We start from the raw sequence: 56,777 nt of genomic DNA on the forward strand, positions 1-56,777 counted from the left end.
GCTAATAGGAACTTTAATGGGTAGCTCGTCGGTCTCAGCTCTTCATTAGCCAGCAAAGGTCGTTGGTTCAAATCCAGCTCCCGCAACCACTGAAATAACATGTTTTTTATGCCTAAAATTCATATTCCCTCACGCTATTTTTAACACGTATACCTACTGTTCTTTTCTAATTCTACTTTTTGAAAGTGTTATTGCTGAATATTTAGTATGCTATGCGTTAAACTCTTTAAAACTTTTTGTAATAAAAATTATGACTGAACTCTATCACTGGTTTGATTTAATTGGCGTAGCGGTATTTGCTATATCGGGCACCTTGGTTGCCTATGAAAAGAAAATGGATGGCTTTGGTGTGGTTGTGCTTGCAACCGTTACGGCTATTGGTGGCGGTACTGTTCGCGATGTGATACTCGATCAACCCGTATTTTGGTTACACGATCAAAGCTACTTCTATGCTATTTTAGCAGCAGTGCTTGTTACAACACGACTGATCAATAAACAAAAATCGATTCCTTATTATGTTTTACAAACAGCCGATGCATTTGGTTTAGCCTTTTTTGCGGTAATGGGAGCACAAAAAGCGCAATTGGCCGGTATGCCTGATATGACGGTTATTATTATGGCGGTGATCACCCCCTGTTTTGGTGGATTGATTCGCGATGTGCTTGCCCGCGATATTCCTATGCTGCTCAAAGGTGAGCTCTATGCTATTACCTGTATTGCTGGTGGTATCGTGTATACGTTAGCTATAAACCTATCTTTAACGGTGGAAGTGGCGATGATCTTGAGTATGTTAATGACCTTATTGCTGCGCTTTTCGGCCATTAAATGGAAGATTATATTACATGTTTTTAAATATCCTGACTAAACTGGTTAAATATAGCAGTTAACTAGGATATGGAATGTCGTTAGCCCGTATATTTTCTCGCGCACAAGTAGGAATTAATGCCCCCGAGGTTATGGTTGAAGTGCATTTAGGGAATGGTTTACCTGCATTTCATATTGTCGGCTTACCCGAAGCATCGGTTAAAGAGGCCAAGGATAGAGTACGCAGCGCCCTTGAAAACTCTCAATTTGGATTTCCCGATCAACGTATCACCGTTAATTTAGCACCTGCCGATTTACCAAAAGACGGCAGGCGGTTTGACCTTGCGATTGCGGTAGGCATTTTGGTCGCATCGGGGCAAATAGTCTGCCCTGATATTCATAAGTATGAGTTTTATGGTGAGCTTGCTCTTAATGGTGAAATACGTGCAGTGAATGCTATTTTACCCTCAGTGCTTGGAGCTAAAGAGCAAAACCGTTGCTGTTTTCTTCCTCTTGAAAACGATAGTTTGGCTAGCCTTGTCAGCGGTGTAAAACGAAAAGCGGTAAGCTCTATACAAGAGGTGTGGGGAGACTTACTCAACCAACAACCTTTACCATTGAATATTACCTACCCTGACTGTACCCAAGCGCCAGACTTTTTACTCGATTTAAGTGATGTAAAAGGCCAACCCGGTGCTAAACGAGTACTAGAAATTGCTGCCGCAGGTGGACATAACCTACTATTTTTAGGACCACCAGGAACCGGTAAATCAATGCTTGCGCAACGAATGTCTACAATAATGCCAACCATGTCAGATGATGAAGCCATTGATACTGCCGCTTTGTATTCCATTATTGGCCACTCAATCGATTTAACCAATTGGCGTCAGCGACCATTTCGAAATCCTCATCACACTTGCTCTGCTGTTGCGCTGGTAGGCGGTTCGTCTAACCCTAAACCCGGTGAAATATCGTTAGCGCACAATGGTGTATTATTTTTAGATGAGCTGCCTGAATTTGAGCGCAAAGTACTGGACTCGTTACGAGAACCAATGGAAACCGGAACCGTGACGATTTCGCGCGCGGCAAGACAAATGGAATTTCCGGCACAGTTTCAGCTTATTGCAGCACTTAATCCCAGCCCGACTGGGTGCCATCATGATAAACGGGCGACCCCTGATCAAGTGATGCGTTATTTATCGCGGGTATCGGGACCGTTTATCGATAGAATTGATTTGCAAATTGAGCTCCCTAGACTAAGCAGCGTGGAGCTACAAAGTACGACTGCAGAAGAAACCAGTGCTGAAGTGAGAGCGCGAGTAGAAGCGGCTTATGCAATACAATTAAAACGCCAAGGTAAAGTGAATGCGCGGCTAAATAACAAAGAAATGAGCTTATACTGCGAGTTACCCGCTGCGGAGCTACAGTTTTTAGCTAGAGCAAGTGAAAAGCTGGCGTTATCGCCGCGCTCTTATCATAGAGTGATAAAAGTGGCGCGTACCATTAGTGATTTAAAGGGCGCGCCACAAATTAGTTTAAATGAGCTTAAAGAAGCACTTAATTATCGGGCATTTGAGCGTTTATTATCGCAGTTAACCCAATACTAAATAGATAGCATATAGCCTTTACCACGCACGGTGACGATGCGTTTTTGATCTTTCTCATCGTTAAGCTTTTTACGTAAACGACCCACTAACACGTCTACAGTACGATCGTTGGGGCTCCAATCAGGCTGGCCAATTTCTTCTGATATTTTTTCACGTGAAGTGGCTTTACCGGCATTGCCGATTAAACAAATAAGCACTTTATGCTCTGCCTCGGTGAGCCGTGATTCAATCCCACTGGCTGTAATGAGTGTGCGGTTATCTGGATGGAGTTTAAAATCTGCGTATTCGATAAACTCTTCACTGTCATCGTCGTGTTGATTGTTTGCAATACGTTTGTATAAAGCGCGCATTCTCAACTCAAGCTCGAGTAAATCGACAGGCTTGCAAATATAGTCATCGGCACCTTGAGCAAGACCTGCAATACGATCAGCTTGTGAGTCACGACTCGATAACAAAATAACACCAATATCGGTGAGCGTATTTAACTCTTTGGCAAGTTGTAAACCATTGCGCTTTGGCAGCACAATATCAATAATTGCCAAGGAAATAGCACTGCGCTGATTTACACGGCTTTTAACCATGCTTAAAGCATCGGCACCCGTTGCGTCAACGTCAATAGAGAACTCGGTATTTATAAAATGGTTTTGAATGCGCTTTACTAGCAGCTCGTCATCTTCAACCAATAAAACATTTATTGCCATAGTCTGTTATTTTTTTAATAGTAGCCTTGCATGTTAGCATTATTCGTTACATGCATAACACAGAGTTTAATTTTTTCGGTAACTTTATATTACAAAAAAGAATAATCAAATTACTTTTATATAGCGCACTTTTTATAAATTATTTTAAGTGCGCATTTAAATGATTATTGGCCGTACATTGAATCCCACCATTGTGGTTCATTTTTTAACTCTTTATCAAAGTAAGCCAACATGGTGTTCCACCAATTAAAACGCTTATCGCGTGCAAATATTTGATGATCGGCTCCTTTGTACTCAATCATTTCAACATCTTTATTTAGCAGTTTTAGCGCGGTGTACATAGTTAAGCTTTCACCTACTGGCACATTCGTATCGCTGTCACCATGAATAAGCAGTAATGGCGTGGTCACTTTATCGGCATGAAACACTGGGCTATGTTGGCTATAAAGTTCAGAGTTATTCCACGGGAAACTATTTTTAGAGGCTTCGCCTGAGTATAAATATCCCCACCATCCTTCACCCCAGTAAGAAGTTAAGTTTGAAATTCCCGCATGAGCAATAGACGCGCTGAACATATCGGTTTTAGTAGCAAGCAGCATCGTCATAAATCCACCGTAAGATGCTCCTAAATTACCGACTTTATTTCTGTCTACAAAATCATATTTAGCTAAAAATGCCTCTGTGCCTTGCATAATGTCATCGGCGGTATAATCGCCCCATGCATTGACATGTTGCGCTGAAAACGCTTGTCCAAAGCCCGTTGCACCAGTTGGCTGTACCACATAAACCACATAGCCGTTCGCTGCCCATAAATTAAAAGGGTAACGCCCTGTAAATCCACGAGTCACAGGTGAGGTGCCACCATAGTAATAGACCAGAGCAGGGTGCTTTTTAGTTTTATCAATATTACTTGGCAAGTAAACACGACCAGATATTTCTACGCCACGCTTATTGGTAAAGTTAAATTCTTCAAGCTTAGGAATCGTGGTATTGGCATATGCAATCGGGTTTGAATCCCAGATTAACTCCACCTTATTTTTGCTTACGTCAAAGCGCTTGAGTTGTTGGGCGCTTGAAGCATTACTGCCAGAGAGCAGTAGCTGGGTATTGCGAGTATTTGAAAAACTAAACTGTTCTACAATATCAAACCCTGTATCTAACTTTTTAAAGCGTTGTTTGCTAAGATCATATAAATACAGTGGTTGGGTGTCTTTTTCTGTCACTTTGATTAATGCATCGCCATTGCTTAGTACTTCCAATGTGCCAATCGCAGGGTCAAATTGTTTACTTAACGCTGTTACTTTTTTAGTGTTATCGGTTAGTAAATACAGCTGGCCATCATAATTATTCGCCAGCATGGTTTGCGGTAGTACTCTGCCTACGCCATTTTTAAAATCAGGGCCTGCAACAACATAAATATTGTTTTCGGTATATTTCGCTTGATTAAAGGTTTTAAACTTACCTAACGATTTTATGCTGTTGGATTTTAATGTAAGTTCAACCAGCTCAGTCTCTGGATGGGTTGAGGCTTGCATGGCCATTACTGGACGACTTATTAATAGTTTTCCACGGTTGCTATTAGCATCTTCAAGTTGATGGCTTAATACGCCTTCGGTCAGGGCTTTGGTTAAACCACTTTGGGTATCGAGTAAATATAATTGGCTAACCGTACGGGCGTAAGACCAACGGTCTTGCAAGCCTTTATGATGTTTAGTGAGGCTATTGGTTTCTTCAGGTGATTTGGACCAGCTAAAAAGAATACTATTATCGTTGTAATAGCTAAAGTTGCTTGCCCCCTCAAGGCCTGAGGCTAAGGTTTTTATAGCGAAAGTTTTACGGTTTAACTGCTTTAACTCGCCGTTGAGTAAATAGACTAAAAATTGATTATCAGGACTCCAAGTGAATTGGCTAGGCTGCGCTTCTTCAAATCGGTATACCGTTTGGTTATTAGTATTTTTAAGCTCGGTTGTGGTAATGGCGTCGTTGCCTGTTTTATCGCTGTAACGCTTTGTTGTACTTAAGTAATGCTTAGCATCAGGTGACAAAGACAAGCCGCTAATAGTTGGGGCGTCAAACAATTGCTTAGCCGATAAGCGCTTGGTTTTATTGGTGGTTAGGGTGACAACATCAGTGTCTGCTTTTGGCACAAACTCTAAGGTGACATCATTCCAATTAGCAACCTGTTGAGCAATGACAATAACGGTGTGTGAGCCGTTATTTAAAGCAAGCTGATAGCGTTGGTTTTCACCACTTTGTTTCTCACCGTTAATAAAAACCTGGCCTTGCTCTATTCCTTTAATGTTTAAGGAGCCTTGAGTAAATCGGTTAGTTTCAATATTAAATTTAAGTGCTTGTAAACCGCTTAAAGTAAGCGCGTTAATTTTATCAAGTGGTTGCCACTTGTGCTTTTTACCAAACACAACAAAGCTTTCTTTATTTGATTCAAGTTGTGCAAGCAGATTACTGATAATCACGTCGCCATACGGTGTTTGAAATGGCTTTGCTTGCATGTCTTCTGCAAGAGGCCCGATAAACTGGATTTTTGATTGATCGAGTGGGGCGGCTAAGGTCGTTATACTCAGACTACTTAATGTTAGCAGGGTTGCTAAGTAAGTAAAACGTTTTGCGTAACGATGCCAAGGTGCGCTTAAATTCATTGTTATGCCTATTATTATTGGGTATTTGGCCAAATATAGCATGTATTGTTATGATGCTCATATATCCAATTTAGAGGAAAAAAAGTGACACTATTAATCGTTTACATGGTTACAGCGATTGTGATTTCGTTTTTGTGTTCTGTCATGGAAGCGGTGCTATTGAGCATTTCACCTAGTTATGTTGCGCTGCTTCGTAAAGAGCGGCCAGTACTGGCTAAGCAACTAGAGAAGCTAAAAAGTAATATCGATCAGCCATTAGCGGCTATTTTAACACTTAATACTGTTGCACATACTGCCGGTGCTGCGGGCGTGGGCGCACAGGCTGCCGTGGTGTTTTCAGATGCGGCTGTGGGGATTGCGTCTGCGATTATGACTTTATTGGTACTGGTGTTATCTGAAATTATTCCTAAAACGCTGGGGGCTAATTATTGGCGTGCTTTAACGCCTAGTGTGACTTATGGTTTACGTATTTTGGTACTAGTCCTTAAGCCTTTTGTTTGGGCAGCACAAAAGCTAACTAATTTGATGGGTCAAAAGCATAATGAGGCCTATTATATTCGCCAAGAAATAGAAGCAATGGCCGACATTGGCAGTGAGTCTGGGGCGCTTCATGCTGATGAATCAGAAATCATTCGTAATTTGCTGCACTTTAGGCATGCAAAACTAACCGATTTAATGACACCGCGTACGGTCATTTTTAAAATTCATAAAGATCTTACCGTTAATCAATACTTGAGTGAACACGGTTCGTCGTCATTCTCTCGAGTGCTAATTTATGACAAAGACGCTGACGATATCATAGGCTTTGTACATAAAAACGATATTATGTTGGCATATCATCGGTTAGGCACAGATTACAAAATTAGTAAGTTAGTTAAACCTATCTATACGGTACCGAGCACCCAAAATGTATCGTCGCTATTACAAACATTGCTCACCCAACGTACCCACATTTGCTTAGTGATTGACGAATACGGTGATGTGCAAGGAATTGTAACGCTCGAGGATATGATAGAAGCGTTAATGGGCTTAGAAATTGTGGATGAGCGAGATCAATCAACCAATATGCGCGCCGTAGCAAAGCAGCGTTGGCACCAGCGTTTAGCTGATAGTGAGCATATCGTCAGCGCCGACGATAATGAATCTCGTTAGCTGTTTTTTGTTTTAGCAGCTGTTTTTATCCAGTGTTGTGCCCACGAGATAAATTCAGTTTTTGCCTTTGGGCAACTAAATAAAAAGCCCTGTATAGCTAAATTTGTTTGATAATGCTTGAGGTAAGCCAGCTCTTCGGGGCGTTCAACCCCTTCGGCCACTAATTCAAGCTGCTCTTGGGTTGTCATATTAATTAGTGAACTGACTACCACTTGAGAAAACTTATCGGTTTCTATGTGGCTAATAAAAGAGCGATCTATTTTTACTTCTGTAAATGGCAGCCGTTTCAGTTGGTTAATATTAGTAAAACCAGTGCCAAAGTCATCGAGTGAAATACCAAAGCCGAATATTCTTAATCTATTTAAGGTTTCGAGTTGAGTGTAGCTTGAAAGGGCATGCTGCTCGGTTATTTCAAGCACCACATCACTGGGTAAAACATCATGTTTTTGTAGAAGCTGTAATAACTTATTGGGGCGGTTTAAATCATCTAACTGACACGGCGATAAGTTAAATGACAATTTCAAATTTGTACCCAGCTGCTCTTTTAGTTGCTTGATGTCCCCACAGGCTTTTTCAAATAGCGTAAACGTAATGTCATTGATTAAATCGCATTGCTCAGCCAGGCTGATAAAGCGGCTTGGTAAAATAACGCGTTCGTTTTTATTTGAAACAATGCGAGCCAATACTTCAACACTTTGTATTTGGTTATTGTTTATATTTATTTTAGGTTGGTAATACGGTGTTATTTCATTATTTTTTAATGCGTTAATCAGCTTAGCTTTAGTAATTGGGCGCTCTTTTACAAGCGTATGGCTGTTTAACTGCGCTATTTTGGCAAGTAATGTATTTACCTGATTTAATTGCACAGGCTTGGTAAGGTTACCAACTAAATGCACATTGTGCTGCTTGGCTAGGTCAGCGGCTAGGCTGATTATTTTCGGGTCCATTTCAGAAATAATAACAACTGCACCGCAATAGCCTATTTCACCTAAGTAACGGAACAGCTCCATGCCATCCATTTCTGGCATATTAAGATCGGTAAATATGGCATCAAAATAGTTTATATCAGCTTTTACTTTTTCAAGTGCTGTAACTGCGCTTAAGCAAGTGGTGACTTCTGGCATTTCGAGCTCATTAAAAATCGCTTTCATAACAATTAAAATGGCTTTTGAGTCATCAACAACGAGTATGTTTGGCAATTGAGTTCGCATTGGTGTCCTTGGTAGTTGTAGCTTACTTCCTGTAATACTAAAAAGAGTCGCTTGAATAGTTTTTGTCAGTATTTCAGGCATTTTTACCTTAAATTATCGCTAATAAAATGATGCTAGCTCACTCGTATTTTTTTGGTGGAAAGGTATACTAGCGCCATAATTTATAATGGGTATAACAATGATAAAAGTCGATCTTTCTCTGGCAGAGCAACCGTTTACGCTGATGATAGCCGATCAGCAAGTTGTAAAAATATTTCATGATCAGCAAGCGATAGCATTTGAAAACCCACGTGAAAATTATGTCGAGTTTATGCTTGATGAGCAGTTAATTGGTATTGATAGCAGCGAAGTAAGCCAGCAAAGCTTAGCGTTGTATGTAAATAATCAGTTTGCAACTCAGTTAGCTTTACCTGCAGCAGCACAAGGCGAACCTAAAAAAGGGTTTTTAGGGCTCGCGGCGCTTGGCTTTAAATTATTTAAAAGCGCTAAGGTTGTTAAGGTGGCGCTTGCCAGTGCATCGGTAGCGGGTTATGCATGGCTGTTTACCATTGAGTTTGCGTTAATGCTGATTGCTTGCTTGGTGGTACACGAGTATGGCCATGTACGTGCAATGAAGTATTTTGGCATTAAAACCAAAGGTATTTATTTAATTCCCTTTGTTGGTGGTCTTGCTGTGAGCGACGATAAAATAACTACGCGCTGGCAAGATGTGGTTATATCACTTATGGGGCCTGCCTTTGGCTTGTTTACCTCAGTGCTAGGTGTGGTGCTTTATTACGCTACAGAAATGGAAATATTTGCCGGTGTTGCAGTGCTTAGTGCACTGCTTAACTTATTTAACTTACTGCCTATTTTACCGCTAGATGGTGGGCATGTATTAAAGAGTATCAGCTTTTCTATGCGTTCGTGGATTGGCCTAAGTGTATGCTTGCTGGGTGTGTTTTTTGGTTTATGGCTTAGCTATACGTTTGGCTTGATGTTACTGGTGTTCTTTTTGTTTGTGGGCGCACTGGAAATTGTATTTGAATGGCGCGGTCGACATTACTCCCATTTAATACCACTAGATAAATACGGACAAGGTTTTTCAGCGGTTATGTATGCACTGGTGGTTGCTGGCCATGTAGCAGTGATGATGCACTTTGCCGACTCTGAAAACGCGATATTAAGCTTACCGATGAAGATTTTATCGAGCTAAGTAAGTGCGGGCTGTAATATGAGTTACAGCCCGATTATATTAGTAAAAGCTTAATACCAACGAAATAAACACCCCAGTAATAATCAGCTGTACCACGCAAAAGCCCATAATGTCTTTAGCTTTTAATCCTGCAATGGCTAATACCGGTAATGCCCAAAAGGGTTGAATTAAATTAGTCCACGCATCTCCCCACGCCACAGCCATAGCAACCCGCGCCATATCTGCACCAAGCTCTTGTGCTGCAGGTATAACAATAGGCGCTTGTACCGCCCATTGTCCGCCACCTGAGGGCACAAACATATTAACGAGTCCTGCACTTATAAAGCTGTAAAATGGCAAGCTATCGGCATCTGCAATGGCGATAAAACCTTTTGATATTTGTTGTGCTAACCCTGTATCGACCATCACCGCCATAATGCCAGCATAAAAAGGGAACTGAATTACAATTCCTGCGCCACTCGGAATCGCTTGTTGCAAGCTATTAAGTACATTATGGGGTGTTTGATGCAGAGTGATTGCCATAAACAAAAACAGGGCAATTACGCTATTGAGGTTTAAGCCGCCACCTGCGATAAAAAAGTAATAACCTAAGTAGGCAAGTCCGAGTAATCCAATGCCCATACCTAGCAGTTTGCTTTGCTCTAAATGCTGAGCAGGGCGTGTTATTGTTACTTTATCGGCTAAAGTGTTCTTAAGCAGTAATGGGTCAATATAAACACTGTCTTTTTCATTTGGTAGCATATAGCGGTTAACCAGCGGCATAATAATAAATAAGCCAATCAGAATCGCAATGTTAAAGCCTGCGAATAAGGTTTGCTGTGTGCCAATAATACCCATAGTCGCCTGTGAAAAATGCCCTTCGGTGGCAATGGTGAGTGGTACGGAGCCTGCTAATCCGCCGTGCCATACTACAAAGCCTGAATAGGCACTTGCCACTAACAGCCGATAATCCACTCGAGTCTGCTTAGCAATGGCTTTAGCAAATAAAGCCCCTATCACTAAGCCAAACCCCCAATTTAGCCAGCTTGCCAAAAGCGAAATAAATGTCACTAAAATAATGGCTTTTGGAGCTGTATTGGCAAGCGTTGCTAATTTTGTTAGTAACTTACTTATTAACGAGGTACTGGCAAGCATGTAGCCTGTTACTAGCACCAACAGCATTTGCATGGCAAAGCTCAGTAAGTTCCAAAACCCGCTACCCCATGATGTTATTACCTCAAGTGTGGTTGCAGGGGTCGCTAAATTCGCAATGCTCAAGGTAATAATAGTGAGCATAATGACAAATATAAATGGGTCGGGTAAGTAGCGCTCGACGAGCTTAGTAAACGGGCTGGCAACTTTATTAAGCATAATTAATAACGAGTTAGTGAAAACTTATTTGTTAATTAATCATGAAATCTTAGGATTAGCAAACACCGCTTTGAATAAACGCTAAGTAAAGCAGACTTTTTAAAGGTTGTTGATGAGGGAATATCGCTAGCAAATACTTACCTTGGTCGGTATTTGCTAGTTATGCTCAATTAAGAATCACCAAGCACTTGCTTTAAGCGATTTTGTACTTCTTGAACGAGTAAGTCGGGCTGAAATTTTGATAAAAATGCATTACAGCCTACTTTTTCCACCATGGCTTGGTTAAAGCTACCACTCAGGGACGTGTTAAGCACCACATGTAAGTTTTTTAAGCGGTTGTCGTTACGTATTTCATAGGTTAAGCGATAGCCATCCATCGAAGGCATTTCGGCATCAGTAATTACCATAAGTAATTCTTTTTCAACATCGCGGCCTTCATCGGCCCAGCCTTTGAGCATTTGTAGGGCTTCTAGGCCATTACTGGCAGGAATTATTTCGATACCAAGCTGCGATAATGTATCGCTAACTTGCTTGCGGGCTGTTGGCGAATCATCAGCGTGTAGTATTTTTCGCCCAGAGAATTCATTGACTATGGTTTGATCCAACACCCCTTCAGAAATATTAACCTCGTACTCAACTATTTCGGCCAGTACTTTTTCAACATCAATAATTTCTACTAAGTGCTCTATACCGTCACGCTGTACTTTAGTTAGTGCCGTAATGTAATGATTTTTACCCACAGAGCTGGGTGGCGGCATAATGTCAGACCAGGTCATGTTCATGATTTGATCAACCTTGCCAATTAAAAAACCTTGAGTGGTACGGTTATATTCAGTTATGACCAGGTTACAATCTTCACCATATTCTTTTTTAGCCATAGAAATGGCTTGGCGAAGGTCAATCACTGGGATAGATTCACCGCGTATATTGGCTACACCGGTTACCTTAGGGTGAGAGTGCGGTATTTTGCTTAAACGGGGAAGCTTTACCACTTCTTTTATTTTAAATACATTGAGTGCAAATAAATGGCGGCTATGCAAATAAAAAAGTAGCAACTCTAAGCGATTTTCGCCTACAAGCTGAGTACGCTGATCAACTGACGCTAAAACACCTGACATAATAGATCCATTCTTTCCTCATAACTTTATAACTATAGTTTACTCTTATTTTTCTTCATAACGAACCTTGAATATTTCGATTACAGTAAAACATTGCTTAGGTGTTATCATTTACAGTATCGTGTTACTAAATGATTTAAATAATCAATCGATTAACAAAAAATTATGCATCATATTTTAAAACGTATTGTTGTGCTGTTGCGCAGCCATATTGATCAGGTTAGTTGGCAGTCTGTTGTAATAGCAACGTCTTTACATATGCTGCTTACTTGGTGCTTATTATTTATGGCAAATGAGCAGGCACTGCTTTCACCGAGTACTTTTTTTTACTACTACACGGTAACCACTTCAACGGTAGGGTATGGGGATTTAAGTCCATCAACTGACTTAGGTCGATGGATTGTCGCATTAATACAAATACCTTTTGGTTTGGCTTTATTTGGTGTCTTGTTGGGTAAAACAGGACAAACAGTAACTTACTTAATTAGGCGCGCTATGACTGGTGATAAAAACTTTGCTCACAGTAGCAATCATATTATTATTTTTGGTTGGCATAATGCTCGTACCAAAAAAATGATCGACTACATTTTGGCTGATACTAAGCGGACAGATCGCCGTATTTTATTAGCGGTTACTGAACAAATAGAGCATCCGTTTTTAAGTAATGAGAATGTTGATTTTGCTCGCCTAACCAGTTTCACCGATTTGGATGAATTAGAACGCGTTGCCATTCGCCACGCCGATAAAGTGATTATTGATGGCCAAGATGACGACCAAACATTTACCACCGCACTGCGTATTAGCCGTTTAGTCAAAGAAGATTGTCACATAAGTGCACACTTTTTTGATGAAACGAAAGTGGAAATGTTATTAGAGCATTGCCACAACGTAGAGTGTAGCAGTACTAAGTCAGCAGAGATTTTGGTGCGCTCAATGCAAGATCCAGGCTCAAGTCGAGTTCAAGAAGAGTTGTTATCTACTTTGCATGGTGATACGCAATTTAGCCTACAAATACCTAGTAATGTAAAAACCATGGAATTTGGTAAATTATTTCATCATTTTAAGTACGATCATGATGCAATATTGTTAGGTGTAGCTCATAATTTAAGTGCAAAAAATATGGATTTAAATCCACCTTTAGATTATGCAGTAAACGCCGGAGATATTTTGCATTATATCGCGCAAGAGCGAGTATTGAGTAATGAAGTTGACTGGCCTAGCTTGGAAAAATAATGACTGAAATTGCTTTTTTAATTATTGTTTTATGTGCTTACATTTTCCCTATTATGATAATTCTTAACAGTAAGCGTAGCCAAGGCCATGAAAAAAATGGCTGGCTAGTAGGCGCTATCTTCTTTTCGTGGATAGCGCTGATTCTTTACTTTTCGATTGTGCCCAAGCAAGGGCACGCCAAGAAAAAGTAAAGAATGAGTACCTTTTTACTTATTCTAATTGTCTCAGTTTATGCTCAACCAGCGGGTCGTCTGGCGCTAGCTGTTGAGCCACTTCTAATAGTTTAATGGCATCATTTGGATTTTCATCTTGATGCTTAATGGCTACGTCTATTAAAGGTTGAATATCAATTTTTTCTTGGTGCTCTTGCACGTGCGCTGCTTTTTCGTCGATTAAAATAGTGTGAGCGGTACTTAATAACGCTTGACGATGCGGCGAATTAGCATTGGCTTTATTAAGTTTTTTATAATAATCCTCTTTTAAACGCAGTGTTTTTGTTTGTAACCTAAATTGTGCAATGTCGATTTGTTGATTAGCAATAAAATCAACAGCCACTTGTTTATAAAACCCAAACTTATTTAAATAGGTGGTATGGGTGCCGTGCCCCATCCCAAACACGCGTAAGTGAGTGAGCTGTTTATAGCGTTTAGCATGTTGGCGGTCAATGCGGTTGGTTGGGTCGTAAATAATGTAGCCCTTGGCATCCCCTAAATCTAAATCATGGTAGTCACCTTGCCAGTCATATTGCTGGGCAATGTCGGTACTTGAGCGGTCATCCCAAGGGGCGATAAGTTTGTTTTTAGTGCTAACAGGATGGAAAAGCAGCACTTTGTCGAGTTTGAGTAATTTAGCAAATGCACCCACAGCAAAGCCGCCACGACTAAGTCCATAACCTAACTTAGTTTTAAAAGGAGAGAGTAGGGTTGATAGTTGCTCAATAAAAAAGATTAAATTGCGGTTACGAAACCAATTACTTTTACCCAAATGCTGAAACGCAATAATATTAACGTTTTGCTTTTGTGCTAAATGATAGCCCCAAGGTGCAAAGTCTTCGTTCAAATCACGCTCTTGTACATCAGTACCGGCAGGTGAAAAAGTAAAAAGCAGGGGTTTGTTGAGATCAACAAAGTGATATTTTACATACACATCACCGAGTAAATCCCCACTAGAGGTAGGTAGTTTTGCTTGCTTCTCATTATCGCTGAGAGTTAACCATTCATCTAACCAGTATAGTAATTTCATTTTTCCTCCAGTGCGCACAAGCTGCAGATCATAGCAAATCTGAGGGCATAAGAGAAATTGAGCCAAGCTATGCTGCGCTGGTGGAGTGCCTTTTTAATGGTAAAATGTATGTTACCTTTGCGACTACTAAGCCATGTTCAAAATTTCATTCCAGTCATTTTCGGTCACTGGCATGACCGATAAACGCCCCCCTTTTTTAAGAGCAATGTCTGTCACTGACTCATTTGCCTTAATTGCTTGCAAGCTCACTATGCTACTGAGATGAGAATGGTAGGTTACTTCCACCACAAACCAACGGGGGGTCTCAACGGTTGCTTTGGCATCATAATAATCGCTACTTAAATCAAACTGAGTCGGATCAGGGTAAGCGGCTTTAGTGACAATTCCTATTCCCGCAACACCAACCTGTTTACAGCTAGAATGATAAATCATCACCAAATCGCCCTTTTGTACATCATCACGAATAAAGTTACGCGCTTGGTAGTTTCGCACGCCTTCCCATAACGTGGTTTGTTCAGGGGCTTGTTTTAAGTCATCAATTGAAAAGGCGTCGGGTTCGGTTTTAAATAGCCAAAAAGCCATATTAGTTTTCCTCACTCAGTGTGTTGGTATTTTTCCAGTATTGTATAGTATCATTTAGAAATTAGGGGATTGAGGAAGAAATAATGAGCCAAGTATTAGATGATTTATTGTCGTTGTTATCACTTGAAGAAATTGAACAAGGTTTATACCGCGGACAAAGCCAAGACTTAGGTTTTAGAGCGGTGTTTGGCGGTCAAGTTATGGGGCAAGCGCTTTCAGCAGCCAAAGAAACACTGCCAGCGGGGCGAATTGTTCACTCATTACATTCTTACTTTTTACGCCCTGGCGACGCTGCAAAACCGATTGTGTACGATGTAGAAGCTATACGTGATGGTAAAAGTTTTAGCACTCGACGTGTCAGTGCGATTCAGTACGGTAAACCAATTTTTTACATGACGGCGTCGTTTCAAGGTGAAGAGCAAGGGTTATCGCATCAAGCGACCATGCCAGATGTTCCAGCTCCTGAAGAGTTACGTTCTTCATTAGAGTTTTATCAAGAAAATGCACAGCATATTCCAGAAGCTATCCGTAATAAATTTATTCGTGAAATGCCGATTGAAATGCGCCCAGTGAATTTTCATAACCCCTTTAAACCAGAAGCCATTGAACCAGTAAAACATATTTGGTTTAAAGCCAATGGCGATATGCCTGACGATCAACGTATTCATAACTATTTATTAGCGTATGCGTCCGACTTTGAATTTTTACCAACCGCATTACAACCACATGGTGTGTCGTTTATGCAGCCGAATATGCAAGTGGCGACGATTGACCATGCTATGTGGTTTCATCGTCCGTTTAGAATGGATGATTGGATTTTATATACTATTGATAGCCCAAGCGCGAGCTCAGGAAGAGGGCTGGTACGTGGGCAGTTTTTTGACCGCCAAGGAAACTTGGTAGCCTCTACTATTCAAGAAGGGGTAATGCGCCAGCGCTAATCCTAATACCCACTATATTGAATACCTTCAATATAGTGGGTATGGTTTTATTTTACTTGCATTGAGCGTGCACAATATCTGTTATTGACTGCCAAATACGTGCCGGTAATAGCGTTTGTAGTTGCTTGTAAGTCTCGCACAACGCTGGGCTGCCTTGTAAGCCACTGTCTGATTCACTAATCAGTTTTTGTTCGCGTAGGTTTGAAATAAAGCTACTGAGTACCTTTTTATCAAAAAACTCTGGCGTTTTAATGCCATGTAACGTACCCAAGCGCTGCGCCAGCACATAGCTTTCACGTTCAAGCTCTGCTTTTTCAATCCCTTGGCTGGTTTGAATAAAGCCAATCACAATCGCATAACGTTGCAAAGTAAAGCTCAATGCACGACCGAGCATTTCGAGTTTGGCAAAGCTATCGTTATTTTGAGTCACTTTAATGTTATCACCATCAAGCGCAATTAAGCCTTGATCACTAAAGTTAGTTAAAATACGAGTAACGTAGCTCTCATCTAACTCTTGCAAGTACCACTCTTTAGCAAACAATGGATAAAAAGATTTCACCAGCTGATGGCACTGAGTTACGGTGCTTTGATGTTGCTTAAATAAATGCAGCGCCACTAAACTAGGCACCGCAAAAATATGCAAAATGTTATTACGGTAATAGTTGAATAAGGTTTTTTCTTTATCGCTTATCGCAATTATTTCGCCAAACTCATCACTGATCACGTCAAACTTGTTAAGTTTTAAGGCATGTTCAAGTAGCTGCTCTGGTGTTTCATCTGGTGCGGTTATTTTACTGCTATAGCTTGCTTCACGTTGCAATCGTAAGTAAAACTCAAGCTGAGCTAACAGCTTTGGCTTACTCAATGCCTGCTTATCGTTTACCAGCAGTATCATCGCCAGTAGGTTAACAGAGTTAAGTGCGGCGGCATTGTTAATTTTAACCATAACCTGATCAGCAAGGTTAGCCACCTGCGGCCCTAACCATTGTGGTTTTTGCACATCGGTTGCATGAATTGATTCACGCCAGTCAGGCTGGTTATCATTTAAATACTGATTGATAGAAATAGGGTCGCCAAAGTTTAAATAACCACGACCATAGTTTTTTAAATTTTTAATTGCTTTAAAAATACCTAATATCGACTCGCCTTTTTTATCGTTCCCAGCCAGCTCTTTTAAATAGGTATTGATTTCCATGACGTGCTCGTAACCAATATATACCGGCACAATAGATATTGGTCTGTCTATACCGCGCAACATGGCTTGCATTGTCATTGCGAGCATGCCGGTTTTAGGGGGTAGTAAACGTCCCGTTCTGCTGCGCCCACCCTCGGTATAAAACTTTACCGAGTAACCTTTGATAAATAACTGGCTTAAGTATTCTTTAAATACTGCTGAGTAAAGCTTGTTACCAGCAAACGAGCGGCGAATAAAAAACGCGCCACTGCGGCGGAATATGCCACCGGCTGGGAAAAAGTTTAAGTTAATACCCGCTGCAATATGCGGTGGAACAAGCCCTTGATGGTAAATAGAGTAGGTCAGTAGCAAGTAATCCATATGACTACGATGACACGGCATGTAGATTATTTCATGGCCTTTGTTGGTTAGGTCATGGATTTGCTCGGTGTACTTTATATCAATCCCATTATACAGCTTGTTCCAAAGCCAGGTTAATATGCGATCGGCAACGCGAATGGTGGCATCGCTGTAATTAGCAGCAATTTCATCAAGAAGCTTTAATGCGTTTTGTCGCGCTTGGGCTTGGTTAATATTTTTTTCAGACGCTTCAGTTTGAATCGCTTTTTTTATCGTTGGGGATGCCAGTAGTGAGCTAAATAATTGATCTCGAGATGGGATTTTAGGCCCTGTGGCAGCCAGCTTCTGGCGCTTAAAGTGTACTCTAGCTACGCGAAGTAGTTTATGCGGAAGCTCATTTACATCGGCTTTTTCGTTCACCAATAGTGATAAATCGAGTGGTTGGCTAAAACGAATAAAGTTGTCTCTCCCTGAAAAAAGTACAACAAATATTTTTCTAAACCAGCTGGGCGTAAGTGAGTGCGAAAGTAAAGTACTCAGTCCTGGCTTTTCTTTACCCGGCGCTCTGCCCCATAAAATAGTCACAGGCACAACCTGCACATTTTTTTGGCCACTATATAATAAATGTTCAATGATTTGCTTACCCTGATCTAATGCGTTGGTAGGCTTTTCTTTATTACCAAATAACGGTGGTGGGTTTTTAATGCCAATAAAACGATCTAACGCTTGGTCACCTAACACTTGCTGCTCGGTAGGGTCGGGCAAACCATTTCGTTTACATACGCGTGCGAGTGCCGCTAAATCAAAGCGTGAATTTAAACGCACTATATAAAAGGTCGGGTTTTTAGGGTTTAACTCAAATTGCTCTAACGGCTTCTCCGGCAGTACTTTGCTTTTAACAAACAAGCGGCTAATACCACCAGAGATAAGATTTAAACCATAATTTAAAATACGCATTGACTCACCATAAGAGAGTAGTTACCCAAATCAATATGGGTATATAACAGCAAAATTAGCGCATAGGATAACATATTATCTAAAAAATCCTCTGCAGATTAATCGACAAGCTATGACATTATAGTGACATCATCACTTCCATTACGTTCACTATTGATAAACTTGACTGTTATTTAAACGACAATTACAAGGCAATTATGTCTAAATAGTTGTTGCATTTATCACCAGCATCATTATAATACGCAGGCTTTCAAAATTCCCTCGGGAACAAGAAAGAATAAATTAAGCTTGGATTTCAAGCTAATAAACAGGAGTTCCGATTTGGAACTCAACGTAGATATAATCTAACAACCGGCATCTTAATTATTAAGATTGTTTCGGTCGTTTTTTTATGCTCTTTAAATGCTCTTTATATTGAGGTTTAAGAATGTCAAATCAACGCATTCGTATTCGCCTAAAAGCTTTTGACCACCGTTTGATTGACCAATCAACGGCGGAAATCGTGGAAACTGCGAAACGCACTGGCGCACAAGTACGTGGTCCAATTCCACTACCTACACGCTTTGAACGTTTTACTGTACTTACATCACCGCACGTTAATAAAGACGCGCGTGATCAGTACGAGATCCGCACCCATAAACGTCTGATCGACATCGTAGAACCAACTGACAAGACTGTAGACGCACTTATGCGTTTAGACCTTGCTGCTGGTGTTGATGTTCAAATCAGCCTGGGTTAATCGGAAGATTAGAGAGGTTTTAGGAAAATGGCATTAGGTCTAGTCGGTCGTAAAGTGGGTATGACACGTATCTTCACTGAAGATGGTGTATCTATCCCTGTGACAGTTATTGAAGCGACTCCTAACCGCATTGCTCAGATCAAATCTGACGCAACAGACGGTTATAACGCGCTTCAAGTAACCGCAGGCACTAAAAAAGCAAGCCGTGTAAACAAAGCAACAGCGGGTCACTTCGCTAAAGCTGGTGTTGAAGCGGGTCGCGGTCTGTGGGAATTCCGCCTAAATGGTGGTGAAGGCGATTTTGAAGTAGGCGCAGAGCTTACGGTTGAATTATTCAACGAAATCAACAAAGTTGACGTAACCGGTACTTCTAAAGGTAAAGGTTTCCAAGGTGGTGTTAAGCGCTGGAATTTCAGCATGCAAGACGCTACACATGGTAACTCTCTATCTCACCGTGCTCCTGGTTCAATCGGTCAAAACCAATCACCTGGTAAGGTGTTTAAAGGTAAGAAAATGGCCGGTCAAATGGGTAATGAGCAAGTAACAACTCAGAACCTTGAACTAGTTCGCGTTGACGCTGAGCGTAACCTGCTTTTAGTTAAAGGTGCAGTACCTGGCGCTATCGGCGGTGACGTTATCGTTAAACCAGCTGTTAAAGCATAAGTCCTGGAGATTTAGTGATGGAATTAGCAATTAAAGACGCTTCTGGCGCTCTTGAAGTTTCTGAAGCTACTTTTGGACGTGAGTTTAACGAAGCATTAGTACACCAAGTAGTTGTTGCATACGCAGCAGGTGCTCGTCAAGGTACTCGTGCTCAGAAGACACGTTCTGAAGTAAGCGGTGGTGGTAAAAAACCATGGGCTCAAAAAGGTACTGGCCGTGCACGTGCTGGTACAATCCGTAGTCCAATTTGGCGTTCAGGTGGCGTTAGCTTCGCAGCTAAACCACAAGACCACAGCCAAAAAGTAAACCGTAAAATGTACCGCGGTGCGATCAAAAGCATCTTATCTGAATTAGTTCGTCAAGAGCGTTTAATCGTTGTTGAAAGTTTTGGTCTTGAAGCACCAAAAACTAAAGAACTAGTTGCTAAGCTTAAAGAACTTGAGCTTAAAGATGTTCTTATCGTGACTGAAGAAGTAGATGAAAATCTTTTCTTATCGGCACGTAACCTGTACAAGGTTGACACACGTGATGTAGCTGGTATCGATCCTGTAAGCTTAATTGCTTTCGATAAGGTACTAATTACAGCTGCTGCTGTTAAGCAACTTGAGGAGGCGCTAGCATGATCCGTGAAGAACGTCTTTTAAAAGTGATCCTTGCTCCACATATCTCTGAAAAAAGCACAATTGCTGCTGAAGAAAACAACACAATTGTTTTCAAAGTAGTAAACGATGCAACTAAAGCTGAAATTAAAGCGGCAGTTGAGAAGCTTTTTGAAGTAGAAGTAACTGGTGTTCGCACACTTAACGTTAAGGGTAAAACAAAACGTACTGGCATGCGTTTCGGTCGTCGTAGCGACTGGAAGAAAGCTTACGTTACTCTTAAAGAAGGTAGCGAGCTGGACTTTGTCGGCGGCGCCGAGTAATAAGGGGAGTTAGAATTATGGCACTTCAAAAGTGTAAGCCAACTTCTGCGGGTCGTCGTCACCTAGTTAAAGTGGTTAACCCAGATTTACATAAGGGTAAACCTTACGCACCACTATTAGAGAAAAACTCTAAATCAGGTGGTCGTAATAACAATGGTCGTATTACGGTTCGTCATATCGGTGGTGGTCATAAGCAGCATTACCGTTTAATCGATTTTAAACGTACTAAAGATGGCATTCCAGCCACTGTTGAGCGTTTAGAATATGATCCAAATCGTAGCGCAAACATCGCTCTTGTATTATATGCAGACGGTGAGCGTCGTTACATTATCGCACCAAAAGGCTTAAAAGCTGGCGATGCAATCCAGTCTGGTGTTGATGCACCAATCAAACCTGGTAATGCATTACCAATGCGTAATATGCCTGTAGGTTCGACTGTTCACAACGTAGAACTTAAACCAGGTAAAGGTGCTCAAATTGCACGTTCTGCTGGTGCATACGTTCAAATCCTTGCACGTGATGGTCAATATGTAACATTACGTCTTCGTTCAGGCGAAGTTCGTAAAGTTGAATCTGATTGTCGTGCGACACTAGGTGAAGTAGGCAATGCTGAGCATATGCTTCGTTCACTTGGTAAAGCAGGTGCAAATCGCTGGCGTGGTATTCGTCCGACAGTTCGTGGTGTTGCCATGAACCCGGTTGATCACCCACACGGTGGTGGTGAAGGTCGTACATCTGGTGGTCGTCATCCTGTATCTCCATGGGGTAAGCCGACTAAAGGTGCTAAGACGCGTAAGAACAAGCGTACGGATAAATTTATAGTACGTCGTCGTACTAAGTAATATTGAGGAATAGCCATGCCACGCTCTCTCAAGAAGGGTCCTTTTATAGACCTACACTTGCTGAAGAAGGTAGAGAAAGCTTTGGAAAGCGGTGAAAAGAAGCCAATTAAAACTTGGAGCCGTCGTTCAATGATCATACCTAACATGATCGGATTGACCATTGCTGTCCATAATGGTCGCCAGCATGTACCAGTTTTCGTTTCTGACGAAATGATCGGTCACAAACTAGGTGAATTTGCACCAACTCGCACTTACCGTGGCCATGCTGCGGATAAGAAAGCGAAGAAACGTTAAGAGGGGAAGATAAATGCAAGCATTAGCTAAACATAAATTCGCCTCTGGTTCGGCGCAAAAAGCACGTCTAGTTGCAGATCAGATCCGCGGGTTACCTGTCGATCGCGCACTAGAAATCCTGGCGTACAGCCCGAAAAAAGCGGCTGTATTAGTTAAGAAAGTACTTGAGTCTGCTATTGCTAACGCAGAGCATAACGAAGGTGCTGACATTGATGAGCTACGTGTAACAACGATTTTTGTGGACGATGGTCCAACAATGAAACGTATTATGCCACGTGCTAAAGGACGCGCAGACCGCATCCTTAAGCGTACAAGCCACATCACTGTTGTGGTTTCAGATAGCTAGGAGATATAAGTAATGGGACAAAAAGTTCATCCTACTGGTATTCGCCTAGGTATATCTAAACCTTGGGTTTCTACCTGGTACGCGAATTCAAAAGATTTCTCTGCACAGCTTTTTGGCGATCACAAAGTACGTACATTCCTTACTAAGGAATTAAAAGCGGCTTCTGTGTCTAAAATCGTTATTGAGCGTCCAGCAAAATCTATCCGAGTAACTATTCACACGGCTCGTCCGGGTGTTGTTATCGGTAAAAAAGGCGAAGACGTAGAAAAATTACGTCAAGCGGTAACTAAAATCGCTGGTGTACCTGCTCAGATTAATATTTCTGAAGTACGTAAACCAGAACTAGATGCACAACTAGTAGCAGACGGCATTGCCTCTCAGCTAGAGCGTCGTGTTATGTTCCGCCGCGCTATGAAGCGTTCGGTACAAAATGCAATGCGCATCGGTTCTAAAGGGATTAAAGTTGAAGTTAGCGGTCGTCTTGGCGGCGCAGAAATCGCACGTTCAGAATGGTATCGTGAAGGTCGTGTACCTCTACATACTCTTCGTGCTGATATCGACTACGCAACTTCTGAAGCCTTAACCACTTACGGTATCATTGGTGTTAAAGTTTGGATCTTCAAAGGCGAAGTTATTGGTGGTTTACCACTAGTACAAGAGCAAGAGAAGCCAGCTAAACGCGCGCCAAAGAAAGCCAAAAAAAGTGCTAAGTAGAGGTAGCGAGTAATGTTACAGCCAAAACGTACAAAATTCCGTAAAATGCACAAAGGCCGCAACCGCGGTTTAGCGCAAAACGGTAACAAAGTAAGCTTCGGTACTTTCGGTTTGAAAGCTACTGGTCGTGGCCGCATGACTGCTCGTCAAATCGAAGCAGCTCGTCGTGCTATGACGCGTCACGTGAAACGTCAAGGTAAAATCTGGATCCGTGTCTTCCCTGACAAGCCGATCACAGAAAAACCTCTTGAAGTTCGTATGGGTAAAGGTAAAGGTTCTGTTGAATATTGGGTTGCTGAAATTCAGCCTGGTAAAGTACTTTACGAAATGGAAGGTGTTTCAGAAGAGCTTGCTCGTGAAGCGTTTAACCTTGCTGCTCGTAAACTGCCATTCAAAACAACTTTCGTAACTCGGACGGTAATGTGATGAAAGCAAGCGAACTAAAAGATAAAAGCGTAGAAGAGCTAAATGCTGAACTTCTAGGTCTTCTTCGTGAGCAGTTTAACCTGCGCATGCAAGCAAGCACTGGTCAGTTAGCTCAGACACACACGCTAAGAACAGTACGTCGCGATATCGCGCGTGTAAAAACAATTATTAACCAGAAGGCAGGTCAATAATGAGCGATAAAATTCGTACTCTTCAAGGCCGTGTAATCAGCGACAAGATGGAAAAATCTTTCACTGTTGCTATCGCACGTTACGTGAAGCACCCAATTTATGGGAAATTCATCAAACGTACGACTAAGTTACACGTACATGACGAAAATAACACTGCAAAAGCGGGTGACACTGTCACTATCCGTGAATGCGCTCCAATCTCTAAGAACAAATCTTGGACTTTGGTAGATGTTGTTGAACGTCCAAAACAAGCTTAATTTTTAATTAAGTCTGTTTTATGAAAAGCCCCGGCATTAGCTGGGGCTTTTTACGTTTAGAGCAGTTTTTAGCGGTAAACTTTCAGCCTTTAGCTGGCAGAAGTAAATTATAGCGCCGTAGTTTGGGCTGAGTGTTGCGAACCTAAGTGCAAAAATAATATTATAAAATGGGCGTAAGAAAAGCCTTTGCAAGTGCAAAGGCATATGCTTATCTGCGAAGCCAGAAGCCTTTTACCAAATCATCTCTACAAATTCAGGGTGATCGATATACGGGTTTCGGTTACCTTGAAACTCAAACGCTGCTTGATTGCGGTCTAATTCCATTTGGCTAACGGGGTCGTTGTTATGCCATTTTAACAACATAGCCACGACCCAATTTTCAAATACTTGGTTACTAGAGCCGTTAAGTACGGCATTACTAGCCGTAGTGTTATTTTGCCAAGAGCGATTACGTTTTGATAGCATGTAGCCAGTTAAGCCTTGAGTTGTAACATAGTAGCCGGTTGGCGTCGGTGTTGGCTGAGTAGCACCTAACGAGAATGCGGTAGACTCACTTGCTTGAAAGCTTGATCCACTGGCAAGCAAATTGGCTTCATTATTCAAGGCATAGCTGCCACTGCCATATGAACAGCAAATACCATCGCCATAGCTGTCATTAATAGTAAATGTATAGTCGCCATTGGTTAAACATAATTGTTCGGTATATTGGGTGTTGGCAGCATATCCACTGCCGCTTGCAACCATACCAGCTTGGTTGTGTGTTATTTGCCAACTGGTTTCTTCGCCATAGTTATCTGTGGTTAGGTTAAAAGTAAGGCTGTTATCTGCGCAGCTTGGAGAACCGCCGCCGCTGTCATTATTAGGTAGAAGTTATCAACATAAACTAACTCACTACCATCAAAGCCGCTTGTATCGTAAAAGCGTAAACCGACATCAATCGTTTTACTACTATCAGCGGTATAGCTATAAGTTATGGTTTGCCACTGGTTTGTTAAAGCAGGGTTTGAGTAGCCTTGATAACCATCTATAAATAAACGCGCCTTAAGATGACCTTCGGTATGATACACATCCACCGAGAACTCATAAGTTTTGCCCATTTCAACTGCGACTTGCTGTAAAAAGTCAGTGTTACTTTGTGTGCCAGTATTAACGCTAATCGCTGCTGCTTGTAGGCCTGTACTCACGACTGCGCTGTTGGCAGATACGTTAATACCACTATCAATGACTGTCCACGCTTGTGGAGTGTTGCCTGTCCATTGTTCAAAGTTACCATTAACCACATTAGCCATCGTAGGCAAAGAGCTCAATAACAACGCGCTCAAAAGTAATTTGTTTTTATATATACCGTGTAACATAGGTGTTTCTATTTTATAGTTTGCGTAATATACCTTAGATTACAAAGGTTACAAAACTGTTAAATTAGAATTTCATAAAAGGCAATAAAAACCCTTTAGGTTAATTTCACTGGTTTTTTAACTAGGTTAATAACTAAATGGAATATCAAATCAGATTCTATTCTTTTTTTATCTATGCTTAGACGGCTATCCTGCATACTCAATTAACCTCAACAGAACCTTCTGAATGAGGTGGCACTCATTTTAAACAATGTGAACAAGCATTGTGTTTAACGTTCAGGGTTATGAGGAAAAATTCATGTTGTTAGGTCAACTAAATGCGCTAGCAAGTCCGCTTTCGCAAGAGCAAGTTCAAAAGCTACAAGGTTTAGTGGCTGAGCTTAATCCAATTCAGCAAGCGTGGGTTAGCGGCTATTTGGCTGCTAATGCTAATTCAGCAGCGCTAGGTGCGCCAATTGCAGGTACACCGGCAAGCTCTGAGGCAGCCGTACTTACTATTTTGTATGGTTCACAAACAGGTAACGCTAAAGCGGTGGCGACTAAGCTTAAAGAGCAAGCTGAATCTCGTGGGCTAGCTGCAAAGCTGGTTAGCATGTCAGATTACAAACCGACTGCATTGAAAAAAGAAAAGTTTTTAACCGTTGTTGTATCAACTTATGGTGAAGGTGAGCCACCAGAAGACGCCGAAACACTGTATGAATTTTTAATTACCAAAAAAGCGCCAAAGCTTGATGGTGTTAAAGTCGCGGTATTAGGTTTAGGTGATTCTAGCTATGAATTTTTCTGTCAAACCGCTAAAGACTTTGAAGAGCGTTTAACTAATCTCGGTGCAGACGTTATTTATCAACGTGCCGACCTAGACGTTGATTACGATGACGAAGCCGCCACTTGGATTGAGGGCGCATTAAATGCGTTTGAGCCAGATTTAAAAGCTCAGCAAGATGCCACAGGCGGCCAAGTTGTATCAATGCCATTTGGCACGCCCACAACAGCGGCTAGCCAATACACTAAGCAAAACCCGTTTGCGGCAGAGCTAAGCTTAGTGCAAAAAATTACCGGTCGTGACTCAACCAAAGATGTACGCCATATTGAAATTTCACTTGAAGGGTCTGACATTACCTATACGCCGGGTGACTCGTTAGGCATTTACTTTTTAAATGATGAAGCCTGTGTAGATGAGCTACTAGCGCAAACGCAAATTAATCCAACTAGCCGCGTCAAACTTGGCGATGAAGAACTTAGCGTGCGTGATGCCTTAATTGAAAAACTAGAGCTGACACAATCGTACCCTGGTTTTGTAGAAAAATATGCCACGGCTACAGGCACGCCTGGACTTCTTAAGCTTGTGGAAGATAAAGCCGCAATGCGTGAATACATTGAGCCTCGCCAAATTTTTGATGTGGTTGCACAAAACCCAGCTAAATTAGAGGCGCAAACACTGGTTGATTGCCTACGTAAATTACAAGCGCGTTTATATTCAATTGCTTCTAGCCAAAGCGAGGTAGAGGACGAAGTACATTTAACTATTGCACTGGTTGAGTTTGAAGCGTTTGGCACAGAGCATTTAGGTGGCTGTTCAGGCTATTTAGCACGCCGAGCGCAAGAAGGCTGTAAAGTAAAAGTATTTAGTGAACATAATGACAACTTCCGCTTACCAGTAAATGATGACACACCGATCATCATGGTAGGGCCAGGTACAGGTATTGCACCGTTCCGTGCCTTTTTACAAGAGCGTGATGCGCGAGAGGCTACGGGTAAAAATTGGCTGTTTTTTGGTAACCCACACTTCACCCAAGACTTTTTATACCAAGTAGAAATTCAAGGTTACTTAAAATCAGGCTTGTTAAGTAAAGTCGATGTGGCGTTTAGCCGTGATCAAGCAGAAAAAGTTTACGTGCAAGATAAGTTACGTAAAAACTCAAAAGAAGTGTTTGACTGGTTAGAAGCGGGTGCTCATTTTTATGTGTGTGGCGATGCAAACCGCATGGCTAAAGATGTACACAATGCCTTAATTGATATCATTAGCGAAAATACCGGCAAAAGTAATGAAGAGGCCGACCAATATTTAAAAGATTTGCGTAGCGCAAATCGCTATCAGAAAGACGTGTACTAAGTACACGTTGTTTATTTTATTAAAAGCTAACAGCCGTCACTGTAACAAATTTAGGATTTAAAATGAGCGAACAAGATAAAACCGTAAAGCTTTCTGATAACGAACGTTTAAAAAGAGAAAGTAACTTTTTACGCGGCACTATAGCGCAAGATTTAAAAGATGAAATTACCGGTGGTTTTACTGCCGATAATTTCCAGTTAATTCGTTTTCATGGCATGTACCAGCAAGATGACCGCGATATTCGTCCCGAGCGTGCTAAACAAAAGCTAGAACCACTACATAATGTCATGCTGCGTGCGCGTATGCCTGGCGGCATTATTAAGCCCGAGCAATGGTTAGCAATTGATAAGTTTGCCGGGGAGAAAACCAGCTATGGCAGTATTCGTTTAACTACGCGCCAAACATTTCAGTTTCATGGTGTATTAAAACCTGAAATTAAAGGTATGCACCAATTACTTAATAGCGTGGGTATTGATTCTATTGCAACCGCCGGTGACGTGAACCGCAATGTACTTTGTACCACTAACCCTGTTGAGTCTGAGTTACACCAAGAGGCGTATGAGTGGGCGGCAAAGATTTCTGAGCACTTATTACCTAAAACCAAAGCGTATGCAGAGATTTGGCTCAATGGCGAAAAAAGTGAAACCACAGAAGAGCCAATTTTAGGCTCAACTTATTTACCGCGTAAGTTTAAAACCACAGTGACGATACCACCTAATAATGAGGTGGATGTTCATGCAAACGACTTAAACTTTGTGGCAATTGCTGATAACGGTAAATTAGTTGGTTTTAACGTGCTAGTAGGGGGGGGCCTTGCCATGACCCACGGTGATACTGCAACGTATCCACGTAAAGCCGATGATTTTGGTTTTATTGCCCTTGAAGATACCTTAAAAATTGCGGAGCACGTAGTGTCTGTGCAACGTGATTGGGGTAATCGTTCTAACCGTAAAAACGCAAAAACTAAATACACACTTGACCGTGTTGGGTCTGATGTATTTAAAGCAGAAGTTGAAAAACGTGCAGGCGTGAGTTTTGCACCAAGCCGCCCTTATGAGTTTACTCATCGAGGGGATCGCATTGGTTGGGTTGAAGGCATTGACGGTAAACATCACTTAACGCTCTTTATTCAAAGTGGTCGTATTTTAGATTACCCCAATAAGCCACTAAAAACAGGGTGTCGTAAGATTGCAGAAATTCATCAAGGTGATTTTCGCATGACCGCCAATCAAAACTTAATTATTGCCGGTGTGCCTGCGGATCAAAAAGCAATCATTGAAAAAATAGCGCGTGAACACGGTTTGATTGATGACAAAGACACTGAGCAACGTAAAAACTCAATGGCGTGTGTGTCACTGCCCACTTGCCCTTTAGCGATGGCTGAAGCCGAGCGTTACTTACCGAGTTTAATTGAAAAAATAGAAGGCTTATTGGCCAAGCATGGAGTACCAAATGACAGCATTATTATGCGTGTGGTTGGTTGCCCTAACGGCTGTGGTCGTGCCATGCTAGCTGAAGCTGGATTAGTAGGTAAAGGCCCAGGTAAGTACAACGTTTACCTTGGCGGGAATACGGAGGGTACGCGTATCCCTAAGCTTTATCTTGAAAATGTGGGCGAAGAAGTTTACCTAGAGGCATTTGATAAGCTTATTGGGCAATGGGTTAGTGAGCGCAATGAAGGCGAATGCTTTGGTGATTTTGTTATTCGCAAGGGTATTGTTGCAGAAGTAAAAGTATCTGTTACCGATTTTTACGCATAATTTAAAAGCAGCGCACCGCGCTGGTGAGGTTTAAAATTGACCATGAGTGAATTTAAAAACATATTACAGCTAGATAAGCAAAGCCAACAGGCTATGTTAGCTGATGCGAATGGTTTGCTGGCTAACATGAATGCTGAGCAGCGCGTTGCATGGGCGCTAGAGCACTTGCCTGACACCGCGTTTTTATCATCGAGTTTTGGTATTCAAGCAGCGGTAATGTTGCATTTAATGACATCACAGCGCCCCGATATACCTGTTGTACTAACAGACACGGGTTATCTATTTCCAGAGACCTATCAGTTTATCGATCAGATGAGCGAGCGTTTATCACTTAACTTAAAAGTGTATAAAGCGCAGTTGAGCCCTGCATGGCAAGAGGCTAAATTTGGAAAACTATGGGAGCTAGGTGAAGAAGGTATTAAGCAATACAACCAGCTCAATAAAGTTGAGCCAATGACGCGTGCTTTAAAAGAGCTTAACGCGAGCACCTGGTTTAGTGGCTTGCGTCGAGATCAATCGTCGAGCCGTGCTGAAAAGCAAGTTTTAGAAATCAGCCGAGGTACAGTAAAAGTGTACCCTATTATTGAGTGGAATAATCGTGATGTGTACCAATACCTTACTAAACATGATCTGCCATACCACCCATTATGGGAGCAAGGTTATGTGTCTATGGGTGATGTACACACTACGCGTAAATTAGAGCCAGGAATGAGCGAAGAAGAAACCCGCTTTTTTGGGCTGAGCCGTGAGTGTGGCTTGCATATCGATGGTGATGGAATTTAATTACCTTGTTATTCAAAGCTATAAATTTAAAAACGCAGCTAAAGCTGCGTTTTTATTTTATGGAAAATAATTGCCTGATTGCCGTTTTTTTATTATATTAATGATAATAAAGGATTAAATTTAAAGCAGGAACGCTATGAAATACTTTACCTACTTAGCAATATCAGTAATGGTCATTGCTCTTATCTCTTTGTTTTATCTTAAAAAGCCAAATGGGCAACCTTGGCTCACCAGCTCATTGATTAAAAATGAATCTTTTTCTATTAAAGATAAAGTGGTAGCGCTTTCATCTGATACATTCGAGCAGCTCACACTTGAGCTTAAAAAAGTAGGAGATAAAATCACATCGTCACCGTTAGCATCTGACTCTCAAAGTAAAATTTATAAGTGGCAAGATGAGCAAGGGCAGTGGCATTTCTCCGATGTGCCAAATAAAAATGGCAAGAGTATTGAAGTGCACCTTGACCCTGCAGATATTAATGTTGTGGTAGCCGAAGATACAGCTATATTAAGTGGCAGTGCTAAATCTGCGGCAAAACCTTTTCCTCAGCGAGCGCCTGAAATATACAACAGTGAGTCAATTAATAAGTTGTTTGAAGATGCTGAAAAAGCCAAAAAGAGAATTGAGCAACGCAGTAAAGAAGTTGAGAGTTTCAGCGGCTTTTAGCCCTAGGGGGTTACTGCGATTTCAAGTAGCGCTTTTCTGCTTCCATTAATAATATGGTTAAATAAATTTTAGTTGGCAGTGATAAAAACACACCAATTGCAATGCACGCTGCTGCAGTAATAATGCCTTTAATACCGTACTGGCTGGTAAAGTAGCTCGATACAATTAATACATGGCCCGTCACAATCAGGCATAATCCAAGCAAAATAGATGTTTTAAGTAGTCTTATCATTACTATTGAAGACATGGCGACCTCTGCGCAGCGTGTCTTCTTAGTGTATGGTATCTTGATAGAGCAACATTGATTTAGCGCAAGGGTGTATCAATATTTACTTCTATAGCGAATGTAAAAAAGCCCAGCTCATTGCTGAGCTAGGCTTTTAAGCTACCATTGTTTAATGGCTAGTTAGTCGAGCATATTGCGTAATACGTACTGCAAAATCCCGCCATGTTTGTAGTAATCCCACTCTTTAGGGGTATCAATACGCACATCGGCACTAAAACTAACTTGTTTACCTTCACTGTTAGTGGCAATGACACTGACTTCGTCGGTTTTGTCGTATAATCCTTGAATATCAAATTGTTCTTGCCCCGTTAAGCCCAATGACTCATGGCTTTCACCCTCTTTAAATTGTAAAGGTAATACGCCCATACCAATCAGGTTCGAGCGGTGAATACGCTCATAGCTTTGTGCTATCACAGCTTTAATACCGAGTAGTAATGAGCCTTTTGCAGCCCAATCTCGTGAGGAGCCGGTACCATATTCTTTACCAGCCAGAACTATGAGTGGCGTTTCACTTTCTTGATATGCCATTGCCGCATCATAAATACTTTCTAGTTTATCGTCGGGTTGAGTGCGGGTTACACCGCCCTCAGTACCGGGGGCGAGTAAGTTTTTAAGGCGCACATTAGCAAATGTACCGCGCATCATCACTTCGTGATTACCACGGCGAGAACCATAAGAATTAAACTGTGCTTTCTCTACCCCATTTTCTTGTAGATAAAGTCCTGCGGGTGCCTCCGCTTTAATCGCACCTGCTGGTGAAATATGATCGGTAGTCACTGAATCGCCTAGTTTAGCTAGACAGCGCGCACCTTCTATTTTTGGGATCCCCGGTGGTTCAACACTCATACCATCAAAGAATGGCGCTTTTTTGATATAAGTCGAGGCAGCATCCCAATCGTAAAGCTTACCATCAGGTATTTGAATTTTTTGCCAGCGACTGTCGCCATCGTAAACATTAGCGTAGCTTTTTTCGAACATTTCTTTAGTTACCGTATTTTTTACAAGCTCACTCACTTCTTTAACGCTTGGCCAAATATTTTTAAGGTATATATCGTTACCATTTTCGTCTTGCGCAAGTGGTTCGTTGTATACATCAATATCGGTTCTACCTGCTATAGCATAAGCTACTACAAGTGGGGGCGACGCGAGGAAGTTCATTTTAACGTCTTGGTGAATACGCCCTTCAAAGTTACGGTTACCCGACAAAATAGAGCTTACAATTAGTTTATGCTTTTGAATAGCTTCTGAAATTTCATCCGCTAATGGACCAGAGTTACCAATACAGGTGGTACAGCCATAACCAACTAAGTTAAAACCAAGCGCATCAAGATCATCCATTAACCCTGCTTTTTCAAGGTAATCGGTAACCACCTGCGAACCTGGTGCTAAAGACGTTTTAACCCAAGGTTTTACATTAATACCTAATTGACGTGCTTTTTGAGCCACTAATCCTGCCGCTAAAATTACGCTTGGATTAGAGGTATTAGTACAGCTTGTGATTGCAGCAATGACGCAGGCGCCATCGTTTAATTCAAACTCTTGGCCATTAAAGTTAACTTTTGCTGCGCCCATAAACTGCGCTTCATCAGTGGGTTCGTCAGGGTTGGTAGTAGGGCCTTCACTTTCAATACGCGCTTGCTCTTCATCGCTTTTATCTCGACGTGCCATACGTTCGTCTTGGAAGTCTTTTAAGTGTTGACCAATAACATCACCGGCTTTATCCAGTGTGATTTTGTCTTGTGGACGTTTCGGGCCAGCAAGACTTGGTACTACATCATCTAAAGTTAGTTCTAGCTTATCGGTATAATGTGCTTCATCGCCATCATTACGCCATAAACCTTGATGTTTTGCGTAATCTTCAATCAGTTTAAGCTGCTTTTCATCGCGATTAGTTAAGCGTAAGTAATTAATCGTTTCATCATCAATAGGGAAAATACCACAGGTTGCGCCATATTCCGGTGCCATGTTAGCAATAGTCGCTCTGTCGGCCAGTGGTAAGTCGGCAAGCCCGTCACCATAGAACTCAACAAACTTACCTACCACACCGTGGTTACGCAGCATTTCAGTTACAGTAAGTACTAAATCGGTTGCTGTAGTGCCCTCAGGTAAGCGGCCATTTAATTTAACGCCAACGACCTGAGGAATAAGTAGGCTAATAGGTTGGCCAAGCATGGCGGCTTCTGCTTCAATACCGCCTACACCCCAACCGAGTACGCCTAGGCCGTTGATCATGGTTGTGTGAGAATCAGTACCAACCAGTGTATCTGGATAGGCTAACGATTTACCGTTTTTTTTATCATTGAACACTACACGTGCTAAGTATTCTAAATTTACTTGATGGACAATACCTGTGGCTGGTGGCACTACTTTTAAATTATCAAATGCGGTTTGACCCCAACGTAAAAACTCGTAGCGCTCTTTATTACGTTCATACTCTAGTTTTGAATTTAAGTCGAATGAGCCATCTTTACCGTAACCATCCACTTGTACTGAGTGATCGATCACCAGTTCAGCCGGAGAAAGCGGGTTTATTTTTGCAGGATCGCCACCAAGTTTTTCCATCGCATCACGCATGGCGGCTAAGTCAACAATAGCAGGGACACCGGTAAAATCTTGCATTACTACGCGGGCAGGGGTAAAGGCTACTTCGGCCGAGGGCTTAGCCTTTGGATCCCAATCTAGTAGTGCCTGAATATCTTGCTCTTTAATATTCACACCATCTTCATTACGCAATAAATTTTCTAGTAATATTTTTAACGAAAAAGGCAGGCGTTTGGCTTTATCGCCAAGTCCCATGAGCGAGTTAATATGATATTGCTCGCCATTGATAGTAAGCTGTTGTTGGGTGTCGAAACTATTTTTCATTATTTGTCCCTTCAATAAATTAGATTGATATTCTTGAAAAAGTGACCTCTGTAGTAGTTTGCAAACTGTGTACCATGATAAAAATACCATGCAGTGTAATTTTCTTGACTGTTATATAAATAGAGATGAAGGCCAAAAGTTAAAATTCAAGGGATGCTCTGAGTAATAATTGGCCACAAAACTAAACTTAAAAAAGTGTTATTTAAAGTAGTCCTGTTGTTTTAAGTGGAAACTTAAATACACCAATGCAATCGCAATTAAGGTCACTGCAATAGGCATAAAAATAGCGCTAACGCCAAACAAGCTGATGCTATTAATAATCAAAAAATTATAATATTGCTGAGCTAAAACCGCTGCCAAAGAGATTATTAATGTTAATGTGGCCAGTGACTTTTTGAATAATAGAAGTACACACCCTAATGCGCCGCCAAATACTGCAATAGCAAACGCTAAAGTAGCCCATAGAGGTTGGCTGTTATATGCAAGTTGTTGTTCTTGTGGGAGTTTACTTACCATTTCGGGTGTTAATAATAGCTGCATGCTAAATGCAAAAACACCTAATATATTCCATAACAGGGCGGTGATGAGTACGGGTTTTATCCAGCGGTTTGCAGTGTTTTCTGACATGTAAACATCGATTTTTTATTATTGATATTCTATTAAAGAATAAAAAAGCCAGTGATGCAAACTGGCTTTTAATAACACATGTGACGTAAGCGAATGTTAGCCAAACGAAATAGGACGACGACCCGTTTTTTCATCCACTTTAGGTTTTTTAGTACGTTTGCGCTTATTTTTAGCCGGCTCTGTTGTTGCTACGGGCGCGGCTTTTTCTGCAACAATTGATTCATCAATAACAGGACGTTCTGCTGGAGTAGCATCTTCACTTAGCGTCAGTTGGAACAACTCGCCATCAAATGTAAGAACATCGCCACTGTATAATTTTTTCCGTTTAATTGTACAAATTTCATGGTTAACACCCACATAGCCACCGCTAATTAGATTTTTTGCTTGGCCGCCACCTTCAACTAGATCTAATACTTTTAATAATTTACAAAGCTCTATAGGCTCTTCTTCTAATTCAATTTCTATATACTCTTCGTTCATCATGTTTCTCTGTGGGGGGCATTAGCTGTAGTATAAATGCTAGCTGGTTATTTTGCACCAAAGTGCGTTTGTTAGATGCGATGATTGTGCATTTTTTATGAAACTTTTTACCTCTTTCATTTGTCTTTAAAAAAACTGAAGTAATTCAAGACTACACTTCGCGTGAAAAAATTACACATTGGCGCGCTTATTGCCAATATCTGTCGTAAAAAGAAATTGAATATAAACAGTGGAGTAAAACATGGGCATAAGATTAGCGATGAAAAAAGAGCTAATGGGCTTAGATAATTCAGATATGTTAACTGCTGATGATGTTAGAAAGCATTTGGCTCAGCAGGTACAAGAAGACACTAAACGTGGTTTTTCAGTTATCTCCAAGTTTAATGACACCCACAGTCAGTTAGTCAGCGGGCTTAAAACCAAACAAAGCGAGCTGGTATTTGAACGACATCGTTTATTTAATGAAGTACTTTATAATCGCCAGAGTGTTGATGCATGGTTAAATAACCAAATAAATTAAATTGCCATTTTAAGTCCTCCTTATAGACTACACTTGTAATCATTTGGGGTGATAATGAAAAATGGAATTTTAATATGTATGTTGGTGTTTTTATTAGCTGCGTGCCAGCGACCTACTGTTTATGTTTTTATTGAAAACTTGCAAAGTGAACAGCGCAACCAGCTAGATGCTGCACTAAATGCACAAACTCTTCCCTATGAATATGTAGAACTAGCAATCCCATCAGATTTTGGTGAGGCCACATTACTACTCTCAAGCGATAAAATTTACCCCAAAGAGACGGAGCAACTTGCAGCTATAATGCAAGAGCTAGGGTACGCGCCACAAGTTAATTATACAAGTCGTTCAAATCATTTTTATGGTAATGGCAATATAGGCTTTTATATAAAAAATGCTGATGCCAATAGAAATTTTGTTATGCCTAAACAGCTGAGAACAACTCATTGCAGCGAAGATAAATACAATGGTTTAGCAGTCAAATTTGCAAATGAAGCTGTTGAGTTTACATTACCAAGTGGCGCAATCGTGAGGCTAAGTTGGGAATATTTATATGGTTATGTTGTTGTTTATTATAAAGACTATTCGCAAACATACAGTCATTCGCAGCCGCTTGTAAATACCCCCTTTGGCGCCAAGCCGTCAGATACCTACACATTTATCGCAAGCGTTAACACCCCCGGTTGGCTTGATTGTTCACTACAAATTGTTTATATGGACTGATTTAACCGTGGGTTTCTATATGCTCGCTTAGTTTAGCTATGCGCAGGCTCATTCCTTCAATAATACGGTCTTTAATTTTTTCGCGTATAACATTAGGTAGGCGGGTAAGGGCATCGGCTGTAATAGCCAGTACGATAGCATTTTCTTTGGCGCGTGCATTAATGCTGCGCTCTCGGTTATTAATAAACGCGCCTTCACCTATAAATTCACCAGGTTCTATGGTGCCTAGCTCTAGAAGGTGATTATGCTTAAACACCATCAAGGAGCCACTGAGGACAATAAACAGTCGCTTGTCATTATCAAACTCTTTAAATAAAAACTGATTTTTACTTACTAAGTATAATAATCCAAACGACTCTAAAAGAATTTGACGTTCATTAAGCGTGAACTCTTTAAAGAATTCTAAGCGATTTATAATTTCCATTTGCTTAAACAAAGGGATGTTTTCAATTAACTTCATCAATAACCTAGGGCGCTAGCCTTATAAAATATCAGCTAATATTGCGCTCTTTTAATTTACGGGTCAACGTATTGCGACCCCAACCAATTTTTACCGCGGCTTCTTGCTTATGGCCTGAACAATTAGCGAGTGCTGTTTTTATTAAGCGGGTTTCTAGCTGGGCTTGAATATCCGGCCAAATATTTTCTTTACCTTGTTTAAACTCTTGATTAAGCCATTGCTGAAATGAATCTAGCCAATCGCCTTCTTGAGTTGCGGCGGCATTATCAATAATTTCAGGGGGTAAATCTTGCTCACCAATCAGCTCCCCAGGTGCCATTACGGTTAACCATCGACAGGTGTTTTCAAGCTGGCGAACATTTCCTGGCCAATTAAATAAACACAGTTGTTTAATCGCTTTAGGGCTAAGTACTTTACTATCTACTTGCAGGTCTTTTGCACTTTTATGTAAAAAGTGTAGCGCTAAGCGTTCTATGTCTTCGGGGCGCTCGCGAAGAGCTGGCAAGCGTAAACGAACCACGTTTAAACGATGAAATAAGTCATCTCTAAACTTACCTTGTTTTACCAACTCTTCTAAATTTTGGTGAGTGGCGGCAATAATGCGCACATCCACTTTTATACTTTGATGGCCGCCAACGCGGTAAAACTCGCCATCGGCTAATACGCGTAATAAGCGGGTTTGTACATCAAGCGGCATATCACCTATTTCATCCAAAAATAAAGTACCGCCATTGGCTTGTTCAAAGCGCCCTTTACGCACGCTATCGGCCCCCGTAAAAGCGCCTTTTTCATGGCCAAATAATTCAGACTCAACTAACTCTTTAGGAATAGCGGCCATATTAAGAGCAATAAATTGATTTTCTTTACGCGGGCTATGATTGTGCAAGGCGCTGGCAACCAACTCTTTACCGGTACCTGATTCACCATTGATGAGTACGCTCATACTCGATGCTGAGAGTTTGCCTATAGCACGAAACACTTCCTGCATAGCAGGGGCTTCGCCAATAATATGAGCGCTTTTGGGGGGCGCGCTTTTTCGTTTGGTTTTTTTGGTCGAATTAGCACGATAGGCGCTTTCCACTAGCGCAACGGCTTCATTTAAATCAAACGGTTTAGCTAAGTACTCAAACGCACCTTTTTGAAAAGCGTTAACCGCTGAGTCTAAATCAGAGTGTGCGGTCATAATAATAACGGGTAGGCCAGGGGTTTGCTCAGCTATCAGCTCAAGTAACGCCATCCCGTCCATCCCCGGCATTCTTACATCTGAAATTAACACACTGGGTTGACTAAATTTTAGTGCATTAAGAACGTTTTGCGCATCTGCAAAGCTTTCTACTTCAAACCCTGCGCGAGTCAGTGCTTTTTCTAGTACAAAGCGAATTGAGGCATCATCATCTACAAGCCAAGCTGTTTTCATGCAAACTCCAAAGTATTAATCTGTAAATGGCAGATAAATATTAAATTCAGTATGTCCTGGCCAACTATCGCATTCGATATAGCCATCATGCTGATCAATCAAGGTTTGCGCTATAGATAATCCAAGTCCCGAGCCACCTTCTTTATTAGTGGTCATAGGGTAAAATAAGGTGTCGCGTAAATTAGCATCAATACCTGGGCCGTTATCCATTACTTGAATAAGCAATGCCTTTTTAGGGGCTTTGCCCGGACGACGATGCTGATAATTAATCCGTGTTTTTATTTTTATTTCGCCACCATCTACCAATGCCTGTTGCGCATTACGCACAATATTAAGCACCACTTGTTGAACTTTGCTCTGATCAATATAAACATCAGGAATACTCGGGTCGTAGTCTTTAACTAACCGAATATCGCGGTTGTTATCTAACGTACTGAGTTTAACAACCGACTCTAATGTTTGATGTATATTGCCATACGATTTTTGCGGTAGTTGGTTAGGCCCAAGGAGTCTATCAACTAATTCACGCAACCGATCGGCTTGTTCAATTATCAGTTCTGCACATTGATCTCTTTCTTGTTGATCACCCTCATACTGCAATAATTGCGCCGCCCCGCGAATTCCACCCAGCGGGTTTTTAATTTCATGGGCCAAACCGCGAATTAAGTTACGTGCAGCTTGGTATTGATGCATTTGATTTGAGACCTGATCGTGCTTTATTTCGTCATCGGTTTGTCGACATTCAAATAAAATATAATAGGTGTTGTTATGTTTTATTCGCCGAGTACTCACCGCTAGTTTTGCATGGCGAGAATCGATAAACACCACGTCAGCTCTATGCTGGTGGCAGTCTACACCATCAACTAACGAGTACTGCGCAATGCGTTTTAAGTCGATAGAATGGTAGTTAAATAAATCGTCGAATGCTTGTCCTAGCAAACGTTTTTCGCCTAAGCCAAGTAATTCACTGGCACTGGTGTTAGCGTAAATAAGCTGAAAGCTTTCATCAAGTAACATCAGGGCGGTGGTTTGGTTTTGCCAAATTATATTCAGTAGCTCTGGGCTAAAATGTGTTTTATTAATCATCATTGCACCATTTTAGTGCGCCTGGGAAGGTAGGCAAGGTTTTTAGAAAAATATACGCTAAACACGCGTACTTAATTGTAATTATCGACCTATGTTAAGGCCTTTGCGATGCATAAAAAATACACTTTCAGGACTGGTTGCAATTACCTGATTTTGTTTATTATAAAGTTTAACTTGCAGTGTGTGTTGGCCTCGCTCCACATCTCTTAGCGCCAGTGTTGTCGTATCGCTCGGTGCACCAATGGCAACGCCATCTAAAAATAAACCAATGGTAAATCCAGCTTCAAATCGAGGGGCAATACGGGTAGAGACATACACAGAGCCGGTGTTTTCTCTTATAGTTTGCTGTGGTTCAGGCGATGAAATACTAATACTAAACTTTACTGCTGTTTTAGTAGGAGCAGTATCAAGAATATCGGTGTTTGTAGCGGGCATGCTGAGATGTTGGCTCGTGAGTTTAACCTCTTTAGCGCCAGGCTGAGGAGTATCTGAAAAAACCAGCACCCCATTTTTGTCTTTCCATGCGTAAATTTTTTTATCGCTCGCATGGCTATTAAGGCTTAACATTAAAGCTATTAATAGCAACAAAATCTTACCTACCATCCAGCTATCCTGCATTGTTTAAACTAACTTCACTTTAGTGTAGAACCGTTAAATTTACCATAAAAAAAGCCCGCAAAGCGGGCTTAAAACACACATTATTTTATCGGTTAATAAATTAACAGCTGTAGTACATTTCGAACTCAACTGGGTGAGTTGTCATGTTAAGTTTTTCAACTTCTTTTGACTTAAGTGCGATGTAAGCATCGATTAGGTCATTGGTGAATACACCACCTTGGTTTAAGAATTCACGGTCTGAATCAAGCGCAGCTAATGCTTCATCTAATGATGAGGCTACTGTTGGAATTTCTGCCGCTTCTTCAGCTGGTAAGTCGTATAAGTCCTTGTCCATAGCATCGCCAGGGTGGATCTTGTTTTTAATTCCGTCAAGGCCAGCCATAAGCATTGCAGAGAAAGCAAGGTATGGGTTAGCAGTTGGATCTGGGAAGCGTACTTCGATACGACGACCTTTTGCAGATGGCACAACTGGAATACGGATTGATGCCGAACGGTTACGAGCCGAGTATGCAAGCATTACCGGAGCTTCAAAACCAGGTACTAAACGTTTGTATGAGTTAGTTGACGCATTAGCAAAAGCGTTGATCGCTTTAGCATGTTTGATGATACCGCCAATGTAGTAAAGTGCATCTTCAGAAAGTCCGCCGTATTTATCACCTGCGAATAAGTTTACGCCATCTTTTGCTAAAGACTGGTGACAGTGCATACCAGAACCGTTATCACCAACAATAGGTTTAGGCATAAATGTTGCCGTTTTACCGTAAAGGTGAGCCATGTTGTGGATAACATATTTCATTTCTTGGATTTCATCGGCCTTTAACACCATAGTGTTAAAACGCGTTGCAATTTCGTTTTGACCGGCAGTCGCCACTTCGTGGTGATGCGCTTCAACAACTTGCCCCATTTCTTCTAAAACTAGGCACGTTGCAGAACGCCAATCTTGGAAATCATCAACAGGTGCAACTGGGAAGTAACCGCCTTTAACACCTGGGCGATGGCCTGTGTTTCCATCTGCATATTCTTTATCTGAGTTCCAAGCTGCTTGCTTAGAATCAATTTTATACATTGAACCTGACATGTCAGATTTGTATTTAACATCGTCAAATACGAAAAACTCTGGCTCAGGACCAAATAAAACAGTGTCAGCAATACCCGTAGAGCGCATGTACTCTTCAGCGCGCTTAGCAACTGAGCGAGGGTCGCGTTCGTAACCTTGTAATGTAGAAGGTTCAACCACGTCACAACGAACTATTAGCGTTGTTTCTTCTGTGAAAGGGTCAAGTTTAATTGAATCTGCATCTGGTAATAACACCATGTCTGATTCGTTGATGCCTTTCCAGCCAGCAATTGAAGAACCGTCAAACATCTTTCCATCTTCAAAAAAGTCTTCATCAACTTGATGGTGAGGAATAGAAATATGTTGCTCTTTACCTTTTGTGTCAGTAAAGCGTAAATCAATGAACTTAACGTCATTTTCTTTAATAAAATCTAAAACCGATTGTGACATGTGTCCTCCAACTATTGGGTTTTATTATTGCTGCATTAAATGCTTTAGCTACTAGTAAGCCGATTTCATGCCATTATTTTAACCTACTGTTTATTAAGTTAAAAAATATGGCTGCACAAAAATAGTCATGCGTATTGCACTTTTTTGGTGCGTAAGATGTCCATAGTGGTGCAAAAAATCCACACTTAAATTTGCATGTATTTTAATCATCTAAATCAGCTTAACTTAAATAGTAAATAGCGCCAAAGCAATTAACAAATTAGCTAAAAAATGACAGTTTGTGTAATTTGTCGAAATTTATTTCATATAAATGTCATATAAAAAACAGATACTTAGTAAAAGTATTAAGAAAGTTTTTAAAATTGTATTGGATAAACTTTCATCCATGTCATTAATGAGGGATAATATGCGCCCTTTTAAATCCTATGCTGGGACATCTGGTGAAAACGCAGATGAGTGCGTAGATCTTGCAGGATCAATGAGAATAAACTTCTCTGAGTAAAAATATGAGCATCGAACAGTTAAGAAATATAGCGATTATCGCGCACGTTGACCACGGTAAAACAACGTTGGTTGACAAACTACTTGAGCAATCAGGTACATTAGAAACACGCGGCGGTAACGAAGAGCGCGTGATGGACTCAAACGACATTGAGAAAGAACGTGGTATTACCATTTTGGCCAAAAATACAGCCATTTCTTGGAAAGACTACCATATCAATATCGTAGATACCCCGGGACACGCCGATTTTGGTGGTGAAGTTGAACGCGTACTTTCGATGGCTGACTCAGTATTGTTACTTGTTGATGCTCAAGAAGGTCCAATGCCACAAACGCGTTTCGTAACGCAAAAAGCATTCGCACAAGGCTTAAAGCCAATTGTTGTTATCAATAAGATTGATAAGCCTGGTGCACGTCCTGATTGGGTTATGGATCAAATCTTTGATTTATTCGATAACCTTGGTGCAACTGACGAACAGTTAGACTTTAAAGTAATCTACGCTTCAGCAATCAATGGTTGGGCTACATTAGATTTAGACGAGCCGTCTGACAACATGGAACCTATGTTCCAAATGATCGTTGACGAAGTATCACCACCAGAAGCTGATCCTGAAGGTGACTTCCAAATGCAAATCTCTCAGCTTGATTACAACTCTTATAAAGGTGTAATCGGTGTTGGTCGTATTAAGCGTGGCTCTGTTGCTCCTAACCAACAAGTGACTATTATCAGCGCTGATGGTTCTACGCGTAACGGTAAAATTGGTTCAGTACAAAGTTATTTAGGTCTTGAGCGAATCGAAACTGACCGTGGTTATGCAGGTAATATCGTAACAGTAACAGGTATTGGTGAGCTGAAAATATCAGACACAGTGTGTGCGCCTAATAATGTTGAAGCACTACCTCCACTAAGTGTTGATGAGCCTACAGTAACAATGACCTTCTCTGTAAATACATCACCATTTGCTGGTAAAGAAGGTAAGTTTGTAACGTCGCGTAATATCCTTGAGCGTTTACAAAACGAGCTTGTACATAACGTTGCACTTCGTGTAGAAGAGACAGATAACCCAGATAGCTTCCGCGTATCTGGCCGTGGTGAATTACACCTTGGTATCTTAATCGAGAACATGCGCCGTGAAGGTTACGAGCTAGCTGTATCACGTCCAGAAGTAATTTTGCGTGAAGTAGACGGTGTATTAGAAGAACCGTATGAAACAGTAACAATTGACTGTGAAGAAGAGCACCAAGGTTCTATCATGGAGCAAATTGGTCTTCGTAAGGGGGAACTTACTGATATGGCACCAGATGGTAAAGGCCGTATGCGTATGGACTTTATGATCCCAAGCCGTGGTTTAATCGGTTTTCAAACTGACTTCATGACGCTTACTTCTGGTTCTGGCCTTATGTACCACACATTCGATCATTACGGTCCTCATAAAGGCGGTACTATTGGCGCACGTAAGAACGGTGTAATGATTGCAAATGCGACAGGTAAAGCACTTACTAACGCATTATTCAACTTACAAGAGCGTGGGAAATTATTCATCGGTCACGGTGTTGAAGTTTACGAAGGTATGGTTATCGGTATTCATAGTCGTGATAACGACCTTACCGTTAACGCACTTAAAGGTAAGCAGCTTACTAACGTTCGTGCATCTGGTACAGATGAAGCACAAACACTTACGCCACCATTGAACTACACACTTGAGCAAGCGCTTGAGTTCATCGATGATGACGAGTTAGTAGAAGTAACACCTGAGAACATTCGTATTCGTAAACGCCACTTAACTGAAAGTGAGCGTAAGCGTGCGGGTCGTGCTGCTAAAGCTTAATAGTCTTTAGAGTAAGCATAATAAAAGCCGCTGTATTGCAAAATACAGCGGCTTTTTTGTGGGTGAAAACAAGCGCTATTAGCTATAAGTCGTCAGCTGTCAGATTAGAACAGTGTAATTGAATCGCTTGGTATTAATGTGGCTATTAGGTGAAAGCCGCTAGATTTTGTAAACCTTGCAACATAGTGTTTTTCCTCTAAAAGCGCTGCGCCTCTTATCCTCTTTGTAAATAATTCACTTAAAAATGTTTGCACAAAGAGAAGGGAGTGAGCAGTAAAAGAGTCAGATCTTAAACAATCTATAATGTAAAGCACCTGTAATTGTTGCTCGGATACTTTTTGCTTGGTTTCGCTGTGCTCAGCCCAACCTAAGTTTTCAACTATTGTATTAATGGTTACTTACTTTTTGGCAGTAGGGTGATTTTGCCAAATACGTCTGCATCTATAAACCCACGGTTTCTGTCACCATTGACTGGTTGTACTTCATGGGAGCCCATAAAGCGTTCGCGTACTTCGCTACCATCGTTATCGCAGTAGGCGAGCATAAAACCAATGAGGTGTTTTTCAGTTAACTTAATCGGTGTGTTTTGTGCGCCTTGTTGATAATCATTCGGGTAGAGTTTTATTGCCACTTCCCACGTGATGTTATAGGGCGCAGTGGTATTGCGTTTGCAGTTAGTTGAGCATAATTACATTGTGATGACGTTTGTCATTTAATATTTGTTGATAGGTATTATTAACAGCGGTTTTGGAGCCTTCAAGGCATTGTAAAAAGTACTCATTACTAAAACATAACATGCCGGTGACATTTGTTTTTACATTGTAGGTTCGCGCATTTTGTAAAATATTTTCTATATCTTCAGGCCCAAACCACTACTTATTTTACTGGCGTAAATGAGTCGCACAAGAAACATAAAACCCCTGACTGTTTAGTTAATTAAAGATAGTTCAGTGAGGGGGTTATTACTAATTATGTAAACGCATTTTGTGTAAATGACTAACTAAAGCTGGATGCTTTCACCTTCATTTAAAATATACAGAGGGATCTTCGAGTTCATTTTTTTATGCATATGCAATAAGCGCAGTAGTGCAGAGTGGCTGCTGTGATCGCCCATCTTCCAACTTGAGTTACCATAGCCCCACGGTATCATTACTTTACAGTTAAGCGCTTGTGCTGCGGTTAATGCATCCTCAGGAGTGGTATGTACATAACGGTACCAGTTGCCGTTCTCTTTATGGTAATAAGAGGCAATAGGCATTAAGCACACATCGATATCGCCATATTTTTGCTGTATATCGTTAAAGTGTTTTGAATAACCAGTGTCGCCTGCAAAAAATAAAGTGCTGCCACTTTGCTCAAGTAACCAGCCATTCCATAGGTCTTTATTGTTATCTTCATAAATAAAAGGCACTAAAACACGACTACTAAAATGATGCGCAGGTAGCGCATGAATGGTTAAATCATCAATTTTAGTTTTTGCATACCATGCCATTTCACTAATGTTAAAGCCACCTGTTGGAAAGTTATCAGCCATACCAAGGGGGGTTAGGTAGCGAGGCTGATTACCAATTTCTTCAATATCGGCTTTATTGAAATGATCGTAGTGAATGTGAGAATACATAACGGCGACTAAGTTTTTCAATTCATTGTCTGTGAGCCAGTCGCCAGGCTTGCGATAAAATCCTGAAGTAAGGCGAAAAGCTAAATCAATAGGCGAGTCAAATTGCTCTTTTACGGGATCAAATACAACTTGTTGGCCATTCGGGGTTTTGATCACAAAGCCTGCGTGTCCGAGCCAACGAATAGTAAAGCCCGCATTAACCTGCGGATTTTTTTGCTTACCTTGATATTGGCAGTTTTCAGCCTCTGTTTCACAAATTAAGTTATTGTTTTTTGGGTAGCAATCAGTTTCACAGCTAACAGGATAACTTTTTTTGCCTGGGTAGAGGTTGTGGTAGCGCCCAGCTTGCTCACCTTGTTGATGAAGTGGAATAACTGTATCAGGGCCTGCAATAACCTCAATATTATTCGCAGTGCTGCATGCAACGAGCACACTGGAGGCGATGATTAAGCTAAGTGTATGTATTTTCATAATTCATTTTTAGTTGTTATTTTTATTTTACTGAAAGTGTAACAAAAGCAGTTTGCTAAAAAAGGACAAAAAAGTAACAAAAAGTGTGTATAAAAAAGCCCGCTATTTTTAGCGGGCTCAGTTTAATAGGTTAAATATTTAGGATTTATTCATTTGCTCAATAAATTTATTTGAGTCTTCAATCGATTTGTTCATATCATTCATTAATAACTGAATATCGCGCTTTAAGTTAGTAAATTCACCTTTGATAGCCGCTACCGCTTGCGCATTTAAGTTATGCTTTAAATACAATACGTTGTCTTTTAAAGATGATAATACCGGCTCCATTTTGCTCTCGGCGCTGCGCATTGAGCGAAGTAACTGGTCGAATTGACGTTGTGTTGCTGCTAACTTTTTGCTGCTTTCACGCTTAAGTGAGGCACTTTTGTATTGCTCTAACTCATCATTCCACTCATCAAATAAAGCTTCTGCTACGTCTTCAACTTTATTAATATTACTTGATACTTCGTTTGCCGCTTGAAGGCTTGACTCGTAATCGTCATTAAGTTGATTGTAAGCATCTTGCAATTCACCGCCATCAAAATTAATAAGTGTAGTTAAACGCTCAAGTGCTGATTGAAATTCTTGTTGAGACTCTTGTTGTGAGTCTTTTGTTTCTTCTACGCGGTCAATCAAAATATCACGCTTATGAACACCTACTTTTTCCATTGCCGAATAATAAGCAGACTGACAACCAGAGAGCATCAGCATTAACGCAAGTATGGTTGTCCCTAAAAATGTTTGTTTTTTCATCTGAATTCCTATTTACGAGTGTTAATGCTGTAAATTATGGCCTTGATTGTTATTATAATCAAAAGCTCACCAACAAAGTTAATTGTATGAATGATAAGCTCTCCCATTACAAACAGCAAGTTAAGGCGTTTTTAAAACTGCAACCAGGCTGGTGGATGCAATATTTTAATCGCTGTATTGACGATCAAATAACCATTAATGCAGGGTATTTAGCGTACGTTACTTTACTTTCGTTAGTCCCACTTATTGCTGTAGGTGTAGCAATATTTTCTGCTTTTCCAGGATTTGAGTCGACTCGTTTAGCTATTGAGAGCTTTTTGTTTACTAACTTTGTGCCCACCTCTTCTGGTGTCATTAAAGAGCATATTAGCTCGTTTGCTAGTAATGCCAATCAAATGACGGCAGTAGGTATTGGCTTTTTAGCAGCCATTGCCTTGCTACTTATTCGTAATGTAGATGCCACGCTAAACCGTATTTGGCGAGTAAAGAAAAAACGCCCGATGATGATATCGTTTGCCGTATATTGGATGGTACTCAGCTTAGGGCCCGTGTTACTGGGTGCGAGCATTGGTGTCACCTCTTATATTGTGTCGTTGGTATCGTTTGCCGATCAAGGGATCCCAGGGTTTAGTGGTTTCTTGTTAAAGCTACTACCGTACGCTATCTCTATGGCTGGTTTTATTATGCTTTACACCTTAGTGCCTAATACTCGCGTTTCGTTTAAGGCGGCCGTTCCCGGTGCGCTATTTGCTGCCATGTTATTTGAGCTAACCAAAAAAGGCTTTGCTTTGTACATTAGCCATTTTCCATCATACGAAGTGATTTATGGTGCGGTAGCAACCATTCCCATTTTGTTTGTATGGGTTTACTTGTCGTGGGTCGTGGTGCTACTAGGCGCTGAATTCACGGTGTGTATTAACATGAAGCATTACAATAAAAAAGATCAACAAGCAGAGGATACAGAGTAAATGCAGGGATTAATTCAACGAGTAACACACGCTAACGTGGTGATAGACCAACAGCTTGTCGGTGAAATTAAACAAGGCATTGTATTATTGCTGGGGGTGGAAAAAGAAGATGATGAAAGCAGCGCTGATAAACTATTACACAAAGTCACCAATTACCGTATTTTTAATGACGAAAACGATAAAATGAATCTCAGCCTTAAAGACATACAAGGCGAACTGTTAGTCGTATCGCAATTTACGCTCGCAGCCAATACAAAAAAAGGCATGCGGCCTAGCTTTTCATCGGCAGCTACACCAGACCAAGCGCAAGCGCTATATAATTACTTTGTAGAGCAGGCTAAATTACTCGGTATTAAGGTCGCGACCGGTGAATTTGCAGCCGATATGCAGGTGAGTTTATGTAACGATGGGCCGGTTACCTTTAATTTAACCGCTTAACGTGCTTTTTCTACAATCACAATATGATTAACAAAGCCGGTAATTTTTTGAATACTAATAGCCTTCCCAAATACAGTCAGTAGTACATGTTGTAACTGAGTAAGTTGTGATGAGTGCTGCGATAAAAAGTTAATAAATAATACGCCCTGTTGAGCAAGTGCATCATAAATTGTTTGATAAAAGCATGAATCAAATAAAAATCGCGGGGCGTCTAATTCACTAAATAAATCTAAAATAACCCAGTCCATCTGCTCTGCTGATTTTAAAATTGTTTGCGCATCCTCGCAATGAATCTGTTGTTGTTCACTGGGGGCAAAAAATTGTTGATAACAGTCAATAATATGGGGGCTTTTCTCTACTGAAGTAACCTGCACTTGAGGATACTGCTCTAATAAGTAATTACGAATGGCACCGCCACCTAACCCCAGTTCGAGTACTTTTTTAGGCGCAGGTAGCTGTTGCCAAGCCGTTGCTAAATAAGCAAGGTGCGGAAACAGCAATGCATGTGGTTTTGCTTTTAAAATAACAGACTGCAAGGTGTTATTAATGAGTAGCCAGCGAAGTTGTTGATACTCTCTTACTTGTATGTGCTCACCATGCTGATTATGCCAATAAAGTAACTGGCCTAGCGATGAACTATGCTCAATAAAATGTTGGCTGATCAGGCCACTACTGCAATGGATATATTTATTCATGCTATTGAGCATAAACCAGCAGAGGTAAATCGCAACGGCTTTTGTCATTAATTTTTTACAGCTGTTTTCTCAGCACCAAAGTCTTATTTGCAGTTTTACCCAGATCGAGTATGGTGTTTTTCACAAAATGCACAGCGTAATATTTTACATTTTTAATTTATGGAGTATGTATGTTTCAAGTGAGCACCCCACAAAGTAGTGAAGACTGGCAAGCCTATTACCAATTACGCTGGCAGGTTTTACGTGCCCCATGGGGCGAACCTCGGGGCTCTGAGCAAGACGATTTAGAGCAAGAGGCTGAGCATCGCTTCATTAAAAATAAAGCGGGTGAAGTATTGGGTGTGGCTCGTTTGCACTTTAATAATCAGCAACAAGCTCAAGTACGTTATATGGCGGTTGCAGAGGGTAACCGTAATCAACATATTGGTAGCCGTTTACTACATGAGCTAGAAAAAATAGCGTGGAATCAAGATGCTGATGAATTAGTGTTGTTTGCTCGTGAACGTGCTCTGGAATTTTATCAGCGCCATGGCTATGAAAATAAAGAAAAAGCACATTTGGCTTATGGTGATGTACAGCATTACAAAATGGTTAAGCTCAAACCGAGTGAGCCAGGTTGGTTTCGCCACCCTAATTGGACTCAAGTACTGCAAAACACATGGCGTGAATCAATCCCCATTAGTGATGCTATGGGAATAAAAGTAGAAAGTTACACAGATTGGCAATTTACTACTCGTGCAGATTTAAATGCTAACTTAAACTTACACAACACCATGTTTGCGGGCTCTATTTATAGCCTAGCTACATTAACGGGTTGGGGAGCAACGTATTTAGCATTAAAAGAAGCCGGACTTGAGGGCAATATAGTGTTAGCCGATGCTAATATTAAATATTTAAAACCACTGAATACCGATCCTAAAGGCTGTGTTGATATTCAAACCTGTAAAGGTAACTTAATGGAGTTACAAGAGGCGGGTAAGGCGAGCTATTTAGTACCAGTAACCATTTTTGATGGTGACCAAGTAGTTGCCCAGTTTGAAGGGCAGTTTGTGGTTAAAAAGTGATAAAATAAACGAAAAAGCCAAGCGAGTTGCTTGGCTTTTTTTATAAGCGTTTTTTACAGTAAATCTGTCAGTAATATACCCACACCAAAGCGTTCAATATCGGCGTTATAGTCTATTAAACTTTCACCATAACCATTAAAGTACTGTGCATAGCCACGTACTCTTCCCCATAGAGGGAATGACCAATCAAGCTGAATTGCCCCGCGGTTATCTGAATTTAAATTATTACGGATCATAAAACTAAATTCATGATCGTGAAAGCGATACGCGCCACCAAATTCAAAGTAACCCATGTATTTATAGATATCAGGGTTATCGTCACCTCGTGCATCTAGCGGCGCAGGCTTTTTGTTTTCAGGAATGCGATACCAAGGTTTAAAGCTAAATACAAAGCCGTCTTTTTCCCAAATGAAATCGGCATAAATGCGATTCCAAGAACGCGAGTTTGGCTGACTACGACCATTAGATTGGTGCGAAATACCAATGGCTATTGCCATTTCATCGCCCCATAAAACGTTTTCAGGGTCTAAGTAATTAATCCAAAATACTTCTGGCTCGTAGTTGGTTTCACGAAAAGGAGAGGAAATATCGTCGTTATATACTTGCCAGTATGACTGCAAAGTAAAGCCAAAAAATATAGCTTGGTCTGAGTCGGCAAACTCATCATACAAAGGCACTTTAATTGATAGCTGATATTTAGCTTCTAAGTTATCAAGTGGGTCGCCATCTTTTTTATCGGTTAACTCTGCAAATCCATCAAACGGGCGAGTGTTTGGGTTCGACATATAAGAAACAGGTAAAATATAATTACGTCTATGCGGGGTAATTACATTACGATTTTTTTTACCAACCGCTTCACGGGCTTGGCGTTTGTCGATAGCCGTTAGCTGCTTGCTTTCTTCAACGGCAGAACACTTTTTACGTAATTGATCGAGGGTTTGCTTACCGTCTCCACCGATCACTTCATTTAAAATACATTGCTTTACCAGCTCAAGTTCATTGTTTTGCTCGTTATTCGCTGTTTCTTCAGCAACAACGGTTGTGCTGAGTAATGTAGAAAGTAGTATCCAATGGCGCCAACTCATTATAATTCCTTTGTAAGTGAGGGAAGTCAGTATTTTGCTAATTATAGCGCCTTTTTAACACATAAACGGTGAATTTGTCCTGAACTTTAATACTTTAAAAAGAAAAGCGACCTAAGTCGCTTTTACTGTGTAACTAGTTATTTACTAGCTAACTCTCACGCAATGAGAAGGGGTGAGCTAAAGCTCAAAGACGTTGGTAAAAAATTTATACAGCTCGGTACCTTGATTCACACTCGCTGAGGCAAAATGCAATATCGCAATTGCATCGAGATCGAAGCTTAGGGTTTGCAGCGGTTGTTCGCTTAAATAGCGCTCCATTCGCAGTATTTTAGCAATGGGTTCTCCAGCTTTAACATGCCCGCCAAGAGGTGCTAGGTATTCGACCATGCCACCCATGGGGGCGTAATAAGCGATATAATCATTTAGTTGGCAGCCATATCTTGTCATCAATTTTGGTTTGTAGGGGGCATCAACAAATACTTGCTTATGATTTAAATAACTTAAAATACTATTGGCATCGTCTAGTGCCGCGCTTAAATCGATTTTTTCTTGGCTGCCAAGTTCTACCGTAAAGGCTTCAACTTGCACGTTAAATTCACGCCCTTGCTGAGCAAGTTGCTCACTAAGCTGCCACCATGGACAAAAGCTTGCTTCATCCATTGCGCCATCAAAGTCATTAGGAATAACCAGCACATGGGGAATATTAAAGTAACGCGCGCTATCGGTCGCATACTCAGGGCAATATAAGTGCTGACTAGAAATAGGGCCGGTGTGTAAATCTAAAACTATATCTGCTTGATGCGCCAATTTTTGTAAGTTTAGCGCAATCCGTTTCCCCGTTGTTAAACGATAATCAGGGCCGTTGAGTTGTTGCTCAACGTCATTAATTAACGCGGCTTTAAAGGCTGTTTTCAGAATCTTATCATCGGCATCGCTGAACTGCTTTGCAAACTGTGATGCAAGTTTATTATTGCAGTGATACATGCGATTCCAATTAGTCCCCGTAATGGGATCGAATCGGCCAAGGGTAAATTCCCCCGACTTTTGATTACAGCCAATGGGGTTAGCGTAAGGAACTAAGGTAATATCACCTTTTAAATTAAGTGCTTTTAGTTGCTCAAGTAATTGGTAAATTACCGCGTTGCCTTGCACTTCTGCGCCATGCATATTTGCTTGTACATACACACTTGGGCCGGTGCCATCTCCTTTTAAACGATACACAGGAATAGTCAGTGGTAGTCCGTTTGCGACTTCGCCAACTACAATGTTTTCTTGGCTTATAGCTGTGGTGTTATTCATCTTTTTTACCTCAAGTAGTGGCTTGCATCTTCTGCTTGTCGCACGCAACTCAATACGCCATTGTGTATAACATATTCACCGGCCAGCTCATGACATAAAAAGTACGGCATACTTTCGGTAAAACCGTAGGCACCGCATTGACTAAACACTAACCAGTCTTGCTCATTTAAATCACTGGGTAATTGGTGCTCTCCTAAGCAATCAAGTGCAGTACATAAGGGGCCGTATAGGCTCATTGCTTGATTTGCTGCGTTTGAATCTCGTAACAAACGCGCAGGGAAATCTTGACTGGTGACCGCAGGGCGCAATAAATGATTAATGCCGCCGCTCATAATCACCTGTTGTTGGCCGTAATTTAGTTTGCGCTCAACAACAGGTGTGGCGTAGTGGCCGCATTCGCCTACAGCGTAGCGACCTAGTTCCATCCACAGCTCAGTAACCCCCGCATCGCATTTAATTTTTGCAAGCGCCTCTATGAGTGCATCCCAACTTAGAGTGGGCGTATCAAGCGTATAGGGAATACCTAAACCACCACCTAAATCCAGCACCTTGAGGTTAATATTTAAATCCTCAGCAAGTTGCCTTAACGGCGTAATCATTTGTGTCCACAGTTCAGCAAGTTTGTCGCTGCTAAGCATGTTGCCCCACTGAAAAATATGCAGACCGTCAAAATTAAGTGCACAGTAGTCACTGGTATTTAGCGCCTGCCACTCGTCGCACCCTAAGCCAAATGGAGTAAGACTATCGCCCCCTAGCGGGTTTTTATCACCCTCGGGCCAGCGTAATTGAACGCGCAGCAAAACCTGCAACTGGCACTGCTGGGCATTGGCTTGTTCGTTTAACCAACGCACCTGATTGAGACTTTCTGCCACAAAGGTGCGTACGCCACGCGCAATAAAGTGCTTAATTTGTTTAGGGCTTTTTGCAGGCCCCGTGTTGAGCACGCGTTCACTGTTAATTCCTTGAGCGAGGACTTGCTCAAGCTCGCCTTTACTTGCAACATCAAAGTTAAAACCAGCGTTATTTAAGCGTTGGATCACGCTAGATAACGGGTTCGCTTTAACTGCATACCAGAGTTTTACCTCGGTTTGTGCTACTAAACGCGTTAAATGTGTGTTTAGTGAATCAAGATCATAAACAAAAAAGGGCGTATCAAGCTCAGTTGATAGCTTATCAATAGCGCTTTTAACGGGCGTGCTCAAAAAGGTCATTAACGTAAAACCTCTTCAAGCAATAATGACGCGTCACTTTGCTCGTCACGGTATTTAACAATTAACGCACACGACATGCTTAAGCCTTGCTCACGCGCCCAATCGTTTGACGCAGGGCGAGATCCAGGGATCACAATCGCGTATTCAGGGATAGCTTCGCCTTTATCAAGCTGGCGCTCATTTACGCAGTCATAAACAGGGATGGTTGCAGATAAGCGAACACCTGGAGCAAGTACCGCGCCTTTTTTAACTACCACGCCTTCAACAATCACACAGCCTGCACCAATAAAGGCATCATCTTCAATAACCACAGGGCTGGCACCAATGGGCTCAAGTACCCCCCCTAATTGTACCGCGGCGCTTAAATGCACATTTTTACCTACTTGAGCACACGACCCTACGAGCGCGTGGCTATCTACCATAGTGCCCTCGTCAATAAATGCACCAATATTTACGTACGCAGGTGGCATAATAATAGTGCCTTTGGCAACATGTGCACCACGGCGCACACTTGAACCACCGGGTACCATGCGAACGCCTGCTGTGGCTTCAAAGCTTTGCGGCGCTAAGTTATGTTTATCAACAAAACCGCCAGAAAACTCGGTGTTTTGACCGTTTTTAAAGGCTTCTAAAATGCCTTGCTTTACTTCTACGTTAGCGTGCCATTGGCCGTTTTCGTCTTGTGTTGCTGCGCGAACTGCGCCCGTTTCTAAATTATTTAATAGTTCTAACCAGTTCATTATAAAAACCTGTATTTAATGCCAAGATAAAATGGTGTTGTTTGCCGATGAAATGTCATCGGTGTGTGTCAACTCAAGGTGTGTTAAAGGTGGGCGTAGATACGGACTGCCAATACGCCCTTGTAAATGCATTAACACTTTGACTGGGATAGGGTTGGCTACTGAGAATAAGCTATTGATAGCACTAGACCACTGGACAAAAAGATTAGGGTGTTGGCCGCTTAAACTGCGCTTTACAAACTCATGGGTTTGCACTGGCCATGCATTGGCTGCAACCGACACTAAACCTTTTGCACCTGCTTGGGCAAAATAAGGCATGAGGGCATCATCACCACTAAAAATAGCTAGTTCAGGCGCTGCTTGTCGATAGGCTTCAAATTGAGAAATACAGCCACTGGCTTCTTTCAGTGCCCATAAATTTTTATGTTGTTTGAGGTTTTCAATGGTTGCAATGGGAATGCTAACCGCACTACGTCCTGGTACGTTATAAAGCATACACGGATGAGAACTGGCATTGAGCAGGCTTTCAAACCAATGCGTTTGCCCCACTGCACCGGGTTTGGCGTACAAAGGCGAGCCAAGTAAAAAACCATGAATAGGCAGTTGGTTGCAGTAGTTAACCCATTCAAGCTGCTGCTTTAAGTTACTACCACCGACTGCGACCATTAGGGGGACACTCGGTTTTAATTGGCAGACATGCTCTACGATGGCTTGCTGCTCTTTTAGGGTCAGGGCTAACCCTTCGCCGGTGCTACCTAGCAGTAAAATGCCATTGTTAGCAGCTTCTTGTTCGGCCACTAAGGTGTTTAAGGTTGCGTAATCAACTAGGCCATTTTGATCAAATGGGGTGATCAGCGCAGTCCATAAATGGAAATTGTTAATATTGAAGTTGTTGATCATCTCTCACGAACTTACAGGGCATTCGTCGAGTTTTTGGCGGGTATTTAGGATGCCTGACTCTTTGAATGTGTTTATAATTCGAAGAGCGAATGGGCTTAAATAATAGGGCGCACGGCCTTATTATACTAAGACCAGAAGCTCTCCACCAAATATGTTATTGGTGACAGTCGCTAGGATTCAACCTAGTCGCCCGAAGTAATCTTTCACAAAAAGTGTTACCTCTCGGCGTTAATTCCCCTCACGTATGCTCATTGGAGTTTGCGCTCCTAACATACGCTACCTGAATAACGCACCTCTTCTAGCCCTTTGTACTCGCTACTTGAAAAGCCAGTTAGCAAATACAATGTAATAGGGTAAGTGCGGCGATTAAACCATTTTAGCCGTCTAGGTGTCAAGTGACTAAATTCAGATTGATTCATCCTGATTGACTGTTATTACGTATTGGCTGCTTTTCTCGTACACTAACCTCACAGTAGAAGTAAGGTATTAAGCAGATGGAAAAATTTAGCGATATTTATAAGCGAGCAGTGGAGCGAAAGGGCTCTGAAAAAATGCTTAAGTTGTTACTCGCAAAACCTTTATCAACAAAGCAACTCAGCACATTAAGTGATGATGATTGGCTAGAAGAATTTACTCGCAAGGTATTTCAAAGTGGTTTTTATTGGTCGGTGATCAATAGTAAATGGGCAGGATTTAGAGAGGTTTTTTGGGATTTTAATGTTGAAAAGTTACTGATGATGCCACCGGATATGCTTGAGCAAAAAGCCAGTGATGAGCGGATTGTACGCAACTATAAAAAAGTAAAAACTATTACTGAAAATGCATATATGATCCACGAAGTTGCGCAACAGCATGGTAGTTTTAGTCAGTTTATAGCTAATTGGCCAAGTGAAGATATTATTGGTTTGTGGGCATATTTGAAAAAACAGGGTGCGCGTTTAGGGGGCAATACCGGTCCTTATGCTTTGCGTGCATTAGGGAAAGACACCTTTTTATTATCCCGAGACGTAGAGAGCTATTTACGTGCGCACAAAATTATAGATGGCGGCTTACAAACCAAAAAATCATTAAATGCCGCGCAAGCTTTTTTTAATGAACTGCAGCAGCAAAGCGGTTTAAGTATGCAAGAGCTAAGCTTAATTGTCGCTTATGGTGTCGGCGACAATCGCGTAGGAATAAGCCAACAACAATAGGATTAATCATGAAATTAGTGCCAAGGTATACCAATATTGGTGACGGCTTTGCTATTAGCGATCATCCGGCTAAAGTGGCAGCGCCACAGTTATTGTTATGGAATGAGCCCCTAGCTAAGCAATTTAATATACAGGTGAGTGCCGATTCACGAGCAAATATATTCAGCGGTAATGAACCCCAAGCGATTTCTGCAGTGGCACTGGGATATTCTGGTCATCAGTTTGGTCACTTTTCACCGCGACTAGGGGATGGTAGGGCGCATTTGCTCGGTGCGATTAGCGATGATAAAAATCAGCTTTGGGATCTTCAATTAAAAGGCGCTGGTGCTACGCCATTTTCGCGCGGAGGCGATGGCCGCTGTGCATTAGGTCCAGCTATTCGTGAGTACGTAATGAGCGAAGCTATGCACGCGCTTGGCATTCCAACAACGCGTTGTTTAGCCGTGGTTGGCAGTGGCGAAACCGTTTATCGCAACCCACCTCAACCAGGTGCTATTGTAACCCGACTCGCCAGCAGTCATATACGGGTGGGCTCGTTTCAATATTTAGCCACTCAAGGTGACGTTACTAGCCTAAAAAACTTAGCCGACTTAGCCATTCAAAGACACTATCCCGAGATTAACAGCACTGGTGCTCAGCGTTATTTAGATTTTTTAGCTGCAGTGATCGCCAACCAAGTCAAATTAGTCGTAAGTTGGATGAGGGTGGGGTTTATTCATGGTGTTATGAACACCGATAACACCTTAATTAGTGGTGAAACCATAGATTACGGCCCATGTGCCATGATGAACCTGTTTGATTTTGATACCGTGTTTAGCTCTATTGATAAACAAGGGCGTTATGCGTTTGGTAATCAGCCAAACATGGCAAGTTGGAACTGTGCCCGCTTAGCAGAGAGTCTAATGGCGCTGATCAGTGATGATGACGAGCAAGCGGTGGCATTGATGACGCCTTTAATTGAGGGCTTTTCAACGCAATTTAACCAACAATTTAGCGCTATGTGGACGCAAAAGTTAGGGTTAACAGTC

Annotated in this window: 56 protein-coding genes, 2 pseudogenes and 1 riboswitch (1 of these 59 running past the window's edge); of the genes and pseudogenes, 30 read left to right on the forward strand and 28 right to left on the reverse strand. The window is 41.4% G+C overall.

Features of this window, described 5'->3' with window-relative positions; translation table 11 throughout:
- The first annotated feature begins 250 nt into the window (after positions 1–250).
- Together CWC30_RS05240 and CWC30_RS05245 are read left to right on the forward strand one after the other, a co-directional pair.
- Positions 251–865, forward strand: a complete 615-nt coding sequence (locus tag CWC30_RS05240; RefSeq protein ID WP_024601286.1) for a trimeric intracellular cation channel family protein — start codon at positions 251–253, stop codon at positions 863–865.
- Between the two features lie 34 nt (positions 866–899).
- Positions 900–2,411 carry a YifB family Mg chelatase-like AAA ATPase gene (locus CWC30_RS05245; protein WP_138626611.1) on the forward strand — a complete coding sequence of 504 codons (1,512 nt, stop codon included), beginning with the start codon at positions 900–902 and terminating at the stop codon, positions 2,409–2,411.
- On the opposite strand, the gene CWC30_RS05250 is transcribed toward CWC30_RS05245, so the two are convergent.
- Both CWC30_RS05250 and CWC30_RS05255 read right to left on the reverse strand, forming a co-directional pair.
- The gene (locus CWC30_RS05250) at positions 2,408–3,112 is read right to left on the reverse strand and encodes a response regulator transcription factor (protein ID WP_013463763.1); all 705 of its coding nucleotides are present in this window, start codon (positions 3,110–3,112) and stop codon (positions 2,408–2,410) included. The two genes, CWC30_RS05245 and CWC30_RS05250, sit on opposite strands and share 4 nt — an antisense overlap.
- A 164-nt stretch (positions 3,113–3,276) precedes the next feature.
- On the reverse strand, positions 3,277–5,769 hold the full coding sequence (locus tag CWC30_RS05255; protein WP_138626612.1) for an alpha/beta hydrolase family protein: 2,493 nt from the start codon (positions 5,767–5,769) through the stop codon (positions 3,277–3,279).
- An 84-nt stretch (positions 5,770–5,853) separates the two neighbouring features.
- On the opposite strand from CWC30_RS05255, the gene CWC30_RS05260 reads away from it, so the two are divergent.
- Positions 5,854–6,921, forward strand: a complete 1,068-nt coding sequence (locus CWC30_RS05260; protein ID WP_028835911.1) for a hemolysin family protein — start codon at positions 5,854–5,856, stop codon at positions 6,919–6,921.
- Here CWC30_RS05260 and CWC30_RS05265 read toward each other — a convergent pair.
- Positions 6,918–8,132 (reverse strand): EAL domain-containing response regulator, encoded by a 1,215-nt coding sequence (locus CWC30_RS05265; RefSeq protein ID WP_138626613.1) that lies wholly within the window; start codon positions 8,130–8,132, stop codon positions 6,918–6,920. The two genes, CWC30_RS05260 and CWC30_RS05265, sit on opposite strands and share 4 nt — an antisense overlap.
- Positions 8,133–8,310: 178 nt before the next feature.
- On the opposite strand from CWC30_RS05265, the gene CWC30_RS05270 reads away from it, so the two are divergent.
- Positions 8,311–9,327: a metalloprotease gene (locus tag CWC30_RS05270; RefSeq protein WP_138626614.1), complete on the forward strand. Its 1,017-nt coding sequence runs from the start codon at positions 8,311–8,313 to the stop codon at positions 9,325–9,327.
- A 39-nt stretch (positions 9,328–9,366) separates the two neighbouring features.
- On the opposite strand, the gene CWC30_RS05275 is transcribed toward CWC30_RS05270, so the two are convergent.
- Together CWC30_RS05275 and CWC30_RS05280 are read right to left on the reverse strand one after the other, a co-directional pair.
- Entirely contained in the window at positions 9,367–10,677 is a 1,311-nt protein-coding gene (locus tag CWC30_RS05275) for a short-chain fatty acid transporter (protein WP_138626615.1), read from the reverse strand.
- A 170-nt stretch (positions 10,678–10,847) separates the two neighbouring features.
- Entirely contained in the window at positions 10,848–11,795 is a 948-nt protein-coding gene (locus CWC30_RS05280) for a chemotaxis protein CheV (RefSeq protein ID WP_069440205.1), read from the reverse strand.
- A gap of 165 nt (positions 11,796–11,960) precedes the next feature.
- Here CWC30_RS05280 and CWC30_RS05285 point away from each other — a divergent pair, with 165 nt between their 5' ends.
- Together CWC30_RS05285 and CWC30_RS05290 are read left to right on the forward strand one after the other, a co-directional pair.
- Positions 11,961–13,028 (forward strand): potassium channel family protein, encoded by a 1,068-nt coding sequence (locus CWC30_RS05285; RefSeq protein ID WP_138626616.1) that lies wholly within the window; start codon positions 11,961–11,963, stop codon positions 13,026–13,028.
- Positions 13,028–13,219 carry a hypothetical protein gene (locus CWC30_RS05290; protein WP_013463775.1) on the forward strand — a complete coding sequence of 64 codons (192 nt, stop codon included), beginning with the start codon at positions 13,028–13,030 and terminating at the stop codon, positions 13,217–13,219. Before CWC30_RS05285 ends, CWC30_RS05290 begins: the two co-directional genes overlap by 1 nt.
- A 19-nt stretch (positions 13,220–13,238) precedes the next feature.
- Here CWC30_RS05290 and CWC30_RS05295 read toward each other — a convergent pair whose 3' ends face one another.
- Entirely contained in the window at positions 13,239–14,270 is a 1,032-nt protein-coding gene (locus tag CWC30_RS05295; RefSeq protein ID WP_138626617.1) for a cytosolic protein, read from the reverse strand.
- 126 nt (positions 14,271–14,396) lie between these two features.
- On the reverse strand, positions 14,397–14,852 hold the full coding sequence (locus tag CWC30_RS05300) for an EVE domain-containing protein (RefSeq protein ID WP_036980901.1): 456 nt from the start codon (positions 14,850–14,852) through the stop codon (positions 14,397–14,399).
- A gap of 83 nt (positions 14,853–14,935) precedes the next feature.
- On the opposite strand from CWC30_RS05300, the gene tesB reads away from it, so the two are divergent.
- Positions 14,936–15,793: an acyl-CoA thioesterase II gene (tesB, locus tag CWC30_RS05305; RefSeq protein ID WP_069440208.1), complete on the forward strand. Its 858-nt coding sequence runs from the start codon at positions 14,936–14,938 to the stop codon at positions 15,791–15,793.
- A 52-nt stretch (positions 15,794–15,845) separates the two neighbouring features.
- On the opposite strand, the gene plsB is transcribed toward tesB, so the two are convergent.
- Positions 15,846–18,284, reverse strand: coding sequence for a glycerol-3-phosphate 1-O-acyltransferase PlsB (gene plsB, locus CWC30_RS05310; protein WP_138626618.1), 2,439 nt, complete (start codon positions 18,282–18,284; stop codon positions 15,846–15,848).
- Positions 18,285–18,711: 427 nt separating this feature from the next.
- Here plsB and rpsJ point away from each other — a divergent pair, with 427 nt between their 5' ends.
- The 11 genes from rpsJ to rpsQ are packed head-to-tail and all read left to right on the forward strand — an operon-like array spanning position 18,712 to position 23,678.
- Entirely contained in the window at positions 18,712–19,023 is a 312-nt protein-coding gene (gene rpsJ / locus CWC30_RS05315; protein WP_002957900.1) for a 30S ribosomal protein S10, read from the forward strand.
- 27 nt (positions 19,024–19,050) lie between these two features.
- A complete protein-coding gene (rplC, locus tag CWC30_RS05320) occupies positions 19,051–19,686 on the forward strand; it encodes a 50S ribosomal protein L3 (RefSeq protein WP_008108338.1) in 636 nt (211 codons plus the stop codon).
- A gap of 17 nt (positions 19,687–19,703) precedes the next feature.
- Complete coding sequence (gene rplD / locus CWC30_RS05325; RefSeq protein WP_008108340.1) at positions 19,704–20,309, forward strand: 50S ribosomal protein L4; 606 nt, start codon at positions 19,704–19,706, stop codon at positions 20,307–20,309.
- Positions 20,306–20,608 carry a 50S ribosomal protein L23 gene (gene rplW / locus CWC30_RS05330; protein ID WP_006791359.1) on the forward strand — a complete coding sequence of 101 codons (303 nt, stop codon included), beginning with the start codon at positions 20,306–20,308 and terminating at the stop codon, positions 20,606–20,608. Before rplD ends, rplW begins: the two co-directional genes overlap by 4 nt.
- Positions 20,609–20,625: 17 nt before the next feature.
- Entirely contained in the window at positions 20,626–21,450 is an 825-nt protein-coding gene (gene rplB / locus CWC30_RS05335; RefSeq protein WP_007376192.1) for a 50S ribosomal protein L2, read from the forward strand.
- A 15-nt stretch (positions 21,451–21,465) separates the two neighbouring features.
- Positions 21,466–21,744 (forward strand): 30S ribosomal protein S19, encoded by a 279-nt coding sequence (gene rpsS / locus CWC30_RS05340; protein ID WP_004588689.1) that lies wholly within the window; start codon positions 21,466–21,468, stop codon positions 21,742–21,744.
- A 13-nt stretch (positions 21,745–21,757) separates the two neighbouring features.
- On the forward strand, positions 21,758–22,090 hold the full coding sequence (rplV, locus tag CWC30_RS05345) for a 50S ribosomal protein L22 (RefSeq protein WP_004588690.1): 333 nt from the start codon (positions 21,758–21,760) through the stop codon (positions 22,088–22,090).
- Between the two features lie 12 nt (positions 22,091–22,102).
- On the forward strand, positions 22,103–22,804 hold the full coding sequence (rpsC, locus tag CWC30_RS05350; protein ID WP_008108350.1) for a 30S ribosomal protein S3: 702 nt from the start codon (positions 22,103–22,105) through the stop codon (positions 22,802–22,804).
- Positions 22,805–22,816: 12 nt separating this feature from the next.
- Entirely contained in the window at positions 22,817–23,230 is a 414-nt protein-coding gene (gene rplP / locus CWC30_RS05355; RefSeq protein WP_008108352.1) for a 50S ribosomal protein L16, read from the forward strand.
- Positions 23,230–23,421: a 50S ribosomal protein L29 gene (gene rpmC, locus CWC30_RS05360; RefSeq protein ID WP_004588692.1), complete on the forward strand. Its 192-nt coding sequence runs from the start codon at positions 23,230–23,232 to the stop codon at positions 23,419–23,421. The genes rplP and rpmC overlap by 1 nt, the downstream gene beginning before the upstream one ends.
- Positions 23,421–23,678 (forward strand): 30S ribosomal protein S17, encoded by a 258-nt coding sequence (rpsQ, locus tag CWC30_RS05365; RefSeq protein WP_008108356.1) that lies wholly within the window; start codon positions 23,421–23,423, stop codon positions 23,676–23,678. Before rpmC ends, rpsQ begins: the two co-directional genes overlap by 1 nt.
- 231 nt (positions 23,679–23,909) lie before the next feature.
- Here the strand turns inward: rpsQ and CWC30_RS05370 are convergent.
- Positions 23,910–25,033, reverse strand: a pseudogene (locus CWC30_RS05370) (endonuclease).
- A 298-nt stretch (positions 25,034–25,331) separates the two neighbouring features.
- Between CWC30_RS05370 and CWC30_RS05375 the strand changes: the two are divergent.
- The 4 genes from CWC30_RS05375 (at position 25,332) to CWC30_RS05390 (ending at position 30,356) form a co-directional block, all read left to right on the forward strand.
- Complete coding sequence (locus tag CWC30_RS05375) at positions 25,332–27,146, forward strand: assimilatory sulfite reductase (NADPH) flavoprotein subunit (protein ID WP_138626619.1); 1,815 nt, start codon at positions 25,332–25,334, stop codon at positions 27,144–27,146.
- 62 nt (positions 27,147–27,208) lie between these two features.
- On the forward strand, positions 27,209–28,906 hold the full coding sequence (cysI, locus tag CWC30_RS05380) for an assimilatory sulfite reductase (NADPH) hemoprotein subunit (RefSeq protein ID WP_028835920.1): 1,698 nt from the start codon (positions 27,209–27,211) through the stop codon (positions 28,904–28,906).
- A gap of 42 nt (positions 28,907–28,948) precedes the next feature.
- Positions 28,949–29,689 carry a phosphoadenylyl-sulfate reductase gene (locus CWC30_RS05385; protein WP_036980912.1) on the forward strand — a complete coding sequence of 247 codons (741 nt, stop codon included), beginning with the start codon at positions 28,949–28,951 and terminating at the stop codon, positions 29,687–29,689.
- A 136-nt stretch (positions 29,690–29,825) separates the two neighbouring features.
- Positions 29,826–30,356 (forward strand): DUF4124 domain-containing protein, encoded by a 531-nt coding sequence (locus CWC30_RS05390; protein WP_036980914.1) that lies wholly within the window; start codon positions 29,826–29,828, stop codon positions 30,354–30,356.
- Positions 30,357–30,366: 10 nt separating this feature from the next.
- On the opposite strand, the gene CWC30_RS05395 is transcribed toward CWC30_RS05390, so the two are convergent.
- From CWC30_RS05395 to CWC30_RS05410, 4 genes are all read right to left on the reverse strand, one after another.
- A complete protein-coding gene (locus CWC30_RS05395) occupies positions 30,367–30,603 on the reverse strand; it encodes a hypothetical protein (RefSeq protein WP_024601183.1) in 237 nt (78 codons plus the stop codon).
- 159 nt (positions 30,604–30,762) lie between these two features.
- Complete coding sequence (acnA, locus tag CWC30_RS05400) at positions 30,763–33,507, reverse strand: aconitate hydratase AcnA (protein WP_138626620.1); 2,745 nt, start codon at positions 33,505–33,507, stop codon at positions 30,763–30,765.
- A 198-nt stretch (positions 33,508–33,705) separates the two neighbouring features.
- Positions 33,706–34,134: a hypothetical protein gene (locus tag CWC30_RS05405; RefSeq protein WP_138626621.1), complete on the reverse strand. Its 429-nt coding sequence runs from the start codon at positions 34,132–34,134 to the stop codon at positions 33,706–33,708.
- Positions 34,135–34,230: 96 nt separating this feature from the next.
- Positions 34,231–34,614, reverse strand: a complete 384-nt coding sequence (locus tag CWC30_RS05410) for an RNA-binding S4 domain-containing protein (RefSeq protein WP_138626642.1) — start codon at positions 34,612–34,614, stop codon at positions 34,231–34,233.
- A gap of 241 nt (positions 34,615–34,855) precedes the next feature.
- On the opposite strand from CWC30_RS05410, the gene CWC30_RS05415 reads away from it, so the two are divergent.
- Entirely contained in the window at positions 34,856–35,134 is a 279-nt protein-coding gene (locus tag CWC30_RS05415) for a hypothetical protein (RefSeq protein WP_036980922.1), read from the forward strand.
- Positions 35,135–35,188: 54 nt separating this feature from the next.
- The gene (locus tag CWC30_RS05420; protein WP_138626622.1) at positions 35,189–35,854 is read left to right on the forward strand and encodes a hypothetical protein; all 666 of its coding nucleotides are present in this window, start codon (positions 35,189–35,191) and stop codon (positions 35,852–35,854) included.
- 1 nt (position 35,855) lies between these two features.
- Here CWC30_RS05420 and CWC30_RS05425 read toward each other — a convergent pair whose 3' ends face one another.
- The 5 genes from CWC30_RS05425 to glnA form a co-directional block, all read right to left on the reverse strand.
- Positions 35,856–36,314: a Crp/Fnr family transcriptional regulator gene (locus tag CWC30_RS05425; protein WP_036980927.1), complete on the reverse strand. Its 459-nt coding sequence runs from the start codon at positions 36,312–36,314 to the stop codon at positions 35,856–35,858.
- 31 nt (positions 36,315–36,345) lie between these two features.
- Positions 36,346–37,731: a nitrogen regulation protein NR(I) gene (ntrC, locus tag CWC30_RS05430; RefSeq protein ID WP_010391999.1), complete on the reverse strand. Its 1,386-nt coding sequence runs from the start codon at positions 37,729–37,731 to the stop codon at positions 36,346–36,348.
- 15 nt (positions 37,732–37,746) lie between these two features.
- Positions 37,747–38,817 carry a nitrogen regulation protein NR(II) gene (gene glnL, locus CWC30_RS05435; RefSeq protein ID WP_069440219.1) on the reverse strand — a complete coding sequence of 357 codons (1,071 nt, stop codon included), beginning with the start codon at positions 38,815–38,817 and terminating at the stop codon, positions 37,747–37,749.
- 81 nt (positions 38,818–38,898) lie between these two features.
- A complete protein-coding gene (locus tag CWC30_RS05440) occupies positions 38,899–39,420 on the reverse strand; it encodes a DUF4124 domain-containing protein (RefSeq protein WP_138626623.1) in 522 nt (173 codons plus the stop codon).
- A 115-nt stretch (positions 39,421–39,535) separates the two neighbouring features.
- The gene (gene glnA / locus CWC30_RS05445; RefSeq protein WP_138626624.1) at positions 39,536–40,942 is read right to left on the reverse strand and encodes a glutamate--ammonia ligase; all 1,407 of its coding nucleotides are present in this window, start codon (positions 40,940–40,942) and stop codon (positions 39,536–39,538) included.
- Positions 40,943–41,448: 506 nt separating this feature from the next.
- Between glnA and typA the strand changes: the two genes are divergently transcribed.
- The gene (gene typA / locus CWC30_RS05450) at positions 41,449–43,272 is read left to right on the forward strand and encodes a translational GTPase TypA (protein WP_138626625.1); all 1,824 of its coding nucleotides are present in this window, start codon (positions 41,449–41,451) and stop codon (positions 43,270–43,272) included.
- A gap of 394 nt (positions 43,273–43,666) precedes the next feature.
- Here typA and CWC30_RS05455 read toward each other — a convergent pair.
- The 4 genes and pseudogenes from CWC30_RS05455 to CWC30_RS05470 form a co-directional block, all read right to left on the reverse strand.
- Positions 43,667–43,951, reverse strand: a pseudogene (locus CWC30_RS05455) (sugar-binding protein); the annotation flags it as partial.
- A complete protein-coding gene (locus CWC30_RS05460) occupies positions 43,947–44,126 on the reverse strand; it encodes a BLUF domain-containing protein (RefSeq protein ID WP_349654448.1) in 180 nt (59 codons plus the stop codon). The pseudogene CWC30_RS05455 and the gene CWC30_RS05460, both read right to left, overlap by 5 nt.
- 146 nt (positions 44,127–44,272) lie before the next feature.
- Positions 44,273–45,364, reverse strand: a complete 1,092-nt coding sequence (locus tag CWC30_RS05465; RefSeq protein ID WP_138626626.1) for an MBL fold metallo-hydrolase — start codon at positions 45,362–45,364, stop codon at positions 44,273–44,275.
- A gap of 138 nt (positions 45,365–45,502) precedes the next feature.
- Positions 45,503–46,156 carry a DUF2959 domain-containing protein gene (locus CWC30_RS05470; RefSeq protein WP_013463802.1) on the reverse strand — a complete coding sequence of 218 codons (654 nt, stop codon included), beginning with the start codon at positions 46,154–46,156 and terminating at the stop codon, positions 45,503–45,505.
- Between the two features lie 86 nt (positions 46,157–46,242).
- Here CWC30_RS05470 and CWC30_RS05475 point away from each other — a divergent pair, with 86 nt between their 5' ends.
- Both CWC30_RS05475 and dtd read left to right on the forward strand, forming a co-directional pair.
- Positions 46,243–47,124 (forward strand): virulence factor BrkB family protein, encoded by an 882-nt coding sequence (locus CWC30_RS05475; protein WP_138626627.1) that lies wholly within the window; start codon positions 46,243–46,245, stop codon positions 47,122–47,124.
- Positions 47,125–47,562, forward strand: coding sequence for a D-aminoacyl-tRNA deacylase (dtd, locus tag CWC30_RS05480; RefSeq protein ID WP_033102725.1), 438 nt, complete (start codon positions 47,125–47,127; stop codon positions 47,560–47,562).
- Here the strand turns inward: dtd and CWC30_RS05485 are convergent.
- On the reverse strand, positions 47,559–48,305 hold the full coding sequence (locus CWC30_RS05485) for a spermidine synthase (protein WP_036980944.1): 747 nt from the start codon (positions 48,303–48,305) through the stop codon (positions 47,559–47,561). The two genes, dtd and CWC30_RS05485, sit on opposite strands and share 4 nt — an antisense overlap.
- A 122-nt stretch (positions 48,306–48,427) precedes the next feature.
- Here CWC30_RS05485 and CWC30_RS05490 point away from each other — a divergent pair, with 122 nt between their 5' ends.
- On the forward strand, positions 48,428–49,321 hold the full coding sequence (locus CWC30_RS05490) for a bifunctional GNAT family N-acetyltransferase/hotdog fold thioesterase (protein WP_008108405.1): 894 nt from the start codon (positions 48,428–48,430) through the stop codon (positions 49,319–49,321).
- A gap of 53 nt (positions 49,322–49,374) precedes the next feature.
- Here CWC30_RS05490 and CWC30_RS05495 read toward each other — a convergent pair whose 3' ends face one another.
- The 5 genes from CWC30_RS05495 to dapA form a co-directional block, all read right to left on the reverse strand.
- A complete protein-coding gene (locus tag CWC30_RS05495; RefSeq protein ID WP_138626628.1) occupies positions 49,375–50,406 on the reverse strand; it encodes a phospholipase A in 1,032 nt (343 codons plus the stop codon).
- Positions 50,407–50,583: 177 nt separating this feature from the next.
- Positions 50,584–51,705: a succinylglutamate desuccinylase/aspartoacylase family protein gene (locus tag CWC30_RS05500; RefSeq protein ID WP_036980950.1), complete on the reverse strand. Its 1,122-nt coding sequence runs from the start codon at positions 51,703–51,705 to the stop codon at positions 50,584–50,586.
- 5 nt (positions 51,706–51,710) lie between these two features.
- Positions 51,711–52,916, reverse strand: a complete 1,206-nt coding sequence (locus tag CWC30_RS05505) for a PLP-dependent decarboxylase (protein ID WP_138626629.1) — start codon at positions 52,914–52,916, stop codon at positions 51,711–51,713.
- Positions 52,916–53,656: a 2,3,4,5-tetrahydropyridine-2,6-dicarboxylate N-succinyltransferase gene (locus CWC30_RS05510; RefSeq protein ID WP_138626630.1), complete on the reverse strand. Its 741-nt coding sequence runs from the start codon at positions 53,654–53,656 to the stop codon at positions 52,916–52,918. The genes CWC30_RS05505 and CWC30_RS05510 overlap by 1 nt, the downstream gene beginning before the upstream one ends.
- Positions 53,657–53,671: 15 nt before the next feature.
- The gene (gene dapA, locus CWC30_RS05515; protein ID WP_036980956.1) at positions 53,672–54,556 is read right to left on the reverse strand and encodes a 4-hydroxy-tetrahydrodipicolinate synthase; all 885 of its coding nucleotides are present in this window, start codon (positions 54,554–54,556) and stop codon (positions 53,672–53,674) included.
- 127 nt (positions 54,557–54,683) lie between these two features.
- Positions 54,684–54,862: riboswitch (Lysine riboswitch) on the reverse strand.
- Positions 54,863–55,050: 188 nt separating this feature from the next.
- On the opposite strand from dapA, the gene CWC30_RS05520 reads away from it, so the two are divergent.
- Entirely contained in the window at positions 55,051–55,749 is a 699-nt protein-coding gene (locus tag CWC30_RS05520; protein WP_036980958.1) for a DNA-3-methyladenine glycosylase I, read from the forward strand.
- An 8-nt stretch (positions 55,750–55,757) separates the two neighbouring features.
- Positions 55,758–56,777, forward strand: partial view of a protein adenylyltransferase SelO gene (locus CWC30_RS05525; RefSeq protein WP_138626631.1) — the 5' portion only. The gene runs 390 nt beyond the window's last position; 1,020 of the gene's 1,410 nt are visible here — the first part of the coding sequence; its start codon is at positions 55,758–55,760; its stop codon lies beyond the right edge, outside the window.

The organism is Pseudoalteromonas sp. S4741 (assembly GCF_005886135.1).
Taxonomy (GTDB): Bacteria; Pseudomonadota; Gammaproteobacteria; order Enterobacterales; family Alteromonadaceae; genus Pseudoalteromonas; species Pseudoalteromonas tetraodonis.

What these genes read in the sequence shown, in the direction of transcription:
- CWC30_RS05240 (WP_024601286.1), top strand. Translation starts at nt 251, where the DNA reads ATGACTGAACTCTATCACTGGTTTGATTTAATTGGCGTAGCGGTATTT.
- CWC30_RS05245 (WP_138626611.1), top strand. Translation starts at nt 900, where the DNA reads ATGTCGTTAGCCCGTATATTTTCTCGCGCACAAGTAGGAATTAATGCC.
- CWC30_RS05250 (WP_013463763.1), bottom strand. Translation starts at nt 3,112, where the DNA reads ATGGCAATAAATGTTTTATTGGTTGAAGATGACGAGCTGCTAGTAAAG.
- CWC30_RS05255 (WP_138626612.1), bottom strand. Translation starts at nt 5,769, where the DNA reads ATGAATTTAAGCGCACCTTGGCATCGTTACGCAAAACGTTTTACTTAC.
- CWC30_RS05265 (WP_138626613.1), bottom strand. Translation starts at nt 8,132, where the DNA reads ATGCGAACTCAATTGCCAAACATACTCGTTGTTGATGACTCAAAAGCC.
- CWC30_RS05270 (WP_138626614.1), top strand. Translation starts at nt 8,311, where the DNA reads ATGATAAAAGTCGATCTTTCTCTGGCAGAGCAACCGTTTACGCTGATG.
- CWC30_RS05275 (WP_138626615.1), bottom strand. Translation starts at nt 10,677, where the DNA reads ATGCTTAATAAAGTTGCCAGCCCGTTTACTAAGCTCGTCGAGCGCTAC.
- CWC30_RS05280 (WP_069440205.1), bottom strand. Translation starts at nt 11,795, where the DNA reads ATGTCAGGTGTTTTAGCGTCAGTTGATCAGCGTACTCAGCTTGTAGGC.
- CWC30_RS05285 (WP_138626616.1), top strand. Translation starts at nt 11,961, where the DNA reads ATGCATCATATTTTAAAACGTATTGTTGTGCTGTTGCGCAGCCATATT.
- CWC30_RS05290 (WP_013463775.1), top strand. Translation starts at nt 13,028, where the DNA reads ATGACTGAAATTGCTTTTTTAATTATTGTTTTATGTGCTTACATTTTC.
- CWC30_RS05295 (WP_138626617.1), bottom strand. Translation starts at nt 14,270, where the DNA reads ATGAAATTACTATACTGGTTAGATGAATGGTTAACTCTCAGCGATAAT.
- CWC30_RS05300 (WP_036980901.1), bottom strand. Translation starts at nt 14,852, where the DNA reads ATGGCTTTTTGGCTATTTAAAACCGAACCCGACGCCTTTTCAATTGAT.
- tesB (WP_069440208.1), top strand. Translation starts at nt 14,936, where the DNA reads ATGAGCCAAGTATTAGATGATTTATTGTCGTTGTTATCACTTGAAGAA.
- plsB (WP_138626618.1), bottom strand. Translation starts at nt 18,284, where the DNA reads ATGCGTATTTTAAATTATGGTTTAAATCTTATCTCTGGTGGTATTAGC.
- rpsJ (WP_002957900.1), top strand. Translation starts at nt 18,712, where the DNA reads ATGTCAAATCAACGCATTCGTATTCGCCTAAAAGCTTTTGACCACCGT.
- rplC (WP_008108338.1), top strand. Translation starts at nt 19,051, where the DNA reads ATGGCATTAGGTCTAGTCGGTCGTAAAGTGGGTATGACACGTATCTTC.
- rplD (WP_008108340.1), top strand. Translation starts at nt 19,704, where the DNA reads ATGGAATTAGCAATTAAAGACGCTTCTGGCGCTCTTGAAGTTTCTGAA.
- rplW (WP_006791359.1), top strand. Translation starts at nt 20,306, where the DNA reads ATGATCCGTGAAGAACGTCTTTTAAAAGTGATCCTTGCTCCACATATC.
- rplB (WP_007376192.1), top strand. Translation starts at nt 20,626, where the DNA reads ATGGCACTTCAAAAGTGTAAGCCAACTTCTGCGGGTCGTCGTCACCTA.
- rpsS (WP_004588689.1), top strand. Translation starts at nt 21,466, where the DNA reads ATGCCACGCTCTCTCAAGAAGGGTCCTTTTATAGACCTACACTTGCTG.
- rplV (WP_004588690.1), top strand. Translation starts at nt 21,758, where the DNA reads ATGCAAGCATTAGCTAAACATAAATTCGCCTCTGGTTCGGCGCAAAAA.
- rpsC (WP_008108350.1), top strand. Translation starts at nt 22,103, where the DNA reads ATGGGACAAAAAGTTCATCCTACTGGTATTCGCCTAGGTATATCTAAA.
- rplP (WP_008108352.1), top strand. Translation starts at nt 22,817, where the DNA reads ATGTTACAGCCAAAACGTACAAAATTCCGTAAAATGCACAAAGGCCGC.
- rpmC (WP_004588692.1), top strand. Translation starts at nt 23,230, where the DNA reads ATGAAAGCAAGCGAACTAAAAGATAAAAGCGTAGAAGAGCTAAATGCT.
- rpsQ (WP_008108356.1), top strand. Translation starts at nt 23,421, where the DNA reads ATGAGCGATAAAATTCGTACTCTTCAAGGCCGTGTAATCAGCGACAAG.
- CWC30_RS05375 (WP_138626619.1), top strand. Translation starts at nt 25,332, where the DNA reads ATGTTGTTAGGTCAACTAAATGCGCTAGCAAGTCCGCTTTCGCAAGAG.
- cysI (WP_028835920.1), top strand. Translation starts at nt 27,209, where the DNA reads ATGAGCGAACAAGATAAAACCGTAAAGCTTTCTGATAACGAACGTTTA.
- CWC30_RS05385 (WP_036980912.1), top strand. Translation starts at nt 28,949, where the DNA reads ATGAGTGAATTTAAAAACATATTACAGCTAGATAAGCAAAGCCAACAG.
- CWC30_RS05390 (WP_036980914.1), top strand. Translation starts at nt 29,826, where the DNA reads ATGAAATACTTTACCTACTTAGCAATATCAGTAATGGTCATTGCTCTT.
- CWC30_RS05395 (WP_024601183.1), bottom strand. Translation starts at nt 30,603, where the DNA reads ATGTCTTCAATAGTAATGATAAGACTACTTAAAACATCTATTTTGCTT.
- acnA (WP_138626620.1), bottom strand. Translation starts at nt 33,507, where the DNA reads ATGAAAAATAGTTTCGACACCCAACAACAGCTTACTATCAATGGCGAG.
- CWC30_RS05405 (WP_138626621.1), bottom strand. Translation starts at nt 34,134, where the DNA reads ATGTCAGAAAACACTGCAAACCGCTGGATAAAACCCGTACTCATCACC.
- CWC30_RS05410 (WP_138626642.1), bottom strand. Translation starts at nt 34,614, where the DNA reads ATGAACGAAGAGTATATAGAAATTGAATTAGAAGAAGAGCCTATAGAG.
- CWC30_RS05415 (WP_036980922.1), top strand. Translation starts at nt 34,856, where the DNA reads ATGGGCATAAGATTAGCGATGAAAAAAGAGCTAATGGGCTTAGATAAT.
- CWC30_RS05420 (WP_138626622.1), top strand. Translation starts at nt 35,189, where the DNA reads ATGAAAAATGGAATTTTAATATGTATGTTGGTGTTTTTATTAGCTGCG.
- CWC30_RS05425 (WP_036980927.1), bottom strand. Translation starts at nt 36,314, where the DNA reads ATGAAGTTAATTGAAAACATCCCTTTGTTTAAGCAAATGGAAATTATA.
- ntrC (WP_010391999.1), bottom strand. Translation starts at nt 37,731, where the DNA reads ATGAAAACAGCTTGGCTTGTAGATGATGATGCCTCAATTCGCTTTGTA.
- glnL (WP_069440219.1), bottom strand. Translation starts at nt 38,817, where the DNA reads ATGATTAATAAAACACATTTTAGCCCAGAGCTACTGAATATAATTTGG.
- CWC30_RS05440 (WP_138626623.1), bottom strand. Translation starts at nt 39,420, where the DNA reads ATGGTAGGTAAGATTTTGTTGCTATTAATAGCTTTAATGTTAAGCCTT.
- glnA (WP_138626624.1), bottom strand. Translation starts at nt 40,942, where the DNA reads ATGTCACAATCGGTTTTAGATTTTATTAAAGAAAATGACGTTAAGTTC.
- typA (WP_138626625.1), top strand. Translation starts at nt 41,449, where the DNA reads ATGAGCATCGAACAGTTAAGAAATATAGCGATTATCGCGCACGTTGAC.
- CWC30_RS05465 (WP_138626626.1), bottom strand. Translation starts at nt 45,364, where the DNA reads ATGAAAATACATACACTTAGCTTAATCATCGCCTCCAGTGTGCTCGTT.
- CWC30_RS05470 (WP_013463802.1), bottom strand. Translation starts at nt 46,156, where the DNA reads ATGAAAAAACAAACATTTTTAGGGACAACCATACTTGCGTTAATGCTG.
- CWC30_RS05475 (WP_138626627.1), top strand. Translation starts at nt 46,243, where the DNA reads ATGAATGATAAGCTCTCCCATTACAAACAGCAAGTTAAGGCGTTTTTA.
- dtd (WP_033102725.1), top strand. Translation starts at nt 47,125, where the DNA reads ATGCAGGGATTAATTCAACGAGTAACACACGCTAACGTGGTGATAGAC.
- CWC30_RS05485 (WP_036980944.1), bottom strand. Translation starts at nt 48,305, where the DNA reads ATGACAAAAGCCGTTGCGATTTACCTCTGCTGGTTTATGCTCAATAGC.
- CWC30_RS05490 (WP_008108405.1), top strand. Translation starts at nt 48,428, where the DNA reads ATGTTTCAAGTGAGCACCCCACAAAGTAGTGAAGACTGGCAAGCCTAT.
- CWC30_RS05495 (WP_138626628.1), bottom strand. Translation starts at nt 50,406, where the DNA reads ATGAGTTGGCGCCATTGGATACTACTTTCTACATTACTCAGCACAACC.
- CWC30_RS05500 (WP_036980950.1), bottom strand. Translation starts at nt 51,705, where the DNA reads ATGAATAACACCACAGCTATAAGCCAAGAAAACATTGTAGTTGGCGAA.
- CWC30_RS05505 (WP_138626629.1), bottom strand. Translation starts at nt 52,916, where the DNA reads ATGACCTTTTTGAGCACGCCCGTTAAAAGCGCTATTGATAAGCTATCA.
- CWC30_RS05510 (WP_138626630.1), bottom strand. Translation starts at nt 53,656, where the DNA reads ATGAACTGGTTAGAACTATTAAATAATTTAGAAACGGGCGCAGTTCGC.
- dapA (WP_036980956.1), bottom strand. Translation starts at nt 54,556, where the DNA reads ATGATCAACAACTTCAATATTAACAATTTCCATTTATGGACTGCGCTG.
- CWC30_RS05520 (WP_036980958.1), top strand. Translation starts at nt 55,051, where the DNA reads ATGGAAAAATTTAGCGATATTTATAAGCGAGCAGTGGAGCGAAAGGGC.